The organism is Streptomyces sp. SID12501, from assembly GCF_010550245.1.
Lineage (GTDB): Bacteria > Actinomycetota > Actinomycetes > Streptomycetales > Streptomycetaceae > Streptomyces.
Map to the genome: position 1 here is coordinate 1 of NZ_JAAGLU010000022.1, position 57,671 is coordinate 57,671.

Here is a 57,671-nt window from a genome sequence, read left to right on the forward strand (position 1 = left end):
TCCCGCGGGAGGCGGCGGTGGGTTCCGTGGGCGCAGTGATGACCGTGGTGGTCGTCCTGCGGGCGGTGGGTTTGTGCGTCGGGACGACCGTCAGGATGACCGCGGTGGTCGTCCGGCCAGTGGTGGCTTCCGTGGGCGTGACGACCGGCCTGCAGCCCCCCGTCGAGACGACCGACGTGATGACCGCAGGGACGGAGAGAGTTCCGGCTTCCGGCGCGATGATGATCGTGGTGGGTTCCGTGGGCGGAGCGATGACCGCGGTGGTCGTCCTGCGGGCGGTGGGTTTGTGCGTCGGGACGACCGTCAGGATGACCGCGGTGGTCGTCCGGCCAGTGGTGGCGGGTTCCGGCGTGACGACAACCGTGGTGGTGGCGGTGACCGCGGCGGTTTCGTTCGGCGCGATGATGACCGCGGTGGCAGTCCCGCGGGAGGCGGCGGCGGGTTCCGTGGACGTGACGACAGCCGTGGTGACCGTGGTGGCTTCCGGCGTGATGACGACCGGCGTGAAGGCGACCGTGGCGGCTTCCGTCGGGACGACAGCCGTGGCCGGGACGACAACCGTGGTGAGCGCGGCGGGTTTGTCCGTCGGGATGATGATCGTGGTGGGTTCCGTGGGCGGAGTGACGACCGCGGTGGCCGTCCCGCCGGAGGTGGCGGTGGCTTCCGTGGACGTGACGACCGTGGAGGTCGGCCCGCCGGCGGTGGCGGCGGTGGCGGCGGTTACCGGGGACGTGACGACAGCCGGGGCGATGACCGGCGTGGTGGCGGGTTCCGTGACGAGCGTGACCGCGACCGGGAGCCGATCAAGCGGCTGCCGATCCACGAGGACGTCACGGGCGACGAGATCGACAAGGACGTACGCCAGGAGCTGATGAGTCTGCCCAAGGGGCTGGCGGAAGAGGTCTCCAAGAACCTGGTGATGGTCGCGCGGCTCATCGACGAGGACCCCGAGGGTGCCTACGGGTACTCGCGGGTGGCTCTGCGACTGGCCTCGCGTGTGGCCGCCGTACGAGAGGCGGCCGGGTTCGCCGCGTACGCCAACCAGAAGTACAGCGAGGCGCTGGCCGAGTTCCGTGCGGCTCGGCGGATGACCGGGCACGTCGAACTGTGGCCCGTCATGGCCGACTGCGAGCGTGGACTCGGGCGGCCCGAGAAGGCGCTCGAGATGGCCGGGGCGCCCGAGGTGCACAAGCTGGACAAGGCCGGGCAGGTCGAGATGCGGCTCGTCGCGGCCGGCGCCCGGCGTGATATGGATCAGCTCGACGCGGCCATCGTGACCCTGCAGAGTCCCGAGCTGGCTTCCAACTCCGTACAGCCGTGGACCGCTCGCCTGCGGTATGCGTACGCCGACGCTCTGCTCGCCGCCGGGCGTGAGGACGAGGCGCGGGAGTGGTTCGCCAAGGCCGTCGAGTCCGACAAGGACGGCAGCACGAATGCCGCGGACCGACTTGCCGAGCTTGAGGGCGTGGAGTTCGTCGACGCCTTCGACGAGAGCGAGGACGAGGACGGGGACGAGGGCGACCTTGATGACAAGGGCGTCGAGTCCCTCGAGATCGAGTCTGCCGACGCCACCGGTTCAGTCGAGGCGACTGGGGCGACCGAGGTGGTCGAGACGGTTGAAGCGGTTGAATCCGCCGACGACAGTGACGACATTGTCGACGGTGTTTCGGATGACGCCGAGGGCGACAAGCGCTGACCTGCGGTCAGCAGTAGATCGGTGAAGGGCGGGATCCCGACAAGGGGTCCCGCCCTTCTGCGTTTCAGTGCGACAGCGTGCGCAGGACCAGGCCCGAGGCCGGCTTGGGGCCGAAGGATGTCGACTTGCGGGGCATCGTGACGCCCTGGCGGGCCAGGTCCCGTACGACCTCCTCGCGGACCGGGTGCATCAGGACGGCCGTACCGCCGTCCTGTTCGGCCTTCTCCACGGTGGCCGCCGCGTCGTGGATGTACGCGATGCGCGCCGGTGAGTCCTCAGGGATGCGCCAGATGTGGTCGAGGAGCGTGGCGTGCAGGACCGTCGCGTCCAGGGTGCGCCAGGCCTGGGGGCGGTCGGCCGGGATCGTACGGTCCAGGAGGGCAGGGTCCGGGCGGTCCACCAGGTGGAAGGCGCCGTCGCCGGCCAGGAGGAAGGCGTTGCCCGCGGTGGCCGCCTCCGCGAGGGCGGTGAGGGCCTCGGGGAGCGGGGTCGTCAGGTGACGTACCCGGAAGTGGCCCTCCAGAGCGGTCAGGGCCTCGGAGACCGGGAGGCCGTGCAGGAGGCGGTGGATCGCGCGGACGCGCAGCGGATAACGGGCGGTGTCCACGAGGAGTACCAGGCCGTGGTCCCAGGGGCTGGGGGAGGGGTGCTCCGCGCGTAGACGCAGATACGTGGCCCAGCGGTGGTGGCCGTCGGCGATCAGGGCCTGGTGGTGTGTCAGGTCTGCCTGGATCCCGAGGAGTTCGGCGGGGTCGGTGATCGCCCAGAGGCGGTGGCTGAAACCGTCCTCCGTGGTCGTCGAGAGCAACGGGGGGCGGTCGGCCGTGCGTTCGACCACCGCGCTCGTGGTGCACGGCGACGCGGTGGCGGAGTCGTCGCTCCGGTAGGTCAGGAGGAGGGGTTCCAGGTTCGCGTAGGTGGCGCGCATCAGGGCCGCCCGTTCCGCCACCACGTGCGGCATGACGTCCTCGTGCGGCAGGACGACGCCCTCCGACGGCTCCGACAGGCGCAGGGCGCCGATGACCCCGCGCTGGAGGTGGCCGGTCGTGTCGCGCTGTTCGTAGACGTACAGGGCGGGCTCGGGATCGGCGGTCAGGATGCCTTCGGCCAGCCAGTCGTCCAGGGTGTCGGCCGCCTGTTCGTTGCGGATGGACGGGGTGGCCGCCTGGGGGAGGATCAGCCGGACGATGTTGTGCGGGTCGGCCGATTCGAGGTGTATCAGGCCGTCCGGGCGCACGATCACGTCGTACGGCGGAGAGGTCACGGCGGCCAGGCTGCCGACCCGGTCGGGATCGTAGCGCAGGCCCCGGAAGGGGGTCAGTTGAAGGCCCATGCGAGCCGGTACGTCCGCGGGACCTGCAGTGTTCATTGGTGCATCGTAGGGCTGTCAGTGGCATGGGGGATGATCGGGGGAAAGCCGGTCGAACTAGGAGCGATGCACAATGAGCCAGACCGTCAGGACGCGGCCCGAGGGCAGCGCGCGGGCTCTCAGCGAGGCGTACGACACGGCGCTGCTCGACCTCGACGGGGTGGTGTACGCGGGGGGCAACGCGATCGTGTACGCCGTCGAGTCGCTCCAGGTCGCGCGGGACGGCGGAATGCGGCTCGCCTATGTCACCAACAACGCGCTGCGGACTCCGGACGCGGTGGCCGAGCACCTCACCGAGCTGGGCATAGCGACGGAGGGCTCGGACGTCATCACCTCGGCGCAGGCCGTGGCCCGGCTGATCGCCGACCAGGTGCCGGCGGGGGCGCGCGTGCTGGTGATCGGCGGCGAGGGGCTGCGGGTCGCGCTGCGCGAGCGCGGCCTCGAGCCCGTCGAGTCGGCCGAGGACGAGCCGGTGGCGGTCGTACAGGGGTACGGCGGTCCCGAGTTGCCCTGGGGACGGTTCGCGGAGGCGTGCTACGCCATCGCGCGCGGGGTGCCCTGGTTCGCGTCCAACACCGACCTGACGATCCCCAGCGCACGCGGGATCGCCCCGGGCAACGGGGCCGCGGTGGAGGTCGTGCGCATCGCGACCGGAGCCGAGCCCCAGGTGGCGGGCAAACCGTTGCCGCCGATGCACCGGGAGACGGTGCTGCGGACCGGTGCCGAGCGGCCACTGGTCGTCGGGGACCGGCTGGACACGGACATCGAGGGCGCGTTCAACGGGGAGGTCGACTCGCTGCTGGTGCTGACCGGAGTGGCGGACGGCGCCCAGCTGCTGGCAGCGCCGCCGCAGCACCGGCCCACCTATGTCGACGCAGACCTGAGAGGGCTGCTGACCGGGCAGCCGGAGGTGACGGAGGCGGACGCCGGCGGCGGTTTCCGGTGCGGGGGGTGGACCGCTACCGCGGGGGAGGAGCAGCTGGAGCTGACAGGGGACGGGGAGGCACTCGACGGGCTTCGCGCGCTGTGCGCGGCGGCCTGGACGGCGGCGGGGGACGGCGTGTGCGGGCTGGACGGAGGGAAGGCGCTGGCGCGGCTGGGGCTGTGAGGGACGGCCGTGCTCGGGGGCACTCGTGGGGACGGACAGCGAGGTGGTGGTCAGGGTAGGCTAACCTAACCTCGTGTCTGTCGACAGTCCTCCTGAGCCGCGCGCGGAGATCGCCCCCGCGTCCCCGAAGCGTCGGGCGATACGAGCAGTTGGGCTCCTCGTCTCCCTGGGGCTCCTGCTTCTCGTCGCCCTCGCGAGTATCGCGATCGGCGCGAAAGAGCTGTCCCTGGAGCAGGTCTGGCACGGGCTGTTCCAGGACTCGGGGACCTACGGGGACGTCGTCGTCGGCGAGCGCGTCTCACGCACCCTCCTCGGACTGCTCGCCGGTGCCGCGCTCGGGCTGTCCGGAGCCGTTCTCCAGGCGCTGACCCGTAATCCGCTGGCCGATCCCGGGCTGCTCGGCATCAACGCGGGCGCGTCGGCGGCCGTCGTCACCGCCATCACCTTCTTCGGGGTCACCTCGCTGGGCGGCTATGTGTGGTTCGCCTTTCTCGGGGCCGCCGCTGTCGGAGCGCTGGTCTGGTTCCTGGGCGGCAGCCGCGGTGCCACGCCCGTGCGGCTCGCGCTCGCCGGCACCGCGATCAGCGCCGCGCTCTACGGCTATCTCCAGGCCGTGATGATCACGGACGACGCCGCGCTCAGCAGGATGCGCTTCTGGACGGTCGGCTCGCTGGCCTCGGCCACCGACGACACCATCACGCAGGTCCTGCCGTTCATCGTGGCCGGCACGGTCCTCGCGCTGCTGCTCGCCCGGCCGCTCAACGCCGTGGCGATGGGCGACGACACCGCCCGTGCCCTCGGCGCCAACCTGAACCGCACCCGTGCGCTGTCCATGGCCGCCGCGACCGTACTGTGCGGGGCCGCGACCGCCGCCTGCGGTCCGATCGTCTTCGTCGGGCTGATGGTCCCGCACGTCGTACGGTCCTTCACCGGGCCCGACCTGCGCTGGATCCTGCCGTACGCGACCGTTCTCTCGCCGGTGCTGCTGCTCGGCGCCGATGTCGTCGGGCGGATGGTCGCCCGGCCCGCCGAACTCCAGGTCGGCATCGTCACCGCGGTCATCGGCGGCCCGGTCTTCATCTTTCTCGTACGACGGCGGAGGACGGCCCAGCTGTGAAGAGCGACCCCGCACCGCAAGCCCGCCGTGCCGACCGTGTCGTACGGGCCCCTGGCGGCCTCTCTCTCCGGCTGGACGTGCGCGCGCTGGTCGTCGTCGTGGTGCTGCTGCTGACCGTGCTCACCGCGAGCGTGGTGCTGATCGGTACCGGTGACTTCCCGATCCCGGCGGGGGACGTCCTCAAGACCCTGCTGGGCGACGGGAACGCGGGCCAGGAGTTCATCGTCAACGAGCTGCGGCTGCCCCGGGTGCTGGTCGGGCTGCTGGTCGGGGCCTCGCTCGGGCTGGGCGGTGCGCTCTTCCAGTCAATCTCCCGCAATCCGCTGGGCAGTCCGGACGTACTCGGCCTCAGCCAGGGCTCGACGGCCGGTGCGCTGGTCATGATCGTGCTGTTCTCCGGGAGCGCCGGCGCGGTCACCGTCGGGGCGCTGGTGGGCGGGCTGGTGACCGGGTTCGCCATTTATCTGCTGGCCTGGAAGCAGGGCGTGCACGGGTACCGGCTGGTGCTCGTCGGCATCGGGGTCTCCGCGGTCGTCACGGCGGTCAACGGCTACCTGATCACCAAGGCCGACCTCGTCGACGCGGCCCGCGCGGTCGTGTGGATGACCGGTTCCCTCAACGGGCGGGACTGGGACCAGGTCTGGCCGCTGACGTGGCTGTGCGCGGTCCTCGTACCCGTGGTGCTCGTCAACGCGCGCGGGCTGCGGATGACGGAGATGGGCGACGACGTGTCGTACGCCCTCGGGGTGCGCGTCGAGCGTGTACGGCTGGTGCTGATGCTGGCAGCCGTGCTGCTCACCGCGGCTGCCACGGCCGCAGCGGGGCCCGTGGGCTTCGTGGCGCTGACCGCGCCGCAGCTCGCCCGGCGGCTGACCCGCTCGCCCGGCCCGAACCTCGTGCCGTCCATGTGCATGGGCGCCACCCTGCTGATCGTGGCCGACTGGGCCTCGCAGCGGGTCTTCGGCGCCGATCAGCTGCCCGTGGGGGTGGTGACCGGGGTGCTCGGCGGGGTCTACCTGCTGTGGCTGCTGGTTACGGAACGGAAGGCGGGGCGGATATGAGCGACTCCGCGAGCGCGAACGAGAACGTCAAGAAGGGCACCAACACCGTGAACCGCCTGTCCGCCGAGAGCGTGACCCTCGCCTACGACCAGCGGGTGATCGCCGAACAGCTGTCGGTGGAGATCCCCGACAACTCCTTCACGGTCATCGTCGGCCCGAACGCCTGTGGCAAGTCCACCCTGCTGCGGGCCCTGTCGCGGATGCTGAAGCCGAGCGAGGGCCGGGTGCTGCTCGACGGGCAGGTCATCCAGTCGATGCCCGCGAAGAAGGTCGCACGGACGCTCGGGCTGCTGCCGCAGTCGTCGATCGCGCCCGACGGGATCACCGTCGCAGACCTGGTGGGCCGGGGCCGCTACCCGCACCAGGGCATGCTGCGCCAGTGGTCCCACGACGACGAGCGGATCGTCCGGGAGTCCATGGAGTCGACCGGCGTCTCCGAACTCGCCGACCGCTATGTCGACGAGCTGTCCGGCGGTCAGCGCCAGCGGGTGTGGATCGCGATGGCGCTCGCCCAGCAGACACCGCTGCTGCTGCTCGACGAGCCGACGACCTATCTCGACATCCAGCACCAGATCGACGTCCTCGACCTCTGCGCCGAGCTGCACGAGGAGCAGGGGCGGACCCTGGTCGCCGTCCTGCACGACCTCAATCACGCCGCCCGGTACGCCACGCATCTCATCGCGCTGTGCGAGGGCTCGGTCGTCGCCGAGGGCGCGCCGGGCGACATCGTCACGGCCGGGCTGGTCGAGGAGGTGTTCGGGCTGCGCTGCCAGGTCATCGACGATCCGGAGACGGGGACGCCGCTGGTGGTGCCGGCCGCGCGCAAGACCCGTAGCAGGGTGACCGCAGAGGCTTCCTGAGGGCGGTCAGAGGAGTTTTCTGAGGCGGAACAGGTCCCGCAGGCCCGCCTCCAGTTTCACCCGGCCCGAACCCCACGCCTTCGCGAAGTTCAGCTCGCCGGTGACCATCGCCACCAGGTCGTCGCCGGACATGGTGAGCCGGATCTCGGCCTTCTCCGGGGGCGGCCCCTGGAGGGTGTCCTGGACCTCGATACGGCCTCCCCGCAGCCGTCCCACGAAGGTGACGTCCAGATCGGTGATACGGCAGCTCAGCGAGCGGTCCAGGGCCGCCGCCTCGCGCAGGTCCCCGCTCGCGCCCGCCATGTTGTCCGAGAGCTTGTCGAGTGCGCTGCGGCACTCCTCAATCGTCGCCATCGCGAACGACGGTACCTCAGCCGTTCGCGGTAGCGTCAGGGCATGAACGACTCAGTGCCGCCGGCCGAGGGCCCGGAGGAGACACCGGTTCCGGTTTCGGATCCGGCTCCGGATGCGGGTGCCGTTCCGGAGGCGGTCGTCGCGCCCGAGGCCGACCCCGCCGCACCGGCCCCGCTGAACGTCCCCCGCGCCCCCACGGGCGAGGCCGACGTCGACGCCCTGCTCGACCGGCTCGGTGACGCCGACCACCTCGCCACGGACGGACACGTCGAGGTGTACGAGGATGTACACCGGGGGCTGCGCGACACGCTCACCGCGCTCGACGCCCGCCCGGGACCTCCGGCGCCCCCATCGACGTACGGCAATAGGAGCTGAACCGAACGTGGCAGGAGTGGCACGCCGCCGCCTTGACGCCGAGCTGGTGCGGCGGAAACTCGCGCGTTCGCGCGAGCACGCGAGCCAGCTGATCGCCGCCGGGCGGGTCACCGTCAGTAAGACCGTCGCGACCAAGCCCGCCACCCAGGTGGAGACCGCCGCCGCGATCGTCGTCGTGGCCGACGGCAACGATCCCGAGTACGTCTCCCGGGGCGGTCACAAGCTCGCAGGCGCCCTGGAGGTCTTCGTACCGCAAGGGCTGAAGGTCGGCGGACGGCGGGCGCTCGACGCCGGCGCGTCCACCGGCGGATTCACCGACGTACTGCTGCGCGCCGGTGCCGTACACGTCGTCGCCGTCGATGTGGGGTACGGACAACTCGCGTGGTCTCTCCAAAGCGATGAACGCGTCACCGTCAAGGACCGTACGAACGTACGCGAGTTGACGCTCGAAGCGATCGATGGGGAACCAGTGGATCTTGTCGTGGGGGACCTGTCCTTCATCCCGCTCGGTCTCGTGCTGCCCGCCCTTGCGCGGTGCGCGGCACCCGATGCCGACCTGGTGATGATGGTCAAACCACAGTTCGAGGTGGGGAAGGAACGGCTGGGCAGTGGAGGAGTCGTACGCAGTCCCGAACTGCGTGCCGAGGCGGTACGCGGAGTCGCCACCCGCGCAGGGCAGTTGGGGCTGGGTGTACAGGGCGTGACCGCCAGCCCGCTGCCCGGGCCGTCGGGGAACGTCGAGTATTTTCTGTGGCTGCGGGCCGGCGCACCCGAACTCAACCCGGCCGATGTCGAACGTGCAGTGGCGGAGGGGCCTCGTTGACTCAGACCCGAGATCGTACTGTTTTCCTGCTTGCCCACACCGGGCGGCCGGCCGCGATAAGAAGTGCCGAGCTCGTGGTCCAGGGGCTGGTGCGCTCCGGACTCGGGGTGCGGGTGCTGGCGGCGGAGGCGGCCAACCTGCCGTTGCCGCCGGAGGTGGAGCTGATCGAGGAGGCCACCGCGCAGTGCCTCGACGGGTGCGAGTTGCTCATCGTGCTGGGCGGTGACGGCACGCTGCTGCGCGGCGCCGAGTTCGCCCGGGCGTCCGGGGTGCCGATGCTCGGCGTCAACCTCGGTAGCGTCGGCTTCCTCGCCGAGGCCGAGCGCGACGACCTCGACAAGGTTGTCGACCGGGTGGTGACGAAGTCGTACGAGGTCGAGGAACGGATGACCATCGACGTCGTCGTGCACCAGAACGGGAACATCGTGCACACCGACTGGGCGCTGAACGAGGCGGCCGTGCAGAAGGTGTCCGCGGAGAAGTTGCTCGAGGTCGTGCTGGAGATCGACGGGCGGCCGGTCACCGGGTTCGGGTGTGACGGCATCTGTCTGTCGACACCTACCGGATCGACCGCCTATGCCTTCTCCGCCGGTGGGCCTGTGGTGTGGCCCGAGGTGGAAGCGCTGCTGATGGTGCCGATCAGTGCGCACGCGCTGTTCGCGAAGCCGCTGGTGACCTCTCCTGACTCCGTGCTCGCTGTGGAGGTTCTGCCGCACATTCCTCCGGGGGTGCTGTGGTGTGACGGGCGGCGGACCATGGAGTTGCCTCCCGGGGCGCGGGTGGAGGTGCGGCGGGGGGCTGTGCCGGTTCGGTTGGCTCGGCTGCATCATGCTTCGTTCACTGATCGGCTGGTAGCCAAGTTCGCGTTGCCGGTGTCCGGTTGGCGAGGAGCGCCTCACTAGCGCTCCGTAGGGGGTGGCGGGGATCTGTGCGCGTGTGCGGGTTCCGCGTGTGCGGGTTCGCCGTGGCTTGTCGCGCAGTTCCCCGCGCCCCTGAACAGGTCCACTCACCCGGGTGACATGTGAGGGCCGATAGTCATTCGTTACCTGCGGGTTCTCTCATTCGAGGTGGGGGGCGTCGCACATGGGGTGGCTGACCTCGTATGGTCGTGTTCGTGCTGGAGGAGATGCGGATACGGTCGCTCGGCGTCATCGACGATGCGGTGGTCGAGCTGTCGCCAGGCTTTACCGCCGTGACCGGTGAGACCGGTGCGGGCAAGACCATGGTCGTGACCAGCCTGGGGCTGCTGCTCGGTGGCCGGGCTGATGCGGCGTTGGTGCGGATCGGGGCCAAGAACGCGGTCGTGGAGGGGCGGATCACCGTGCCCCCGGGCGGTGCTGCCGTCGTACGGGCCGAGGAGGCCGGCGCGGAGCTGGACGACGGGGCGCTGCTCATCAGCCGTACCGTTTCCGCGGAGGGGCGTTCGCGGGCTCATCTGGGCGGGCGTTCCGTGCCCGTGGGTGTGCTGGCCGAGCTGGCCGACGAGCTGGTGGCCGTGCACGGGCAGACCGACCAGCAGGGGCTGCTCAAGCTGTCCCGGCAGCGCGCGGCGCTCGACCGGTACGCGGGGGACGCGGTCTCCGCGCCCCTCACCAAGTACGGGGAGGCGTACAAGAGGCTGCGGGCCGTCTCCAACGAGCTGGACGACATCACCACGCGCGCGCGTGAGCGGGCCCAGGAAGCCGACATGCTGCGGTACGGGCTCGACGAGATCGCCGCCGTGGAGCCGCGGGCCGGTGAGGACGCCGAGCTCGCCGAGGAGGCCGAGCGGCTCGGGCACGCGGAGGCGCTGGCCTCGGCCGCGACCGTCGCCCACGCCGCCCTCGCCGGTAACCCCGAGGACCCCGAGAGCATCGAGGCCGCCACGCTCGTCGCGGGCGCCCATCGGGCCCTGGAGGCCGTACGGTCGCACGACTCCGCCCTGGCCGCGCTCGCCGACCGGATCGGGGAGGTCGGCATCCTGCTCGGCGACGTCGCCGGGGAGCTGGCGGGGTACGCCGACGACCTGGACGCCGATCCGCTGCGGCTGGCGGCCGTCGAGGAACGGCGGGCCGCGCTCACCGCGCTGACGCGGAAGTACGGCTCCGGCGTGGCCGGAGTGCTCACCTGGGCCGAGGAGGGCGCCGCACGGCTGCTCGAACTCGACGGAGACGACGAGCGGATCGGCGAGCTGACCGCCGAGCGGGACGCGCTGCGCGGCGAACTGAGCTGGATGGCACAGGCGTTGACGGACGCGCGGACGGAGGCCGCCTCGCGGTTCGCGGACGCCGTGACCGCCGAGCTGGCCTCGCTGGCGATGCCCCACGCGCGCGTGTCGTTCGACATCCGGCAGACCGAGGACCCCGTGGGTGTCGAGGTCGACGGACGTACGGTCGCCTACGGGCCGTCCGGCGCCGACGAGGTCGAACTGCTGCTCGCCCCGCATCCGGGGGCGCCCGCGCGGCCCATCGCCAAGGGGGCGTCCGGGGGTGAGCTGTCCCGCGTGATGCTGGCCGTGGAGGTCGTGTTCGCGGGAACCGACCCCGTGCCCACCTATCTGTTCGACGAGGTCGATGCCGGTGTGGGCGGCAAGGCGGCCGTGGAGATCGGGCGCCGGCTGGCCCGGCTGGCGAAGAGCGCCCAGGTCGTCGTCGTGACGCACCTGCCGCAGGTCGCCGCGTTCGCCGACCGGCAGCTGCTGGTGGAGAAGACCAGCGACGGGTCGGTGACCCGGTCGGGCGTGAAGGTCCTGGAGGGCGAGGACCGGGTCCGGGAGCTGTCGCGGATGCTGGCCGGGCAGGAGGACTCGGAGACCGCGCGGGCGCATGCGGAGGAGCTGCTGGCGACGGCTCGGGCGGACAGCTGACAGCTGGCAGCTGCCAGCCGACATTCGAACGGTTGACCTTCGGTGGGGGCGCTCTCACTCGTGTGAGTGACCCGCCCCACCCCTCCGTGGTCCGGAACACCCGTACGTACTGGCATCCTTGAAGGAGCACGGAATACCCCCGTACACGGAGGAAGTGGCGCGGTACACCCCTTCCGCCCAAACCTTCTGTACGTTTCTCCGTGTCATTTCTTCGTGACCGCCCGATGCCGAACCAGGAGCCCCCGGCCACGTGAGCCCCGCGAGCAGCCACTCACCGCACGGTCAGTCGCCGCTGCGCACCGTGCAGGTGCTCGGTGGCGGCAACGCCGGCAGCAGCGCGCACGTGCGTTCGCTGGCCGCGGGGCTCGTCGAGAGAGGCGTGCGGGTGACCGTGTGCGCCCCCTCCGACGCCGACAGCGCCTACGACTTCACGGGCGCCGGTGCCGAACACGTGCCCATCCCGCGCAGCAGTGACCCCGGTTCGGTGGCGGCGCTGCGCGCGGCCTGTTCGAACGCCGACCTCGTACACGCGCACGGGCTGCACGCCTCCTTCCGGGCCGCCCTCGCGCTCAGCGGGCGCCGGACTCCGCTGGTCGTCACCTGGCACAACCGGGCGTACGCCGAGGGGCCCCGAGCCCAGCTGCTGAAGGTGCTGGAGCGGCGGGCCGTGAAGGCCTCCTCCGTCGTCCTCGGGACCTCCTCCGACCTCGTGGACCGGGCCCGGCGGCGCGGGGCCAGGGACGCCCGGCTGTCCGCCGTGGCGCTGCCCGCCCCGCGAGGAGCCCTGGGCCGGGACGAGTCCGACCGGTGCAAGACGCGGGCCGAACTCGGTGCCACGGACCGCCCGTTGCTCATGGCCGTCGGCACCCTCGACCGGCACCGGGGGTACGACGTGCTGCTGGACGCCGTTCGCGCGTGGTACGGTCTCGATCCGGCGCCGCTCCTCGTGATCGCGGGGGAGGGGCCGTTGCGGGCGGAGTTGCAGGCCCGCATCGAGAACGAGGGGCTGCCGGTCCGGCTCATCGGGCGGCGCGACGATGTGAGCGAACTGCTCGTCGCCGCCGATCTCGCACTTCTGCCCAGCCGTTGGGAGTCGCGCTCCGTACTCGCCCAGGAGGCACTCCACGCGCGCGTGCCGCTGATCGCGACCGCCGTGGGAGGCGTTCCGGAGCTGGTCGGCGACGCGGCCGAACTCGTCCCGTACGGCGACGCGGTGGCGCTCGGCAGGGCCGTCGTACGGCTCCTCGGGGACCCTGAACGCCAGGAACTCCTCCGGGAGCGCGGCGTCCGGCAGATCGGCACCTGGCCCACCGAGGACGAGACCGTCGCCCAAGTGCTGAGCGTCTACGACGAGTTCACGCAGCCCCGGCCGCTGACCTGAAAAACCTGCCCCCAGGGCTCAGGCCACGTGTCTGCGGGCCCGTAGCGCCAGGCTCAACGCCAGTACCGTCTGCGGGTCGTCGAGGTCCGTGCCCAGCAACTCCCCGATCCGCGCGAGGCGGTTGTAGAGGGTCTGGCGGTTGAGGTGGAGTTCGCGGGCCGTCTCCGCCTTGCGGCCCGCGTGGGCCAGATACGTCTCCAGGGTGGGCAGCAGCGGCGGCTTGGAGCGGTCGTCGTGGGTGCGCAGCGGGCCGATCGCGCGGTCCACGAAGGCCGCCAGGTCGGGCTGGTCGCGCAGGCGCCACAGCAGCAGGTCGATGTCCAGGCGACGGGCGTCGTACCAGGGGCGGTCCGGCAGACCCTGGGCCGCCGTCGCCGTCTCCGCCGCGTGCCGCAGACCCGCCGAGGCCGCCGCCCAGCCGCCGGCGACCCCGACCACGACGACCGGCGGGTGGGCGCCAGGGCGCTGCATCCCCGCTCGCTCCACACCCGCCCGCAGCGCCGCCGCGACCCGGTCGGCGACCGCCGGGCGCTCCGCCTCCGTACGCAGGCCCACCAGCAGCGGCACGCGCCCCTCGACCGGCCGTACGCCCAGCAGCACCGGCACGCCCACCGACGCCAGCTCCTCCGTGACCGCCCGCGCCAGCACCGCCCAGCCGCCGCCCGGTGACACGGTGTCGCCGAGCCGCATCACCATCGGCAGCAGCGGGCCGGTGCCGGGTTTGAAGCCGAGGACGCGGGCCTGCGCGGGCGCGGCCTCCGCTTCGACACGGCCCTCGGCGAGGTCGGTGAGGAAGTCGCCGCGGCCACGAGCCGCCAGCTCCTCCTCCTGGCGGGCCTGCATCAGCACGACGGCCAGGATGCCCGCGGCCCGTTCGGCGGCCATGCGGTGCACGGGGGCAAGAGGTTCGAGGACGGGCAGCAGGACCAGGCGTGCGCGGACCGAGCCGGCGCCGGGGCCGCCCCCGGGGACATCGACGAGCACGGAACCGGCGGACGGCGGCGCATCCTTGTGGTGGGCGCGCAGCCCCTCCCACACCTGGAGCGGGTCGGCGCCCTCGGGACCGGCGCCGGCGGCGTACAGGAGCTGGCCGTCCGTCGTCTCCAGGAACACCGGGTTGCCGCTGAAGTCGGCCAGGATGCCCAGGACCTGCGGGATACCACCGCCGCCCAGCAGGGCCTCCGTGCAGCGCCGGTGGACCTCCTCGGCCCGCTGGAGCAGCGCGTAGTGGCCGTTGACGATCTCGGTGTGGATCTCCTCGGTGACGGCCACGAACGCCACCTCGCGGTGCAGCTGGACCAGGGGGAGACCGGTCGAACGGGCCGTCTCGACAAGGGCCGCGGGCAGCCGGGTGAAGCGGGGGCCCAGCTCCACGACGAGCGCCGCGATGCCCCGCTCCGCGAGCGTACGGACGAATGCGCGCTGCTCGGCCGGACGGGTGCCGAGCCCGTACCCGGTCGTCAGGAGCAGCTCGCCGCCTTTCAGCAGCGAGGCGATGTGCGGGACCTCGCCCGCGTGCACCCACCGCACGGTCCGCCCCAGCCGGTCGGCGCCCGCCAGGATCTCCGGCAGCCCGCTGCGCAGCCCGGGCAGCTCCAGCGCCCGCCGCACGGTGATGCCGGCGCCCCGGGTCTCGAAACGGCTCTCCGCGCGGCTGTCCATGCAGCGGACGCTACCCGCACCCGCGTACGGCTGACGACCTGCGCATCAGCGGCACCACCGGCTCGCCTACGCCGGAACGATGTTGTGGTTGAAGCGGAACACGTTGTCCGGGTCGAACTGGCGTTTTACCGACGCCAGCCGACGGGTGTTCTCGGCGCCCAGGCCCGCGATCACGCGCTCCGCGCCCTCGTCCCCGATGAAGTTGAGGTAGACCGCGCCGGTGCTCCACGGCCGGACGGCGGTACGGACATCGTGGACCCACTGGACACAGCGCTCGTCGTCCGCCGGGTCCTCCCAGATGCCGAAGGGGTGCACGGCCCACGGGGCGTCCCGGTAGGGGACGGGGTACTCGGACGGGCCGTCCGCGATGGCGCCGCCGAGCGGGAACAGCGCGCTCTGGGTCCCGGTGGGCACGGGAAGGGCGTCCCCGAGAGCACAGAAGACGTCCACGAACTCGTCGGGCGCGCCGGTCAGGTACTCGGCCGACCAGTAGTTCCGCAGCCCGGGCGGGTCGTCGAGCATGCACTGGAAGTCGGCGTACGGGATCGCGGTGACGATCTCCGCCTCGTGCGGCAGCGCCAGCAGCGGCTCCACGAGCTTGCGCATGTCCTCCTCGGCGCCCGCGTACGTCAGCAGCGCACCGCACAGCAGCTGTCCGACCAGATGCGGCGGGACGAACTCCTCGGGCGGGCCGGTGAGATGGATGACCCCGCCGCTCGCCTCGACCGGGCCGGCCTCGATCACGTCGCGGTAGGTGCGGGTGACCTCGGGGCCGAACTCGGGGAGGTAGAGCAGCAGCGCGATGGAGAACGCGGGCAGCTCATGCAGTCTCAGGGTGAGCGAGGTGGCGACACCGAAGTTCCCGCCGCCGCCGTGCAGGGCCCAGAACAGCTCCGGGTTCTGCTCGGCGCTCGCGTGGACCTCGGTGCCGTCGGCGCTGACCAGGTCGACGCCGATGAGGTTGTCGACGGCGAGGCCGTGGGCCCGGTCGAGCCAGCCGCTGCCGCCGCCGAGCACGAAGCCGGCGACACCGGTCGTGGAGACCCGGCCGCCGGTGGTCGCCAGGCCGTGCGGCTGGGTCGCCCGGTCCAGGTGGCTCATCAGGGCCCCGCCCCGGACCCGTACCGAATGGGCCGCCCGATGGACGGTCACCTCGTGCATCCGGCGCAGATCGATCACCAGACCGCCGTCGTTCACGGCCATGCCCGCCACGCTGTGGCCGCCGCCGCGCACCGCGATCGGCAGGTCCAGGTCGCGGGCGAAGCGTACGGAACGGGCCACATCGGCTTCGTCCGCGCACTGTGCGATCACCGCCGGACGCCGGTCGATCATGGCGTTGAAGACGCTCCGGGCGTCGTCGTATCCCGGATCTCCCGGGGCGAGCACGTCGCCGGTCAGATCCTCGCGCAGCGCGGCGAGGGCTGCGCCGGCCTTTGCGGGGGAAACCATGGCGGTCCCCTTCCGATAAGGGGCATTTGCGTGCTTCCAGCGTAGGCGCTCCGCTGTGTGAGCGCGTTTTCAGGCCGCGGGTACGTTGTGGCTGGTCGCGCAGTTCCCCGCGCCCCTATCGGGGCGCGGGTTTCCTGGTCGCCGGTTCTCAGCCGCCGTATGCCCCCGACGCCGTCAGGCGCAGTGCCGTGTCGATCAAGGGGACATGACTGAAGGCCTGGGGGAAGTTGCCCACCTGGCGCTTGAGGCGTGGGTCCCACTCCTCGGCCAGCAGGCCCAGGTCGTTGCGGAGGGCGAGGAGCTTTTCGAAGAGCTTGCGGGCCTCGTCGACCCGGCCGATCATCGCCAGGTCGTCCGCCATCCAGAACGAACAGGCGAGGAACGCGCCCTCGTCGCCCGGCAGACCGTCGAGGTTCTCGTCGCCGCCCGAGGTCGTCGGGTAGCGCAGGATGAAGCCGTCCTCGGTCGACAGCTCGCGCTGGATGGCCTCGATGGTGCCGATGACCCGCTTGTCGTCGGGAGGCAGGAAGCCCATCTGCGGGATCAGCAGCAGGGAGGCGTCCAGTTCCTTCGAGCCGTACGACTGCGTGAAGGTGTTGCGCTCCTTGTCGTAACCCTTCTCACACACGTCCCGGTGGATGTCGTCACGCAGCTCGATCCACTGCTCCAGCGGGCCGTCCGCGTCGCCGGACTCGATGAGCTTGATCGTGCGGTCCACCGCGACCCAGGCCATGACCTTGGAGTGCACGAAGTGACGGCGCGGACCGCGCACCTCCCAGATGCCCTCGTCGGGCTCGTCCCAGTGCTGCTCCAGGTAGCGGATCAGCTTGAGTTGGAGCAGGGAGGCGTAGTCGTTGCGGGCCAGGCCCGTCATATGAGCCAGGTGCAGGGCCTCGGTGACCTCGCCGTACACGTCCAGCTGGAGCTGGTGCGCGGCGCCGTTGCCGACCCGGACGGGGCCCGAGTTCTCGTAGCCGGGCAGCCAGTCCAACTCGGCCTCGCCCAACTCCCGTTCGCCCGCGATGCCGTACATGATCTGCAGGTTCTCGGGGTCGCCGGCGACCGCGCGCAGCAGCCACTCGCGCCAGGCGCGGGCCTCGTCGCGGTAGCCGGTGCGCAGGAGGGAGGAGAGGGTGATGGCCGCGTCGCGCAGCCAGGTGTAGCGGTAGTCCCAGTTGCGCACGCCGCCGATGTCCTCCGGGAGGGAGGTGGTGGGGGCGGCCACGATGCCGCCGGTCGGCGCGTACGTCAGCGCCTTCAGCGTGATGAGCGAGCGGACGACGGCCTCCCGGTAGGGGCCGTGGTACGTGCACTGCTCGACCCACTCGCGCCAGAACTCCTCGGTGGCGTCGAGGGACTGCTCCGGCTCGGGCAGTGCGGGCGGCTGCTTGTGCGAGGGCTCCCAGGAGATCGTGAACGCGATCCGGTCGCCCGGCGCCACCGTGAAGTCGGCGTACGTCGTCAGGGACTTGCCGTACGTCTCGGCGGTGGTGTCGAACCACACCGAGTCGGGGCCGGCGACGGCGACCGTCCGTCCCTCGTGCTTGTGCACCCACGGCACGACACGGCCGTAGGAGAACCGCATGCGCAGGGCCGAGCGCATCGGCACCCGGCCGCTGACTCCTTCCACGATGCGGATCAGCTGGGGGGCGCCGTCGCGAGGGGGCATGAAATCGGTCACTCTGACCGTGCCGCGCGGGGTGTCCCACTCGGTTTCGAGGATCAACGAGTCGCCCCGGTAGCGGCGGCGGGCCGCTACGGGTGGTGCTGCGTCCGCCGCGTGCGCGGGACCGAGGCGCCAGAAGCCGTGCTCCTCGGTGCCGAGCAGTCCCGCGAAGACGGCATGGGAGTCGAAGCGGGGCAGGCACAGCCAGTCGACTGTGCCGTCCCGGCAGACCAACGCGGCGGTCTGCATGTCCCCGATGAGTGCGTAGTCCTCGATGAGCCCGGCCACGTGCAACTCCAGTCGAAAGGCCACGTCGCCCCCAGAAAAAGGAAAACGGGGGTCTCGATCTTGCGGTCAAGGGTTCGTTGTCTAGCGTCGTTGAGCGGTGAAGCAAACACCAAATTTTGCTCAACGGACTGACGAGCGCTCGTTGTTCCGGGGTTACAGGCGGGGGTGGTGCCGTGTTGCCGGCCGGGCTCGGCAGCGAGTGTGCGAGGAGCATACGACGCACTCAGATGATCCGCGTGCCGCTCCGGACAACCCGGGTCCGCTGAACGAGTGAAGCTCGGGTGAGCGGACACGGTTTCGGGTGAGCGCCGGACAGGGGGATGGTGACTCGTGTACGGGATGGGTGTCCGCGTGTGCGCGGAGCGTGGCCGGAAGCCATCTCCCCGGGTCGCTGATACCCTGGTAGCCCGTGGACCGGTGGGCAGGAAACCCCCGAACCGCAGCGACGGCTCCTCCAGTGAAAACCCGGAAAGCTCCGGGCCGGGCGGCCGTACCGCACCCCAGACCGCGACCACGGGAGCCCCGCCTTGGCCATGACACCCGCTGCTTTTCGAAACAGCAACGCCACGACGACCAAGCACATCTTCGTCACCGGGGGTGTCGCCTCCTCGCTCGGCAAGGGGCTGACCGCCTCCAGCCTCGGCATGCTCCTCAAGGCGCGCGGACTGCGGGTCGTCATGCAGAAGCTCGACCCCTACCTCAACGTCGACCCCGGCACGATGAACCCCTTCCAGCACGGTGAGGTGTTCGTCACCCACGACGGTGCCGAGACCGACCTGGACATCGGCCACTACGAGCGCTTCCTCGACCGTGACCTCGACGGCTCGGCGAACGTCACCACCGGCCAGATCTACTCGACGGTGATCGCGAAGGAGCGGCGCGGCGAGTACCTGGGCGACACCGTCCAGGTCATCCCGCACATCACCAACGAGATCAAGCACCGCATCCGCCGGATGGCCACCGACGAGGTCGACGTCGTCATCACCGAGGTCGGCGGCACGGTGGGCGACATCGAGTCGCTGCCCTTCCTGGAGACCGTGCGTCAGGTCCGCCACGAGGTCGGCCGCGACAACGTGTTCGTCGTCCACATCTCGCTGCTGCCCTACATCGGCCCCTCCGGCGAGCTGAAGACCAAGCCGACCCAGCACAGCGTGGCGGCCCTGCGGAACATCGGTATCCAGCCGGACGCGATCGTGCTGCGCTGCGACCGTGAGGTCCCCACCGCGATCAAGCGCAAGATCTCCCTGATGTGCGACGTCGACGAGGCCGCGGTGGTGGCCTGTCCGGACGCCCGCTCGATCTACGACATCCCCAAGACCGTGCACCGCGAGGGCCTGGACGCCTATGTCGTCCGCAAGCTGGACCTGCCCTTCCGTGACGTGGACTGGACGACCTGGGACGACCTCCTGGACCGCGTCCACAACCCCGCCCACGAGATCAACCTTGCCCTGGTCGGCAAGTACATCGACCTGCCCGACGCCTACCTCTCGGTCACCGAGGCGCTGCGCGCGGGCGGCTTCGCCAACCATGCGCGCGTGAAGATCAAGTGGGTCACCTCGGACGACTGCAAGACCCCCGCAGGCGCCCAGAAGCAGCTGGAGGACGTGGACGCGATCTGCATCCCGGGCGGCTTCGGCGACCGCGGCGTGTCCGGCAAGGTCGGCGCGATCCAGTACGCCCGCGAGCACAAGATCCCGCTGCTGGGGCTGTGCCTGGGCCTCCAGTGCATCGTCATCGAGGCGGCCCGCAACCTGGCCGGCATCGAGGACGCCAACTCCACCGAGTTCGACGCCGCCACCGCCCACCCGGTCATCTCGACGATGGCCGAGCAGCTCGACATCGTGGCCGGCGACGGCGACATGGGCGGAACGATGCGCCTGGGCATGTACCCGGCCAAGCTCGCCGAGGGCTCCATCGTGCGCGAGGTGTACGACGGCAAGGAGTACGTCGAGGAGCGTCACCGGCACCGCTACGAGGTCAACAACAGCTACCGCGCCGAACTGGAGAAGCAGACCGGCCTCCAGTTCTCCGGCACCTCTCCGGACGGCAAGCTGGTCGAGTACGTCGAGTACCCGCGCGAGGTCCACCCCTACCTGGTGGCCACGCAGGCCCACCCGGAGCTGCGCTCCCGCCCCACCCGCCCCCACCCGCTCTTCGCCGGCCTCGTCAAGGCCGCCGTCAAGCGCAAGACGGGCAAGTAACGCAAGGGCTGTACGGTGACCGGGGTGCGCGCCTTTGGGGGTGCGTGCCCCGGTTTTCTGTGCCGGTTCCCGTGCTGGTCCCGGGTGCCGGTTTCTTGTGTACGGGCGCGACGCGGGATGCGGGAGGACAAGTCGACATGACCACCATCAAGGACACTCCGGAGGAGTGGGAGATCCGGGCCACGGAGACCCCCTTCGTGGGCAACAAGACCTCCGTGCGCACCGACGAGGTCGTCATGCCCGACGGTTCGGTCGTGGGCCGCGACTACCAGGTGCACCCCGGCTCCGTGGGCGTCCTGGCCCTCGACGCCGAAGGCCGGGTGCTGCTGATCCGGCAGTACCGCCACCCCGTCCGCCAGCGGATGTGGGAGATCCCGGCCGGTCTGCTCGACGTACCCGGCGAGAATCCGCTGCACGCCGCCCAGCGCGAGCTGTACGAGGAGGCGCACGTCAAGGCCGAGGACTGGCGGGTGCTGACCGACGTCTACCCCACGGCCGGCGGCTGCGACGAGGCCGTGCGGATCTTCCTGGCCCGGAATCTGTCCGAGGCCGAGGGACAGCGCTTCGAGGTCGAGGACGAGGAGGCCGACATGGAGCACGCGCGCGTGCCTGTCGACGAACTCGTCCGGGGTGTCCTCGCCGGCGAACTGCACAACAACTGCCTCGTCGTCGGCGTCCTTTCACTGGTGGCGGCCGAGAAGGGCGACGGACTCGACACGCTGCGCCCGGCCGAGGCGCTGTGGCCCGCCAGGCCCTTCGAGGCCTGAGGATGCCTGAGGCGCCCTCAGGGCTCGCCTGCCGCGTCCGGTGTGACCATCGCCTGATCCGATCGGGCGACCTGCCCGCCGCGCTCCGCGCAGATCGTCGCAGAGCGTGAACTAGGCTCTGGAAACGCCCGAACCGGAGTCCCGGCGGGCTTGCGCGTGCAGGTGGACGGGAGTGTGGCCCGTGACGGATCAGGCGGTGGACACAGACAGCACGAAGCTGTCCGGAAACGATCGGCCGCCCGTTCCAACGGACAGTCAGTTCCTCGGCAGGGCAAGAGAGTTGAAGGAACTGCGCGCCGACATCGAGCGCGCCGGACTCGACACTCTCGCGGGCCGGAAAGCGCCCCGCGCGCGTGTGCTCCTCATCGCCGGCAAGCCCGGCTCGGGCCGCAGCGCTCTCGCCGAGGAGCTGGCCCGGCAGGTCGCGGACAGTTACCCGGACGGCGTGCTGCGCGCCCGGCTCGCCGAGCCCGACGGCACGCGCGTGCCGACCGAACGCACCGCCCGCGAGCTGCTCACCGCCCTGGACCTGCCCACCCCGCCCGGCGCCGACGAGGACGAACTGTCCGAGGCGCTGCGCGACGCGCTGGCCGACCGGCGGATGCTGCTCCTGCTCGACGACGCGGCCGACGCCGAGCAGGTCGACGCGCTACTGCCGGACAACCCCGACTGCCTGGCCGTCGCCGTCTCCGGGGGCCCGCTGACCGGGATCTCCGACGTCCGCCCGTGCACACTGGGCGGCCTCGACACCAAGTCCGCCGTGGAACTGCTCGAGCGCTTCACGGGATCGGTACGCGTCACTGTGGACCCCCGCTCCGCCGAAGGCCTCGCCGAGGTGTGCCAGGGGCAGCCCGCCGCGCTGATGCTGGCCGGCGGCTGGCTCGCGGCCCGGCCCCAGGCGGCCGTCTCCGACCTCGCCAAGCAACTGCACGCCGAGGGTGACGAGGGCACCGCCCTGAGCCGCGTATTCCGCCTCGTGTACGCCTCGCTGCCCACCCCGGCCGCCCGGATACTGCGACTGCTCGCGCTGGCCCCCGGCGGCCTGGTCGACCCACAGACCGCCTCGGCGTTGGCCGGCTGCTCGGTCGGGGGCGCCCGCGCCACCCTGGACGACTTCGTCGCCCTGAGGCTCCTGACGGCCGTGGAGTCGCCGCTGCCGCAGTACGAGGTCCCCGGCTGCCTGCTGCCCCTCCTGCGCCCTCTCGCGGAGTCCCAGGACCGCCCGGCCGAGCTCCAGCTGGCCCGGGCCCGGATGCTGGAGCGGACGGTACGGCTGCTGGTGTCCTGCCGGGCGATCACCGAGACCGACAGCCCGCTGGCCCGCGAGAAACTCCTCGGCACGCCCGGCTCGCTGCGCTTCCCGAACCCGAGGGCGGCGGCGGACTGGCTGGAGATCCGCCGGCCCGCCCTGCTCGCCGCCGCCCGGCTGGCCGTGGCCGACGGGGAGCTGGACACACTGGCCCGCCGCCTGATGTCCGCCCTGGTCAAGGCGATGGTCGCGCACGTCGGCACGCAGGCCGCAGCGCCCGACCTGTACGGCGTCCACCGCCTCGTCCTCGATGTCGCCGAGCGCCGCGAACTGCCCCGGGAGCGGGCCGCCGCCCTGCTGAACCTCGCCGACCTGGACGCGCAGACCGGCCGTACGAACGACGCACTGGCCCGCTACCGGGCCGCCCTGGACGCCGGACGCGAGGCGAACGACCCGTATGCGACCGGGCGCGCGATGGAATCCGTAGGGGGCGCGCACCAGGAGCTCGGGGACTACGACCGCGCCGCCGACTGGTACGGGCGTGCGCTCGCCCAGCGCCTGGCGCGCGACGAGCGCGAGGACGCCGCCCGGCTGTACGGCCGTATCGCCACCGCGCACACCTACGCGGGCCGCTACGGCGAGGCACTGCGCAACTGGCGGGCCGCGGTGGCCGGGTACCGCAAGAACGGTGATGTGGCCGCGCACGCAAGGGCGTTGAGCGAGCTGGCGCGGGTCCAGGAGTATGCGGGGCGGCCCGAGGAGTCGCTGCGCACCTGCCAGGAGGCGCTGGAGTGGGCGCGCCGCGCCGACGACGTACGGCTGCAGGCAGCGCTCCAGATTCGGTCGGCCGACACGCTGGAGCACCTCGGTGATCCGACGGCGGCCGGGCTGTACCGGGCCGCCGCCGAGCGGCTGCTGAGCGACGAGCCGGACCCCCGGGAGGGCGAGCCGGACCTCCCCGAAGGTGATCCTGACCTGGAACACGACGCTAACGCCTACGAAATCCGTAGTACATCAGTCGAAGATTGATGCTTTGAAAGGCTAGACACCGAGAACGCCTTCATTAGACTGGCTCTACCGCACCTTCTCCTGCGGTCTCCTGGTGTGCCCCGCACGTCCGGGTATGTATTGCTATGCCCCCGCACCCTCTGAGCCAAGGACCGTGATCGACGTGAAGGTCGGCATCCCCCGCGAGGTCAAGAACAACGAGTTCCGCGTCGCCATCACCCCCGCAGGCGTGCACGAACTGGTGCGCCACGGCCACCAGGTCGTCATCGAGCGGAACGCCGGCGTCGGCTCCTCGATCACGGACGACGAGTTCGTGGCCGCCGGCGCGCACATCCTTCCGACGGCCGACGAGGTGTGGGCCACCGCCGACCTGCTGCTCAAGGTCAAGGAGCCCGTCGCCGAGGAGTACCACCGCCTCCGCAAGGACCAGACGCTCTTCACCTACCTGCACCTGGCCGCCTCCCGGGAGTGCACCGACGCGCTCCTGGAATCGGGCACCACGGCGATCGCGTACGAAACCGTCGAACTCCCCGGCCGTGCCCTCCCGCTGCTCGCCCCCATGTCCGAGGTCGCGGGCCGCCTCGCCCCGCAGGTCGGTGCCTACCACCTGATGCGCGCCAACGGCGGCCGGGGTGTCCTGCCCGGCGGAGTCCCCGGTGTGCTCGCGGGCCGGGCCGTCGTCATCGGTGGCGGTGTCTCCGGCTGGAACGCGGCCCAGATCGCCATCGGCATGGGCTTCCACGTCACCCTGCTCGACCGCGACATCAACAAGCTCAAGGAAGCCGACAAGATCTTCGGTACGAAGATCCAGACCGTCGTCTCCAATGCGTTCGAGCTGGAGAAGGCCTGCCTGGAGGCCGACCTCGTGATCGGCGCCGTGCTGATTCCCGGTGCCAGGGCCCCGAAGCTGGTCACCAACGAGCTGGTGTCGCGGATGAAGCCGGGGAGCGTTCTCGTCGACATCGCGATCGACCAGGGCGGCTGCTTCGAGGACTCGCGTCCCACGACCCACGCCGAACCGACCTTCCCGGTCCACGGATCGGTCTTCTACTGCGTCGCCAACATGCCCGGCGCGGTGCCCAACACCTCGACCTACGCGCTCACCAACGCCACGTTGCCGTACATCGTGGAACTCGCCGACCGCGGCTGGGTGGCGGCGCTGCGCCGCGATCCCGCGCTCGCCAGGGGTCTCAACACCCATGACGGCAAGGTCGTCCACCGCGAGGTTGCGGAGGCGCACGGCTTGGAACACACGGAGTTGGAAGCACTGCTCGGCTGACCGTCCCGGCCGCTTCGCAGGTGCTCCCGGTCGACTAAACGACCAAGTCATCAGCGGGTAAAAGGCGATACGTCAACAGGGATCGTCAACACCCCGCACCCCGCCGGACCTTGTCGGACAGGGTCCGGCCGGATGTGTGTATGGTCACTTTGCGAAGCTCGCTCAACTCGCCTCGAACGTAACGCTTCAACCGATTCGCGCACCGGTGAACCCTGCCGTGCGACGGCCGTACGCCCTTGACAGAGGGATGTTTCATTGCCGACACATCGGGCCGGGTCCGGCGGATTGTGTTGCTGCGAACGGCCGACACGCCATAGAGTCGCCAACCGTCGGCATGGTGCCACGCTGACCTATCGAGAAGTTTCCTGGTCACCAAGGAGGTAAGACGACTTGTGAATGAGTCGACATTTACTCCCGGGGGTGGTCAACCAGGAATGCCGGCGCGGAAATCGGGCCCCGTAGGGCTCGCGGCTGTCGGCTCCGTCGCGGTTCGCACCTTCGCAGCCCATCAGGGTCACCAGATGTCCGGGGTGACCCTGCCAGGACACATGAGCATGGATGGCCATCACGTGAACGCCATGGCCGGCGACGGTAGTGGCGGGGTCCACAACCACTTCGCCGACTACGACGAACTGCCCGACGGGCACTTCTACGACCCCGACGCCGAGTACGAGCCCGATCCGGAGTACGCGGCCACGCTCGCGCCCGACGCGGCCCGTCAGCGCCGCGAGCGCATCGGTCCCACCGGACGCCCGCTGCCGTACTTCCCGATCCCGGGTCCGCTGACCAGTCACGGCCCCGCGACGATCGTCGCGATGTGCAACCAGAAGGGCGGCGTCGGCAAGACGACGTCGACCATCAACCTGGGTGCCGCGCTCGCGGAGTACGGACGCAGGGTCCTGCTGGTCGACTTCGACCCGCAGGGCGCCCTCTCCGTGGGCCTCGGTGTGAACCCGATGGAACTCGACCTGACGGTCTACAACCTGCTCATGGAGCGGGGGATGTCCGCGGACGAGGTCCTGCTCAAGACGGCGGTCCCGAACATGGACCTGCTGCCGAGCAACATCGACCTGTCCGCGGCCGAGGTGCAGCTGGTGTCGGAGGTCGCGCGCGAGTCGACGCTCCAGCGCGCCCTGAAGCCGCTCATGGCCGACTACGACTACATCGTGATCGACTGTCAGCCCTCGCTCGGCCTGCTCACCGTGAACGCCCTCACGGCGGCTCACAGGGTGATAGTGCCTCTGGAGTGCGAGTTCTTCGCGCTGCGCGGTGTCGCGCTGCTGACGGAGACCATCGAGAAGGTCCAGGAGCGGCTGAACCCGGAGCTGGAGCTCGACGGGATCCTCGCCACGATGTACGACTCGCGCACGGTGCACAGCCGTGAGGTGCTCGCACGCGTGGTCGAGGCCTTCGACGAGCACGTCTACCACACGGTCATCGGGCGCACGGTCCGCTTCCCGGAGACCACGGTCGCCGGCGAGCCGATCACCACGTACGCCTCGAACTCCGTCGGTGCCGCCGCCTATCGCCAGCTCGCCAGGGAGGTGCTCGCCCGGTGTCACGCCGAGTGAGTCTGCCGGGGGCCGACGAACTGTTCCGCACCACCGGGGGCATGGCGCTCCAGTCGTCCAGCCCCAGGCGCCAGGCCAACGGTGAGGCCCGGGTACCGGCTCCCGCCGGGGAGCGCGACGGGACCGCCGCCCAGGACGCGCCGCACTCGGTGCCCGTCCAGGGCGGTGATGGCGCCGGCGACGAACATGTCGCCACCGGCGCGGACCAGGCCGGTGCCGGTGAGTCGCGCAGCCGGGGCGCCGTCGCGGAGCGTCCGATGCGCCGCCAGGGCGAGCAGGAAGGTTCTGCCTCCGGGCAGCAGGGGCCGTCACCGCAGTCGGTCTCGGCGTCCCGCAAGCGCGGACGGGCCCCCTCGCGGCGGCCCAGCGGGCGCGAACGGCACGACGAGAAGATCACGGTGTACGTCTCCGCCGAGGAACTGATGGACCTGGAGCACGCGCGTCTGGTGCTGCGGGGCGAGCACGGGCTCGCGGTCGACCGCGGGCGGATAGTGCGCGAGGCGGTCGCGGTGGTGCTCGCTGACCTCGAGTCCCGTGGCGACGCGAGCATCCTCGTACGACGGTTGCGCGGGCGCTAGCGGTAGCCTGCGAGGGCCATGACCTCGAACGACGCCTCTGCCCCCGGCTCCGCCGGTCGTCGGCGTGTGCTGGGGCGGGGTCCGGGGGGCGCGCCGCCGGTTTCGGAAGGATTCTCGGCCGAATCCTCGGTCGAAGAGGTGGAAGAAGTACCGGAGGTCCCGGTTCCACCGGTGGAACCGGGACCCGAGCCGGAACCGTCTGCCGGGCCTGTGGAGCCCGCCGCGCCGGACGAACCCGATGACGGGGTCTTCAAGGTCCGGCTCGCGAACTTCGAGGGGCCCTTCGACCTCCTCCTCCAGCTGATCTCCAAGCACAAGCTGGACGTCACCGAGGTCGCCCTCTCCAAGGTGACCGACGAGTTCATGTCGCACATCAGGGCGATGGGGCCGGACTGGGATCTCGACCAGACGACCGAGTTCCTGGTCGTCGCGGCCACCCTGCTGGACCTGAAGGCCGCGCGGCTGCTGCCCACCGCCGAGGTCGAGGACGAGGCCGACCTGGCTCTCCTGGAGGCGCGAGACCTGCTGTTCGCGCGGCTGCTCCAGTACCGCGCGTACAAACAGGTCGCCGACATCCTCAGCCGCCGCCTCGACGACGAGGCCCGCCGCTATCCCCGTACCGTCGGACTCGAACCGCACCACGCCGAACTGCTGCCCGAGGTCGTCATCAGCATCGGGGCGGAGGGGTTCGCGAAGCTCGCCGTGAAGGCGATGCAGCCCAGGCCGAGGCCGCAGGTGTACGTCGACCACATTCACGCGCCCCTGGTGAGTGTGCAGGAGCAGGCCCAGATCATGGTCGCGCGGCTGCGGGTGCTGGGCCACGCCACCTTCCAGGACCTCGTCGAGGACACCGACGACACACTGACCGTCGTGGCGCGCTTCCTCGCCCTGCTGGAGCTGTACCGGGAGAAGGCCGTCACTCTGGACCAGGAGACCGCCCTCGGGGAGCTGGTGGTGCGTTGGACGGGTGGGGAGGGCGATCGGGAGCCGACGGTCACCGACGAGTTCGACCGGCCGCCGGAGCCGGCGAAGGAGGAGAAGAAGGCGTGAGCGAGGAGACCAGGCAGACCGGGGCGACCACCGAGGTGTCGGCCGAGCCACTGACCGTCGCCGATCTCGATCTCGGGCCCGCCCTGGAGGCCGTCCTCATGGTCGTGGACGAACCCGCGACCGAGGAACACCTCGCGAAGATCCTCCAGCGGCCCCGGCGGCAGATCGCGGACGCCCTGCGCGCGCTGGCCGACGAGTACACCGTCCAGGGGCGCGGGTTCGAGCTGCGGCTCATCGCCGGCGGCTGGCGTTTCTACTCCAGGCCCGAGTACGCGGCGGCCGTCGAGGGCTTCGTGCTGGACGGGCAGCAGGCCCGGCTCACCCAGGCGGCGCTGGAGACGCTGGCGGTCGTCGCGTACCGGCAGCCGGTCAGCCGCAGCCGTGTCTCGGCGGTCCGCGGAGTCAACTGTGACGGGGTCATGCGGACCCTGTTGCAGCGCGGTCTGGTCCAGGAGGCGGGGACGGAACCCGAAACAGGTGCGATCCTGTACACGACGACGAACTACTTCCTGGAGCGGATGGGCCTGCGAGGCCTGGACGAACTCCCGGAGCTCGCACCCTTCCTTCCGGAGGCGGACGCGATCGAGGCCGAGACGCAGGAAGGTGTTCCGTCGTTCGATCCGGATGCTCCCGATGCTCCGGGTGCAGACGACGCAGACGACCAGACGGAATTTTGATGCGAAGCAGTAGCGGCAGCGGTAGCGGTGGCGGCAAGAGTGGTGGCGGGCGCGGTAACTCCCGCGGCGCCGGCAGCGGCGGGGGCGACAGGCGGGGCCAGGGTCAGGGCCAAGGGCGCGGTCAGGGCCAGGGCCAGGGTCAGGGGCGCGGTCAGGCTCAGGGACGCGGCCAGGGCTCAGGTCAGGGTCAGGCTCAGGGACGCGGCCAGGGCCAAGGCTCAGGTCAGGGTCAAGGGCAGGCTCAGGACAAGGCTCAAGGGCGTCCCAGTAAGCCGCGTCCCGAGGAGCGCCGCTACGACGTGGGGCCGGCCGCGACTCCGGACGGCCCGAAGTCCGGGCGCGGTGCCTCCGCGCGTGGCGGTGCCAAGGGCGGCCCCAGGCAGGGCCACAACAGCACCGGACGCGGGCGCTGGGTCCCGGCGACCTCTCGCGAGTACGACGCGCGGGCCGAGGAGCGCAACCGGGAGCGGTACGCCGACAAGAAGGACGTCCAGCTGCCCAAGACGTTCCCGGGTGCCGAGCAGGAGGGCGAGCGGCTCCAGAAGATCCTGGCGCGCGCGGGCTACGGTTCCCGGCGGACCTGCGAGGAGCTGATCGAGCACGCGCGCGTGGAGGTCAACGGCGAGATCGTGGTGGAGCAGGGGCTGCGCGTCGACCCCGAGCACGACGAGATCAAGGTCGACGGGCTGACGGTGGCCACGCAGTCGTACCAGTTCTTCTCGCTGAACAAGCCCGCGGGCGTCGTCTCGACGATGGAGGACAACGAGGGCCGGCAGTGCCTCGGCGACTACGTGACGAACCGCGAGACGCGGCTCTTCCACGTCGGCCGGCTCGACACCGAGACCGAGGGCGTCATCCTGCTCACCAACCACGGCGAGCTGGCGCACCGGCTGACCCACCCCAAGTACGGCGTGAAGAAGGTCTATCTCGCGCACATCGTGGGACCGATCCCGCGCGACCTGGGCAAGCAGCTCAAGGAGGGCATCCAGCTGGAGGACGGGTACGCGCGTGCGGACCACTTCCGGGTGGTCGAGCAGACCGGCAAGAACTACCTCGTGGAGGTCACCCTCCACGAGGGCCGCAAGCACATCGTGCGCCGCATGCTCGCGGAGGCCGGCTTCCCGGTCGACAAGCTGGTGCGCGTGTCCTTCGGTCCGATCACCCTGGGCGACCAGAAGTCGGGCTGGCTGCGCCGCCTGTCCAACACAGAGGTCGGCATGCTGATGCAGGAAGTCGATCTGTAGACGCGCAGAGGCTCATTGCCTGCGATGGGCGCTTGCGATGGGCGCCTGCGCTCAGTGCTTGTGTCGGCGGCCGGTCCCGGAGCTTTCCGGGGTCGGCCGTTTTCGTATCGTCAGGAAGGTCACTGAGGCGCGCCTGGCCGCCTTGGAGGGTATCGGGCGCCCCTCGTGGCCTCACGGGTCTCCCGGGCGCCTGAGGGGCCGCTGAGGGGCTTTTGGCGTATGGGAGTCGTCAAGAAGGGTTGTGCGGTTCGTTCGGGCTCTTTATAGTCGGTATGACTATTGGTCATGGTGACCATAAAGAGTGGCCGTGAAGGGGGTGGGCGGGCATGACCGCACCTGCGAACGGAACGGCGCGGGGCCGGGCCCCCGAGGGATACGACAAGTACGCCTTCGAACCCTTCGCCGTCACCGTCGATCTGGCCGTCCTGACCCTGCGCGCGGGCGCGCTGCACGTGCTGCTCGTCGAGCGCGGTCACGAGCCGTACGCCGGCCGCTGGGCGCTGCCCGGAGGCTTCGTCCTGCCCGACGAGTCCGCGGAGAAGGCGGCCCGGCGTGAACTCGCCGAGGAGACCGGCCTGGCGGACGTGTCCGGGCTGCGCCTCGAGCAGCTGCGCACCTACAGCGAACCCGACCGCGACCCGAGAATGCGGGTCGTGTCCGTGGCCTTCGCCGCGCTGCTGCCGCACGCGCCCGAACCGCACGGCGGCGGGGACGCGGCGCAGGCCCAGTGGCTGCGGTACAACGCCCTCGGGCCGCTCGCCTTCGACCACGACCGCATCCTGGCCGACGCCCACGACCGGGTCGGCGCCAAGCTGGAGTACTCCTGCATCGCGACCGCCTTCTGCCCGCCCGAGTTCACCCTCGGCGAGCTGCGGCAGGTCTACGAGACCGTCTGGGGCACCGCGCTCGACCCGCCCAACTTCCGCCGCAAGGTGCTGGCCACCCCGGGCTTCGTCGAACCCGTACCGGGCGCCGCGCGTCTCACCGGCGGTCGGGGCAAGCCCGCCGCGCTGTACCGCGCGGGAACCGCGGACACCCTGCATCCGCCGCTGCTGCGCCCGGCCACGTCGGTGTCGCCCGCCTCGCCCCCCTTCTCGCCGTCGCCCTCCTCCCCGTCCCCTTCGTCACCGTCTCCCTCGTCACCGGAAGGACGCCCCGCATGACCACCACGACCGTCAGGAAGCGCGCCGCTAGTGGGGCGTTGATCGGGCTCGCGCTCGGCGACGCCCTGGGCTTCCCGACCGAGTTCAAGGACGTCCCGTCGATCCTCGCCGCGTACGGCCCCTGGCGGCGGATGGAGCTGCCCACACCCGCGATCGTCACCGACGACACCCAGATGACGCTGGCGCTCGCCCACGGGCTGCGTACGGCGATGGACCGGGGACTGCTCACCCCGCTGCGGATGGAACGGCCGGTGCGCGAGGAGTTCGTGAACTGGTTCCAGTCGCCGGACAACAACCGGGCGCCCGGTCACACCTGCCTCGTCGCCTGCAACCTGCTCAAGAACGAGCGGCTGCCCTGGCAGGAGGCCAGCCAGATCGGCTCCAAGGGCTGCGGCGCCAACATGCGCGTGGCACCCCTAGGCCTGGTCGCCGCCCTGAGCGACGAACAGCGCGCGGGCGCCGCCCAGTTGCAGGCCGCGCTCACCCACGGACACCCGACGGCGCTGGCCGCGTCCGACCTCACCGCCTACGCCGTACGGCTGCTCGCCCACGGTGCCGGCCCGGCCGAACTGGTGACCCTGCTCCGTACGCACGCGCACGAGAGCCGCAGCCGTTACTACCACCGCTGGCTGGGCGACCTGTGGACGCACAGCCACGATCCGAGCCCCGAGCACTTCATCGCCCGCGGCTGGGACGAGTGCCTGGCGATTCTGGACCGGCTCCAGCTCGCCGTCCGCACCGCCTCGCCCGAGGACGACCCCTGCCTCGCCACTGGCGCCGGCTGGACGGCCGAGGAGGCCCTGGCGACCGGCCTGCTGTGCTTCCTGCTCTTCCCCGACGAGCCCCTCACGGCTCTGCGCCGCGCCGCCTGCACCTCCGGCGACTCGGACTCGATCGCCTGCCTGACCGGAGCCTTCGCCGGCGCCTACCACGGCACCGACGCCTGGCCGACCCGCTGGGCGGACCGCATCGAGTACGGGGGTGACCTGCAGACGCTGGGCGCGCTCTGGGACGCTTGACGGATGAACGATGTGCTGGGCCTCGCGGACCTTCCGGATCTCGACCTGGCGTCCGTGGTCGCCGAGCAGCCCGACCCGGTGCTCTTCGCCACCGTCTCGGGCGCCCACCTCTACGGCTTCCCGTCCCGCGACTCGGACGTGGACCTCCGGGGCGTCCATCTGCTGCCGACCGCCGACCTGGTCGGGCTCCGGGAGCCGGCGGAGACGCGGTCGCGGATGTGGGTGCGGGACGGTGTCGAGCTGGACCTCGTCACCCACGATCTGCGCAAGTTCGTACGGCTGATGCTCCGCCGCAACGGCTATGTGCTGGAGCAGCTGCTGTCCCCGCTGGTGGTGCACACGTCCGACGCGCACCGGGAGCTCGCCGCGCTCGCCCCCGGAGTTCTCACCGGTCACCATGCCCACCACTACCGGGGCTTCGCGGTCACACAGTGGCGGCTCTTCGAGAAGAGCGGTGAACTCAAGCCGCTGCTCTACACGTTCCGTGTGCTGCTCACCGGCATTCAGCTGATGCGCGGCGGGGAGGTGCAGGCCCATCTGCCCACCCTTGTCGAGGAGATCGGCGAGGCCCCCGCGTATCTGCCGGAGCTGGTCGCGGCCAAGGCGGAGCAGGAGCACGGGCCGGCCGGCGTCGACCACGCGCGCGTGGCGGGCGATGTGGAGGAGCTGCACCGGGTGCTGGACGAGGCGCAGGCCGCCTCAGGGCTGCCGGATGCTCCCGCCGCCCACGATGCCCTGCACGACTTCGTCGTACGGGTCCGGCTGGCAGGCTGAGGCGCGGCGGGTGCGGACGAGGAAGTCCTCGACGCGCCGGTGGTCCGGTTCCTCGGGGAGCGGGCTGTGGTGGGACGCGTTCTCGGCCTCCGCCGCGAGGCGGTTCATCCGGGACTCGACCTCCGGCCACGGCACCTCGCCCCGCTTCACCGCCAGCAGCGGGCCGCGCTCTTCGCCGACATCGATCGTCAGTGTGCCCGTGCGCAGCAGGTCGCGGCAGCTCGTCAGGAGGCGCAGCATGTGCATCGCGTGCTTCCAGCGCGGGGCGCCGTGGACGCGGACGTCGGCCTCCAGCTTCTTGTGCTGGCCCAGCGCGTAGCGCGCGAACGTCTCGTGCGCCTGGCGGGAGAGGAACGCCCCGCGCAGGGCGAGGAGTTCGCGGCCGATGTCGTCGGCGTACTCGACGAGGGGAGAGTGGAGGCACTCCAGGATGTTCGGGTTGGCCCGCAGAGCCAGTGTGCAGAAGCGTTCCAGCTCCCAGCTGAACTGCTCCTCCGCCGGGCCCTCCACATGGGTGGGCGGCTTCTGGAATCGCCAGAACAGGGGAGTGGGCGCGAGGAACACCCCGCGCCGGTCCGTGTCACTGCCGTCCGTCGCCAGACCGAAGGCGCGTGAACCCATCACACAGGCGTAGACCGTGTGGTCGCGTACCAGGGTCTCGGGGCTCTCGGAGTCGGATTGCGGGCGCATTCCGGGAGCGTACGGGGGAACCTCACGCCAGGCGGATCGAATTTCCCGCCACCGTGATCTTCTTCTCGGCCAGCGGCTGTGTCGCCGGCGGGTTGGCCACCGAACCGTCCGTGATGTTGAACTTGCTGCCGTGGCAGGTGCAGTTGATGGTGCCACCCTTGACGTTGGCCACGGGGCACTGCTGGTGCGTGCAGATCGATGTGAAGGCCTTGAACTCGCCCTCCTTGGGCTGCGTCACCACGACCTGCTCGTCCTTGAAGATCTTCCCGCCGCCGACCGGGATGTCGGCCGTCGTGGCCAGTTCCTGTCCGGGGGAGCCGGCGGAGTCGGACGAGGACGCGGATTCGTCGCCGTACTCGCTGCATCCCGCTGTGAGCGCCGCCGCGCCCGTCGCGAGGAGGATCGTGCGTCGCGTCGGGCCTTGCGTCATGTCGTCACTCCGAAGTTGCGGAAGAACCAGAGGGCGGAAGTGAGCCAGAGGATCGTCAGGGCGGTGAAGACCAGTCCGCCGACGACCGGCAGCAGCCAGCCGGGCAGCCGATCCCAGCGAAGCAGCAGCATCTTTGCGCTGAAAACGCCGAAGAAGAAGCAACCCAGGAGGGAGTGCCACATCACACGTGAATCGTATGTTTGATATCCGAACGCGTACAGACAGTGCACTGCCACCGGAACCGCCACCAGGAACGCGATCCGCCCCGACCAGCGGTGCAGGGTCGCCGACCAACCTGGGCCCGGCAGCTTCCCGTACACCATCAGCGCCGACACGACCTGGACGAGGGCGAAGCCGAACGCCGTCGTCGCGAGCCAGGACTTCACCGCGCTCGTGCTGCTGAACCCGGCCAGGTTGAAGGCGGTGCCCTCCGGGTCGTGGACCTTGCCGTACACCCCCAGGCCCAATGCCACGGCGGCGGCGACGAGCGCCGGGACGAGGTAGCGGGCGGCGCTCGGGCCGCTGGGGGCCGGCGGACGAGGAGGGAAACTCTGGGTGGCGGCGTTCGGGTCCACGGTCATGTTCGGCTCCCTGCAAGGAATGGAGTGTCAGGGTGTGACCGGGCGGGCTGTCAGCCGCTGGCCGTCGATCGTGACCGCGCCGGTCTCCGGGTCGATCCGGGGCGCGGGGGAGGGCTTGCCGTCGCGCCTCAGGATGCCGACCTGCTCCCCGGTCGACAGCACGATCCAGCCGCCGTCGACCTTGGCGTTCCGCACGGTCGCGGTCGCCCGGTAGAGCCCGGACGGCTTGACCGCCTTGTCCGCGCTGAAGGCGTAGTGCCCGCCCTCGATGTCGACCGTGCCGCGGATGCTCTTGCCCTTGAGGGTGCCGTTCAGTACGGAGCCGCCGTCGCCGGTGAGTTTCATGGAACCGTCGGCCCCGACATCGCCCTTCAGCCACGACTCCTTGTCATGGCCGTCGCAGAAGTACGCGATCGCCCTGCCGTCGCGCAGTGAGACAGACACGGCGGACGAGTCGTCGTCCGTACGGCCCGCGTAGTCGGCGTTCGGTGCGGCAGCCTTGGTGGGCGACGGGGACGCGGGTGAGGAAGGCGTTGGAGACGCCTTCGTGGCGGTCGGTGCCGGCGACGGTGACACCTTGTCGGCGGGTGAGTCGGCCCGGGACGTGGCTGCGGTCTTCGTCCCGGTCGTCGCATTGAGCGACAGCATGAACAGGGCCAACAACAGTCCCGCGAGCAGTGTGAAAAGTGGTCCGGTGCGTTTCATCGGCCATCCCCCGAGGCGAGTTTCCTGCTATCAGAGCGGACCCGCGCCCCCACGTCCAGAGCGCACGGGCGTGTTCGCACTCCAACTCGCGGATTGGGGCGAATCGGGTGACATTGGCAGAGCCCGGTGCGAGCCGCGTGGCGCGTCTCAGCGGGCGGGCGCCGCGCGTCCGTTCCGCACGGGCTGACTAGGCTGGATGGACCAAGAGCCGATCCGTGGATCCGAACACATGGATCAGCTCCGCATACGTACATCAGCAAGGAGCATCACCGTGGCGGTACGAGCGGTCCGGGGCGCCGTCCAACTGGACCGGGACGAGGCCGGGCACATGGACGAGCGGGTCAGTGAACTGCTCACCGCGGTCCTGGAGCGCAACAGCCTCACCGCGGACGACCTGATCAGCGTCTGGTTCACGGCGACCCCGGACCTGCACAGCGACTTCCCGGCCGCCGCGGCCCGCAAGCTCGGCATCGTCGACGTACCGCTGATCTGTGCCCAGGAGCTGGACATCGAGGGCGCGATGCCACGGGTGGTCCGGATCCTCGCGCACATCGAGTCGGACCTGCCCCGCGCCGACGTCGCGCACGTCTACCTCGGTGCAGCCGGGGCCCTGCGCAAGGACATCGCCCAGTGAGAACCGCACTCGTCATCGGTACGGGTCTCATCGGTACGTCCGCCGCGCTCGCCCTCGTCTCGCGCGGCGTCGTCGTCCACCTCGCCGACCACGACCCCGAGCAGGCCCGTACGGCGTCCGCGCTGGGCGCCGGTACGGACGAGGCGCCTCAGGGGCCGGTCGACCTCGCGATCATCGCCGCGCCGCCCGCGCACGTGGCCGCCGCCCTCGCCGACGCGATGCGCCGGGGTGTCGCGCGCGGCTACCTCGACGTGGCCAGCGTCAAGGGCGGCCCGCGCCGCGAGCTGGAGGCGCTGGGTCTCGACCTGGCGTCGTACATCGGCTCGCACCCCATGTCCGGCCGCGAGAAGTCCGGCCCGCTGGCCGCGACCGGCGACCTCTTCGAGGGCCGGCCCTGGGTGCTGACGCCGACCCGCGACACGGACACCGAGGTCCTGAACCTCGCCCTCGAACTGGTCTCGCACTGCCGTGCGGTCCCCGTCGTCATGGACGCGGACGCCCACGACCGTGCTGTGGCCCTCGTCTCCCACATGCCCCACCTGGTCTCCAGCATGGTCGCCGCGCGGCTGGAGAACGCGGAGGAGGCGGCCGTACGGCTGTGCGGGCAGGGCATCCGGGACGTGACCCGGATCGCCGCGTCCGATCCCGGCATGTGGATCGACATCCTCTCCGCCAACCCCGGGCCGGTCGCCGATCTCCTCACGGACGTCGCCGCCGACCTGGGGGAGACGGTCCAGGCACTGCGGTCCCTCCAGTCCTCCGACGAGGCGAAACGCCGCGAGGGAGTCTCCGGGGTCGAGGACGTCCTGCGGCGCGGGAACGCCGGGCAGGTCCGGGTGCCCGGCAAGCACGGGTCCGCTCCGCTGGTGTACGAGGTCGTGGCCGTTCTCATCGACGACCAGCCCGGGCAGCTGGCCCGGATCTTCGCCGATGCGGGGCGGGCGGGGGTCAACATCGAGGATGTTCGGATCGAGCACGCGACGGGGCAGCAGGCGGGGCTTGTGCAGTTGATGGTGGAGCCGAAGGCCGCGCCGGTGCTGAGTGCTGCGCTGCGGGAGCGGGGCTGGGCGATTCGGCAGTAGTAGGTGAGCGGTGTCGGTGTGGGCCTCGCTGGGGGCTGCCGCCCCCAGACCCCCGCATCGGCCCTGAAGGGGCCTCGTCCTCAAACGCCGGACGGGCTGAAGATGCCGGGACCGGCGTCGGAGAGGCTTGCGGCCGGACGAGTGACTCGCACCCAGTAACCTTGTCCGGGGCACCAACCGGCCCCACCCCACCACCCCGGACCAGGAAGGTGCCTCCACAGTGGATCGCGCCGCAGTGATTGTCGCCATCGACGGGCCCTCCGGCACAGGCAAGTCGAGCACGTCGAAGGCCGTTGCCGCGCAGCTCGGGCTGAGCTACCTGGACACCGGGGCCCAGTACCGGGCGATCACCTGGTGGATGGTGACGAACGGGATCGACATCACCGACCCCTCCGCGATCGCCGCCGTGGTCGGCAAGGCCGAGATCGTCTCCGGTACGGACCCGGGGAACCCGACGATCACCGTGGACGGCACCGACGTCGGTGGCCCGATCCGCACCCAGGAGGTCACCTCCAAGGTCAGCGCGGTGAGCGCCGTCCCGGAGGTGCGTGCCCAGATCACCGAGTTGCAGCGTTCCATCGCCGCGTCCGCCGAGAAGGGGATCGTCGTCGAGGGACGGGACATCGGGACGACCGTGCTGCCCGACGCCGACCTGAAGATCTTCCTCACCGCTTCCCCGGAGGCGCGTGCCGCCCGCCGCAGCGGTGAGCTGAAGGGTGCCGACGTCAACGCCACCCGTGAGGCGCTGCTCAAGCGGGACGCGGCCGACTCCAGCCGTAAGACCTCGCCGCTCGCCAAGGCGGACGACGCGGTGGAGGTCGACACTTCCGAGCTGACCCTGCAGCAGGTCATCGAGTGCGTCGTCACCCTCGTCGAGGAGAAGCGGGACGCGAAGTGAGCGACCCGTCGAACGTACCGTCGCTGCGAAGTGCCGAGGTCGGGCGGCGCATCGGTGTCGGCCTGATGTACGGGCTGTGGAAGCCGCGCGTCCTGGGCGCCTGGAAGGTCCCCGCGACCGGCCCGGTGATCCTCGCGGTCAACCACTCGCACAACATCGACGGCCCGATGGTCATCGGCGTCGCGCCCCGGGGATCGCACTTCCTGGTCAAGAAGGAGGCGTGGATCGGCCCGCTCGCCACCTTCATGCGCGCCACCGGCCAGCTGGAGGTGGACCGCTCGACCGCCGACCGCAAGGCGATCACCCAGGCCCTGGGTGTGCTGGCCAGGGGCGGGGTCCTCGGGATCTTCCCCGAGGGCAGCCGCGGCGAGGGCGACTTCGCCTCGCTGCGTTCCGGGCTCGCCTACTTCGCCGTTCGCAGCGGTGCGAAGGTGGTTCCCGTGGCCGTCCTGGGAAGTACCGACCGGCGCGGACGGTTGATAAAGGGGCTGCCTCCGCTGCGCAGCCGCGTCGACGTGGTCTTCGGTGACCCGTTCGAGGCGGGCGACGGCACGGGGCGGCGTACGCGTGCGGCGCTGGACGAGGCGACCGTACGCATCCAGAAGCAGCTCACCGCGCACCTGGAGAACGCCAGACGGCTCACCGGCCGTCAGGAAAACGCCGGGCGCCCCGCTGAGCGCTGAGCGACACTTGAGTACTTGAGCGGTTTCAGTAGTGGATCACCCGATACCGGGAGGTTCCACCGATCACCACGATGAACGAGGTACGGACTTCATGAACGACCACATTCCCTCCGAGGGCTCGGGAGAGAACGAGCACGGAGAGCTTGGTGCGGCCGACGCCACCGAGTATGCAGCGTTCATGGAGCTCGCCGCGGTGGAGGGCTTCGACGCCGAGGAGATCGAGGGCGCGCTCGACGAGGCGGGGCACGGGCCGCTGCCCGTCCTCGCTGTCGTGGGGCGGCCGAACGTCGGCAAGTCGACGCTCGTCAACCGAATCATCGGGCGCCGCGAGGCCGTCGTCGAGGACAAGCCCGGCGTCACCCGCGACCGCGTCACCTACGAGGCCGAATGGGCCGGGCGGCGCTTCAAGATCGTCGACACCGGCGGCTGGGAGCAGGACGTCCTCGGTATCGACGCCTCCGTGGCCGCACAGGCCGAATATGCGATCGAGGCGGCCGACGCGGTCGTCTTCGTCGTCGACGCCAAGGTCGGCGCGACCGACACCGACGAGGCGGTCGTCCGGCTGCTGCGCAAGGCCGGCAAGCCCGTCGTCCTGTGCGCCAACAAGGTCGACGGGCTGAGCGGCGAGGCCGACGCCACGTCCCTGTGGGCCCTCGGGCTCGGCGAGCCGCACCCCGTCTCCTCGCTGCACGGCCGTGGCACCGGCGACATGCTGGACGCCGTCCTGGAGGCGTTGCCCGAGGCGCCCGCGCAGACCTTCGGCGTCGGGGTCGGCGGCCCGCGCCGCATCGCCCTCATCGGCCGCCCGAACGTCGGCAAGTCCTCGCTGCTGAACAAGGTGGCGGGCCAGGAGCGCGTCGTCGTCAACGAGGTCGCGGGCACCACCCGTGACCCGGTCGACGAGCTCATCGAACTCGGCGGCGTCACCTGGAAGTTCATCGACACGGCGGGCATCCGCAAGCGCGTCCACCTCCAGCAGGGTGCCGACTACTACGCCTCGCTGCGCACGGCCGCCGCCGTGGAGAAGGCGGAGGTCGCGGTCATCCTGATCGACGGCTCCGAGAACATCTCCATCCAGGACCAGCGGATCGTCACCATGGCCGTCGACGCGGGCCGTGCGATCGTCCTCGCGTACAACAAGTGGGACACCCTCGACGAGGAGCGCCGCTACTACCTGGAGCGGGAGATCGAGACCGAGCTCGCCCAGGTGGCGTGGGCACCCCGCGTCAACGTCTCGGCGCGCACCGGCCGCCACATGGAGAAGCTGGTCCCGGCGATCGAGGCCGCCCTCGCGGGCTGGGAGACCCGGGTCCCGACGGGCCGGCTGAACGCCTTCCTCGGTGAACTGGTCGCCGCCCACCCGCACCCGGTCCGGGGCGGCAAGCAGCCGCGCATCCTGTTCGGCACCCAGGCGGGCAGCAAGCCGCCGCGGTTCGTGCTCTTCGCCTCCGGCTTCATCGAGGCGGGCTACCGCCGCTTCATCGAGCGCCGCCTGCGCGAGGAGTTCGGCTTCGATGGCACGCCGATCCACATCTCGGTCCGGGTGCGCGAGAAGCGCGGCAGGAAGTAGTAGCAGACGAAGTAGCAGTCGTACGTCTCGTACGTGACTGAGGGCGGCTCCGGATGGGAGCCGCCCTCAGTCACGTGCAGGTGTCGTGGTCACACACTCCGGCGGGGGCCGGGTGGCAGCGCCGCCGGGATGTGGGTCATCCCGGTGTAGTGCTGCTGACGTCCACCCGTCGGCCATACGGCGGTCGGGGTCGCCGTCTGCCCCTGCTGCGCGTCGAGTTGGCCGACCCGCTGCCACACGGACTGCTGTCCGCCGCCCTGGCCGCTCTGACCGCCGTTGCGCGCGCTGAACGCCCCCGCGCTGTAGGCGCTGTACGAGCCCGTGCCCGAGCCGTACGAGCCGCCGTACGGGGTGAGGCCGTTCGGGCTGGCCCCGAAGGCCGAGAAGTCCAGCTCGTCCTCGCCGCTGCGGTCGCCCGGCAGCGAGCGGAAGGACTTGCCGTACTCGGCGTAGAGCGAGTCGTAGATCGGCGTGGCCGATGGGCCGCTGGGGTAGTCCTGGGTCGACCGCGCGGACGGGATCGGCTGATAGGACTGGCGGCGGGGGACGTCATAGGTGTGCACGTACGTCCAAACGACCCCAGCGTGCATCGGATGCGGCCGACACCCGGACAATGCAGGGCGCGCGAAGCGCCCCCAAAGGGGCGCGGGGAACTGCGCGACCAGCCACACTCAACCGGTAGCCGCCACCGTGCCGAACCATTCCCGGTCTACTGCGTTCACGTACCCGCCAGAGGCAACGCGCTAGCGACCAGCTTGCCGATGCCCGCCGCCTTGTCCAGAGCGTCCCGCAGCAGGTCCTCGCGGGGCTGGCGGCCGATGGAGCCGACCGGCGCCGCGAACATCAGCACCTGCTGGTGCTTGTTGGCGGCGGCGCGCCAGCTCTCGGTGACCTGGAGCGGCTGGTGCGCCTGCCACCAGGCCACCGCGGAGCCGCCGTTGGGGCCCGGCTGGAGTACGGCGTGCAATTGGCCCGCCGCGAGCAGCACCGACCAGCCGTGCAGAACGGGCGGCACCTCCGTCAGCTCGGTCAGCGGCATGAAGCCCTGCTCGATGAGGAGCGGCAGGAAGTCGTCGCCGGCGCCGGTCGCGCCGGGGCGGACGATCGGGGCGGTCGGTTCGACGACCAGGGCGGGGTGCAACTCGCCCTCGATCAGGATGAGTCCGCTGGTGATGCCCAGTACGGCCTGCTCGGGTGCGGCCATCGGGGCCTCCTCGTCGGCGTTGATAGAGCGGACCGCGCCCTGGAGCTGCTCCTCGGTGACCTGGACGACCTGCGACGGCAGGCAGCCCGCGTGGGCGAAGGCGAGGACGGCGGTCTCGTCCCCGATGAAGAGGACGGTGCTGGTGCGCTCCTGGGCGGAGTCGCCCGGCGTGCGGCAGGACGTGCAGTCGTAACTGCCCGGGGCGTTGTCGCCGGCGAGCAGGCGGTCGGCTTCTTCGTCGCCGATCTCGGCGCGGACCTCGTCGCTGACATCGAGCATGCGCGGCACGGGTGGCTCCCTCGGGATGCGGTGCGTGGCGAGGCCGGGTCGCCCCCGGCCGGTGAGCCCGGACAGTCCGGGCTCATGAAGAGGACAACGGCGATCTGTGTCAGGGGTCACGCTGCACGGCGAACGTAATCGAACCATCCTGCGCGCACGGTCACACTGGGTGCGGAATCGGGCACTCCAAGTCAAGTAACGGACAGGTTACGGAAGTTGGTTTGGTGAACTGACTCACAGTTTGTCCGAGTAGCTGGTTGATAAATCGGGAAATGCGCGAATTAAGTGGGTGGCCGGAATTCGCCGATACCCACGGTAACTATGAACTGGCCTGGGAGAACAGGGAGTTGGTTGATATCGCCCGTCGGGGTCCATAGATTCCTCCGCCGAGTGCACCTAGCACCGCTTGGGTACGTCCGACGGCCGCGCAGAACCAGACATCGCGCAGCACCATCGCCGACGGACGGGGCGGAGGCGTGCCGACCGCGTTCATACGCGGCCGCCGCGTCCCGGTCAGGGGGAGCCCGGGTCTGTGGAGAGGGATCTACATGTCCGAATGTGCCGATAGTTACACCCGCAAGACGCGCAAGACGGCGGTCCTCGCCGGAGCGGCACTGCTCGCTCCGCTCGGCCTGCTGGCCGCGACCGGCAACGCCGCGGCAGCGGACAGCGGGGTGTGGGACCGCATCGCCCAGTGCGAGAGTGGCGGGAACTGGCACATCAACACCGGCAACGGCTACTACGGAGGACTCCAGTTCTCCGCCGGAACCTGGCGCGCCTACGGCGGCACGGCCTACGCGGCCACCGCCGACGGGGCCAGCAGGTCCCAGCAGATCGCCGTCGCCACCAAGGTCCAGGGCGCCCAGGGCTGGGGTGCCTGGCCGACCTGTTCGGCGCGCGCCGGGGCCGGCGGGAGCGCTCCCGCGGTTTCGGGTTCCGACTCGGGCTCCGGTTCGGCCACCACCAAGTCCACCAAGCCGACGAAGAAGTCGGTCAAGCCGTCCAACGGGCAGTCGGCCGGGAAGGCGACCGGTTCCGCCGGGTCCGCCGCGTCCGAGGCTCCGTCGAAGACACCGGAGCGTTCGACGGCCCACGTCGGTCGCAGCTCGTCCCGCGGTGACTACACCGTCCGCGCGGGCGACACCCTGAGCGGCATCGCCGCCCGGTACACGACCACCTGGCAGCATCTCTACGCCGCCAACAAGGCTGTCATCGGCGACAGTCCCGACCTGATCATGCCCGGACAGAGGCTCGACTTCTGAGCCGCTCCCCTGCTTCGGGCACGGTGCCCCACCCGCTCCTCGGACCGGGTGGGGCACCGGCGTCCTACGGCGTTGTCCCACCGCCGGTCATCCCGAGGGGCCGGCCTAGTTCGGACGCCTCCCCGCTGAACACGACAGCGCCACGCCGGAGTTCGTGCACGAGGGCCCGGCGGCCGTGCAGGACGGGCGGCAACCGCTGCTCGGCGACGATCACGCAGGCGTCCAGCGCGCTCAGCAGTTCGTACGTGCGGGCCGCGACCGGCGGTGACATGCCCTGCGCGGGTTCGTCGACGAGCACCACGCGCGCGTGTGCCGACAGGACGCGGGAGAGCGCGAGCATGCGCTGCTCACCGCCGGAGAGGGTGCCCGCGCGACGCGACAGCAGGGGCCCCAGCTGCGGGTAGGCGTCGAGCGCGGGGGCGGGGTCGTCCAGCCCCAGTTCCAGGTTCTCCCGGACGGTCAGCGACCCGAACACGGCCTGCCTTTCCGGCACCAGGCACAGACCACGCCGGGCCCGCTCGTAGGCGGGCACACGGGTCACGTCGACCCCGTCCCACACCACCGCGCCCCCGGACAGCGGTACCGCTCCGGCGAGGGCGCGCAGGACGGTCGTACGGCCGGAGCCGTTGCGGCCCAGCAGGACGGTGACGCCCGGACCGGGGGCGTCGAGGGAGACGCCGTGCAGGGCCTCCAGCGGGCCGTACCGCACGCGTGCGTGCCGCAGGGAGAGGATCATTTGCCCACCGCCGCTTCCAGGGCGGCGAGGATCTCGCCGGGCGGTCCGGACGCGACGATCCGGCCCGCCGTCAGGACGTGCACCTCGTCGGCCAGGTCGGCGACCAGGTCGAGGTCGTGCTCGACGACGAGCAGTGCGGTGCCGTCGGCGGCGAGAGCGCGCAACACGCGGGTGAGCGCGGCGACTTCGGCGGTGTCGAGACCGGCGGCGGGCTCGTCGAGGAGCAGGACGCGCGGGCTTCCGGCGAGTGCGCGGGCCAGTTCGACGCGGCGCAGGGTGCCCGTCGGCAGGCCCGCCGCGGGCAGCGCCCGTACCGCTCCGTCGAGCCCGAGGAGCCGCAGCGCCCGCTCCACCGCCGCTGGATCGGATACACAGCCCTGTTCGGCGCCCACGCGGACGTTCTCGGCGACGGTCAGCGACGGGAAGACGGCGAGCTGCTGGAAGGTCCGCGCGACACCGAGCCGGGTACGGGCATGGGCGGCGAGCCGTGTGATGTCCCGCGCCCCGAAAAGTACCTCCCCGCGCGTGGGACGCACGGTTCCGGCGAGACAGTGGAACAGGGTGCTCTTCCCCGCCCCGTTGGGCCCGACGACCGCGGTGACGCGGCCCGGCCGGACGTCCAGATCCACCCCGTCGAGCGCCGTGCAACCGCCGTAACGGACGTGAAGGCCACGCGCGCGCAGGAGCGGGGCGGGGGAGGGCGAGCCCCGGGGAGGGGCGGTCCGGTGCAGTGGTGGGGGAGGCGGCTCGGGGGCCGGTCGTGTGTGCTCGCCCCGCAGCCGCCCCCGTACAGCGGCCCCCAGCGGCGTCAGCCGCGCGCCCCGCCCCGGCAGCAAACGTCCCGTCGCCGCGCGCAGGGCCTCGTACGGGCCGCCCGGGAACCGGCCCACCAGAGCCGCCAGAACGCCGATCAGGGCCGCCGCCATCCCACCCCGCGCCCCCGCGTCCAGCCCCACCAGCAGTGCCGCGGCGGCCAGCGCGCCCAGGGTGCTGTCGGCGCCCAGGACCACCACCGCGGCGAACCACAGCAGCCCGCGTACGGGGTCGAACGCGCCGGGGTCGAAGGCGCGCAGGCCCATGGTGAGCAGGGCGCCGCCCAGGGCGGCCAGGGCGGCGCCCGTGACGAAGGCAAGCAGCTTCAGGGACGGGACCCGCACTCCTGCCGCCGACGCGCCCGGCTCGTGGTCCCGCATCGCGGCCAGGGCCCGGCCCGTACGGCCCGTGTGCAGGAACCGTGTCGACAGCAGCGCGCCTGCCAGGAGGGCCAGCTCCAGGGCGTAGTAGGCGCGGTCGTCCTCGAAACCCGCCGGGCGGTTCACGGTCAGGCCCGCGACGGCGTACGGCTGCGCGAAGACGAAGCGGCTCACCCCGACGCCCACCGCGAACGTGGCGAGCGCCAGTGCCAGGCCGTGGCGGCGGATCGCCGGCCGGCCCGTCACCAGACCCAGGGGAGCCACCAGGAGCACCGCCAGCGCCAGCGCGGCCAGTTCCGGCAGGCGGGGCAGGCCCGGGAAGCGGCCCGCCGCCAGCAGGGCCGTGAAGAGGGCGCCCAGACCCGCGTACGCCGCCTGGCCCAGCGAGATCTGGCCGCCCCGGCCGGTCACCACCACCAGGGACAGGAGCACCACGCCCAGCGCCGGCACCTGGACCGCCGTATGCAGGTCAGGGCCCGCGAAGCCCAGCGGGAGCAGGAACAGCACCGCCGCCACGATCCACGCGCCCGGCGGGGTCGGCACGCGGGCCGTCACTGTGCGCGGCAGCGTGTCGCGCGTGCCGATCCGGGGCAGCACCAGGGCCGCGACCAGCAGCGCGACCACGAAGAGGTTGCTGCCGACGGCCTGGACCAACGGCTGCGCCCAGCCCGCCGGATGAAGGCGCGTCAGCTGGCTCTGGGCGACCCCGACACCCAGGGCGACCAGCACCGCCACCGGAAGGCTGCGCATCCGGGCCGCCACGGCGACGGCCACCACCTCCAGCACCAGCAGCGGCATGCCGTACGGGTCCAGCCGGACGTACGGAGCCAGCAGGACGCCCGTCAGGCCCGCGGTGAACGAGCCGAACGCCCAGCCCGCCGCGGCCACCCGGTCCGCGTCGATGCCGTTCAGCACCGCCAGTTGCCGGTCGTCGACCACCGCGCGCAGCTCCCGCCCGAACCGCGTCCACCGCGTGACCGCGCCCACGGCAGCCGCCAGTCCCAGCGCCACGGCCAACTGCCCCCACGGATCCGCCGACACCAGCTCCGGCGCGTCCGCGCGTGCCCCCGGCCCCCACACCAGCGCGGCCCCGCCCACCAGCAGCACGAACACGCCGATCGACGCGACCAGGGTCCGCGCCGGATCACCGCCCAGGACCGCGAGCGGCCGGAACACGAACCGCTCCAGGGTGACGCCGATGGCCGGGGCGAGCACGAACAGCGTCACCAGCGCGCCCAGCCACAGCGGCCAGTTCCACTCGACCGTGCACTGCCGCAGCGCGTAGGCGCACACCATCGCGATCGCGCCGTGCGCGAAGTTCAGCACGCCGGTCGCGCGGTACGTGACGATCACACCGATCCCGGTGAGCGCCGCCGCGCTGCCGACCGAGAGACCCGCGAGGGTGAGGTCGTACGTCAGGGAGGACATCGGTCAGTCGTCCGCCGAGTCCGGCTCACAGATCGGGCAGGGGGCCAGTTCGCCGGTCGCCAGGAGCCTGCCGTCCACCGGCACCGCCTCCGGCTTCCCGGTGACCAGCGGGCAGTCCGCGCGGTGCCAGAGGGTGCCGCCCGGGATCATCAGCAGACGGCCGCTGACGGCCACGGGAGCGCTGACCGGCTCTCCGGCGGCCTCGGAGGGCTCGGCGGCCACCAGGAGGCCGTACAGCTCCTCCACGCGGGCTGCGGCGAGCGCTTCACGACCGTGGGCGAGGAGGACGGCGCCCGCGACGATCAGTGCCGCGCCGGGGACCGTGCAGGACGCGAGGTAGGGCAGCTGCCGCTCGGCGAACCGCTCGCCCGAGACGCCGTACCAGCCGAGCACGCACAGCACCGCACCCGCCGCCAGCGCGGCCCAGCCCGTCCAGAGGACGGGCCGCACGGTCCGCGGTCGAGCTGATCGAGCTGTCCGCGTCCTCGGGGTCCTTGGGGTCCCTGGCGTCTTTGGCATCCTTGGCTCCCACACGTCGTGTGTCCTGGCTGTGTCCGTCCAAGCCGGCCAATGGCTTGCACTATGCCCGCTGTCGGTCGACCCTGAAAGCTCCGGGCACCCATGGCCCGGACCGACACCCGGTGGTGAGCCAGATGGTTCTCGGGAGCGACCTCAGGCGGGGGAACGCACGGCGGGGTACGGCGATGACGGCCGCTCTGCTGCTCCTCCTCGGCCCGGCCCTCGCGGCGTGCAGCGACGACGATGGTGGCGGTGGCAGCGATGCGAGAACCTCCACCCCTTCGGCCTCCACGGCAACGACGGAACCCACGGAGACATCTGCGGAGCCGAGTGGCGACGGCCCGGCCGACCCCGTCGCCGCCGAGAAGGAGATCCGGCAGAACTGGGTGAAGTTCTTCGACCCGGCCGTCTCCCTCGACGACAAGAAAGCCGTCCTGGAGAACGGCGACCAACTGGGCCTGCTGCTCCAGGCGTTCAGTGGCGACCAGCGGGGCGGACAGGTCGAGGCGAAGGTCGACGACGTCAAGTTCACCTCGCCGACCGCCGCGAACGTGAACTACGCGCTCCTCCTCGACGGCGCCACGGCCCTGCCCAACGCGTCCGGCACCGCTGTCGAACAGGGCGGCACCTGGAAGGTCTCCCTCAGCACGCTGTGCGCGCTGGTGGGGCTGAGCGGCGATGCGACGGCGGCTCCGGGCTGCTGAGTCGGCCGCCCTGGGACTGCTGCTCCTGCTGAGCGCGGCCTGCGGCAGCCGCCTCCCGGAGAGCGACTTCGAGCACCGCGGTACCCCGACGACACCGGCGGCCGGTACGACGCCCATCCGCGTCGGCATCATCACCAGCGCCACCAGCCCGGTCGGCGCCGCCGCCTTCACCGGCCCCCGCGACGGCGCCGAGGCCTGGTTCGAGCGGCTCAACGCGCGCGGGGGCATCGACGGCCGCCCGGTCGAGGTCCGGCTGTGCGACGACGGCGGCAGCGGCGTCGGCAACAACGAGTGCGTGCACCGGCTGATCGACGGGAACGACGGGAACAACGTCGTCGCCCTGGTGGCCACCACCGCCCTCGACTACGCGGGTGCCTCCCGGGTCTCCCACGCGCGCGTGCCCGACATCGGCGGCCAGCCCATCGGCGCCGCCTATGACACCTACCCGCACCTGTACGGGATCTACGGCAGCCTCGCGCCCCGCGACGGCACCGTGGGCTGGGGCGGGCGGCTGTACGGCGGCACGGAGGTCTACCGCTACTTCGCCCGTGAGCACGGCGCCCGCACGGCCGCCGTCGTCTCGTACAACCAGGCCGCCTCGGCCGCGTACGCCCGGCTGGTCGTCCGGGGTCTGAAGGCGGAGGGTTATGACGTGGTCACCGAGGAGGTCGACTTCGCGCTGCCCAACTTCCGCGCGGCGGCGGCCGACCTGAAGGAGCAGGGCGCCGACCTCGTTCTCGACGCCCTCGACACGCACGGCAACGCGCGACTGTGCGAGGCACTGGACGACGTGGGCGCCGAGATCACCGCCAAGGTGACGAACGTACAGAACTGGACCTCCACCGTCCCCGAGGACTACAAGGACTCCCCGCGCTGCCGCAACGCCCTGTGGGCGACCGGGTCGAGCCGCAACTACGAGGACACGGACCAGGCGGCCGTACGGGAGTTCCGCGACGGCACCGAGAAGCTCGGTACGCACTCGCAGTGGCAGTTGGAGGGGTGGGCGGCGGCGATGTGGTTCACGGAGGCCGCCCGGGCCTGTGCGCAAGCCGGAACGGGTGTCACGCGCGCGTGTGTCGACGACTTCATGAACCGCAGCGGGGGAGACGGACAGGGAAACGGAGAGGGGGACGACGGATACACGGCTGACGGTCTGCTGATTCCGGTGCGCTTCGAGCGGGCGGCCGAACCGCCGAGAACGCGCTGGACGTGTCTGTCGGTCGCGAGGTGGCAGGACGGCAGGGGCTGGGTCTCGCAGGGGGACATGAACGCCGACTGCTTCGACGTACCGCAGCTGGCGTACCGGCCATGACCGCTGTCCGGCCATGACCGTTGAGGGGCTTGAGGACAGTGGCTGTCCGCGACCGCTGGCAGACTCGCGCCCATGTTGGAGACCTCGGCACGGCTGCTGCGACTGCTCTCGCTGCTCCAGGCCCACCGCGAATGGTCCGGCCCCGACCTGGCCGACCGCCTCGGCGTGACCCCGCGTACCGTCCGCCGGGACGTGGACCGGCTGCGCGAGCTGGGCTATCCCGTGGACGCCAGTCCGGGTACGGGTGGCGGCTACCGGCTCGGCGCCGGGGCCGAGTTGCCGCCGCTGCTGCTGGACGACGACGAGGCGGTCGCCGTGGCGGTGGGGCTGCGGACCGCCGCCGGGCAGGGCATCGAGGGCATCGGCGAGACCTCCGTACGGGCACTCGCCAAGCTCGAACAGGTGTTGCCCGACCGGCTTCGCCGACGGGTGGGGGCTCTGAACGCCTTCACCGTGCCGATGCTGCGCGGGCCGCAGCCCTCCGCCGTCGACCCGGCCGTCCTCACCGAACTCGCCCACCTCTGCCGGGACACGGAGCTGCTGCGCTTCGAGTACCGGGGACACGAAGGACCGGTATCCCGCCGTACTGTCGAACCGCACCGGCTGGTGTGCACCGAGCGGCGCTGGTACCTGGTCGCCTGGGACGTCGACCGCGCCGACTGGCGTACGTTCCGCGTGGACCGCATCACACCGAAGCCGCCGCACGGACCGCGCTTCGCTCCTCGTACGCCCCCTGCCGACGATCTCGCCGCCTATGTCTCCCAGGGCGTCTCCACGCGCGCGTACGCCTCGCGCGCCGTCGTCCGGCTGCTGGTGCCCCTCGCGGAGGCCGCGGAGCGGATCTCGCCCTCCGCCGGGACGCTGGAGCCCGACGGCGAAGAGGCCTGTCTGCTGCGCACCGGGGCCGCGAACCTCGACGTGATGGTCATCCACGTCATGCTGATGGGCTTCGAGTTCGAGGTGCTGGAGCCCGCGGAACTCGTCGACGTGATCATGACCTCCCGGGACCGGCTGTCTCGCGCGGTGGACCGGTCACCGCGTTCTCAGGGCAGCTCAGAGGCACTGTCGTGAAGATGCGATGCGGAGATTATGTGGGGAAGTCGTGGGTGTTTTATACGTTCTGTCGTCGGCTCGGCGGCCGGGATGCGTGGCATCGGCACGTATGGCGTGCGTAAGAGGCGGGTAAGGCGTCACGGTGTGGGTCGTCAGCGCAATTAGCCGTCTCCGAGTCGTTCTTCCGGCGATCGGGAACGGGGTTTATCAGGGCGCGCGGAGGCCTGGTGAATTACGTTCGAATGGCCGTCGGAAGTATGGGTGACCAGCCCTCGCGTATGCCGAGCGCGTGATGATTATCGCCCGAAGTGGATGTCGCGATCTTGTGGCAGGGGTGTGACCGGAGTCGTACCGAGTGATGAGTGGGGCCGGGGTCCGGGCTTCCCCGGCTGCCGGTGGGCGCCTACCGTGGCGGGCATGTCATCGATTCCCAGGCCCGAAGAACTCCAGGACGATCCGGACACCTACGTCGGCCTCGATGCGGCGGGGGCCGAACGCCTCGCCCGGGAGCGCGGCTGGTCCGCGGTGCGGTCGCTGCCGCCCGGGGCGATCATCACCATGGAGTACCGGTCGGGGCGGCTCAACTTCGAGGTCACCGACGGCAGGGTGACGCGCTGCTGGAAGGGCTGAGGCCGGCCGGCACGCCCCCGGTGGCTCAGCTGTTGCCGGGCAGGGGGCGGGCCGACGGGTTGCCGGTGGCACGCGGGGCACGGTCCGCGTGCGGCGGGCGGCGGCTGCCGGCCGGGGTGACCGGGCTGCGCTCCGAGCGGATCGCGTGCGTGCCCGGGGCCAGGTGCGGAGGGTGCGCGGGCGTCCGGGACGAACGGGCCGCGGCGGTGGTGTTCTCGCGGGCCGTGACCTCTTCCGGGGCGGTCGCGTACGGCTTGAACATCGCCGGCGAACCCACCCGGGCAGGGACGGGCGCGGTGCTGGGGCCACGGGCGCGCCTGCGGTCGCGCAGGTCCAGGATCCAGGTCTCGGTGCGGGTGATCAGCGGCTCGCACCACGGCAGCGCCAGCAGGACCAGCAGGCCCGCGACCCAGCCGAGGACGACATCGCTCAGCCAGTGCGTACCCAGATAGACCGTGGTGAGGCCGACGCCGAGCGACATCAGGGCCGAACCCGCGGACAGCCAGCGCCTGGTCCACGGGGTCGAGGCCAGGTAGGCCAGGATGCCCCAGGTCACCACGGCGTTCGCGGTGTGACCGCTGGGAAATATGTCCCCGCCCATGCCCATCTCGTTCGAGCCGATGGTGGTCGCGTAATGCGGTCCGAGGCGGCCCATGCCGATCTTGGCGGCACCGACCGTGACGTTGAGCAGCAGCAGTGCGGCGCCGAACGTGAGCAGTGGGCGCAGGGTGTGCTGACGCCAGGCGCGCCAGCCCAGCCAGGCCGAGATCATCACGGCGGTGGGACCGCGCTGGCCGAGCACCACGTAGTAGTCGAGGAACGCGTGGATCTCCGGCCACTGCTGGTAGGGCCGGAAGAACATGACCTGCCAGTCGAGCCGGACCAGCCATGAGGTGATCACGACGGCCCACACGGTGGCGAGATAGAAGGCCAGGGTCGCGAGAAGGAGCGCGATCCTGTGCCGGCTCATCTTCGGCACATCGATGTGGGTCGGCCGTCCCGGTTCACGGTCCAGCCTCGCGAACACCCGGTCCAGACGGGCGAGGTTTCGTTCGGTACGCACCCAATCGACGTTACAGCGAGTGAGCTCGGATCTCCGCCCAATCCACGGCTTTGTAATGACGATGTGATGTGGGATTCCTCTCAGGGTGATGTTTAATTCCCTGGAATCCCTATTCGGAGACTCGCCTTCCCCTCATTTCCATTGATCATGCGGCTGTGCTGTTTTATGGCTCTTTCGAATTGGTTCACCAGGTGGTTGTCCGGAATTCGCCGAACGGTCGCTCAGGGCGGACCGGAGCCGTTCAGCCAGAACGCCCCGTAGACCGCGGACGCCACCGCGACCACGCCCGTCACCAGCACCGACCTGGTGGTGCGCGGCCGGGCCAACGCCTGGGCGAGCGGCAGCAGGAGAGGGAACGCGGGCAGCAACAGGCGTGGTTTCGAGCCGAAGTAGCTCGACGCGCACAGGGCGAGCACGGTGACGACACCCGCGTACACCAGCAGCGGCAGCGGCTGGCGCTGCCGTACGCAGCTGACGAACAGCCAGATCAGCAGGCCCACGCCGACGATCAGCCCGACCCCGGCGAGTGCCGACGGGAACGACGTGAACTTGTCGGCGACGAAACGGGCGAACGCCGCGCCGCCGTCGAAACCGTTGCGCCAGCCGGCCTGGACGTCCAGATAGCCCAGGGGGCCCTTGCCGGTGCGGTGGCCGACCCACAGGACGTAGCCGGCGGCGCCGAGCGGCGCGATCAGCATGCCGAGGGCGCGCCGCCGGACGGGCGCGCTGCGCGACTCGGGCGAGCTTCGGTCCCGCACGAACGAGGTACCGGACGAGATATTGAACGACGTACTGAACGACGTACTGAACGAGGCGATGGCCGTCACCCACACCGCCGCCACCACGGCGAGTCCCACCGGGCGGGTCAGGCCCGCCAGCAGAGCCAGTGTGCCCGCCGTCAGCCAGCGGCCGGTGAGGACCGCGTACAGGGACCAGGCGGCCAGGGCCGTGAACAGCGACTCGCTGTACGCCATCGACTGGACGATCCCGACCGGCAGCACGGCCCACACCAGTACGGCGCAGATGCCGACACGGCGGCCGTACACATGGTCCGCGACCGCGAACACGCCCCAGGCGGCGGCGAGTGACGCGAGGGCGCTGACCGTGAAGCCCGCGTCGGCGTACGACATCGGGGTGATGGACGCCAGGAGCCGCTCCAGCCAGGGCAGCAGCGGGAAGAAGGCGAGGTTCGAGTGCACGTCACCGTTGGGGAGGCGCACCTCATAGCCGTAGCCGAGTTCGGCGACCCGTGTGTACCAGAGCGAGTCCCAGCGGGCGGTCAGCAGTGTGTACGCACTCTTGTCCCGTGCCGCGCTCCACAGGGCCAGCGCGACCAGGCCCAGCACCCGGACCGCCGCGTACCCGAGGAGGGCGGGCGCGGCACGGCGGAGCGTGGGCGGAGTGGGGAGGGGGCGGGTGCCAGGATCTGTCACCGGTCGATTATTGACGGCGCAGGGAACAAGGGCGGGCGTGGAGGCGGGCGGCCCGCCGGGGGCGTGGTGTACGACACACGGGTGCCGTGGGCGGGTGAGAGGTCCGCCACTTTTCGCCGCTGCGAACTCGCGTACGCTGTCGGATCACTCGCTTTTCGCCGCGCGGCCCGAGGGCACCTGACACCGCTCCTCCTCGGTCGAAGCCGCAGTCGAAACCGAAGCTCCCGGGGAGTCCCCACCCCGCGGGCCGTCGAACGCGAGGGAATCTTGGAGGTACGCACATGTCCGGGACGACCACGGCTGCCGCTGCGCTGCGCCGTCGGGCGGCCGGGGCGAGTGCCAACCGCTGGGTCGTCCTGTTCGTCCTCTGTACGAGCCTGCTGCTCGTCGCGGTCGACGCGACCGTGCTGCACGTGGCGGTGCCCGCCGTCAGCGAGGACCTCCGGCCCGGCGCGATAGAGCTGCTCTGGATCGTCGACATCTATCCGCTGGTCTGCGCGTCGCTGCTGATCCTGTTCGGCACGCTGGGCGACAGGGTCGGCCGCAGGCGGATTCTGCTCCTCGGGTACGGGCTGTTCGGCGTCGCCTCCGGCCTGGCCGCCCTCGCCGACAGCGCCCCGGTACTGATCCTGGCGCGGGCGCTGCTGGGCGTCGGCGGCGCGATGATCATGCCCGCGACGCTCTCGATCCTGCGCCAGGTCTTTCCCGAACGGCGCGAACGGGCGCTGGCGATCGGTGTCTGGAGCGCGGTGGCCGCGGTGGGCGCGGCGGTCGGTCCGCTGCTCGGCGGCTTCCTGCTGGAGCACTTCTGGTGGGGTTCGGTCTTCCTCGTCAACATCCCCCTGATGCTGGTCAGCCTGCCGATCGGCCGCCTGCTGCTGCCCGAGTCGCGCGGCGAGGGGGGCGACGGCCCGTGGGACGTGGTGGGCGCGCTGACGGCGGCGGGCGGGCTGTTCGGCGTCGTGCTGGGCGTGAAACGGCTGGGCGGCGGGGAAGAGGCCGGGAACTTCCTGACGGTCGTGCCGCTGGTGCTGGGCGCGGTGCTGCTGGTTGTTTTCGTCCGGCGGCAGCGGCGGCGTAAGTATCCGCTGGTGGACCTGGGGATGTTCGCGCGGCCCGCGTTCAGTACGTCCGTCGGGTGCATCGTGCTGGCGATGCTCGCGCTGGTCGGACTTGAGCTGATCGCGGCGCAGTATCTGCAACTGGTGCTGGGGCTTTCGCCGTTGCAGACGGGGCTACGACTGCTGCCGCTGACGGTGGCGGCGATGGCGGCCGGACTCGCCGGGGCGCGGCTGCTGCGGAGGTTCGGGCCGCGGACGATGGTGTGCGCCGGGTTCTGTCTCACCGCGGCGGCGGTCGTGCTGCTGACGGCGATGGGCGGTGAGGACAACGCGGGGCTGTTGCTGTCCGGGTTCGTGTTGTTGGGCTTCGGCCTGGAGACGACGCTCTTCGGGGCGTACGAATCGATGCTGAGCGAGGCTCCGGCGGCGCAGGCGGGCGGGGCGGCGGCGATCGGCGAGACGTCGTACCAGTTGGGCGCGGGGATCGGGATCGCGCTCCTGGGAAGCGTGATGAACGCGGCGTACGCGCCGGGGGTGGGGTCGGTGCCGGGGGTTCCGGCATCGGCGTCGGCTGCGGCGGGGCGTTCGCTGGGCGAGGCGTACGAGGTTGCCGGGCGGCTCGGGGGGTCCCCTGGAGTTGCCCTGCGGTCGGCGGCTCGGGACGCGTTTGTGCACGGGCTGCATGTGACGTTGCTGGTGAGTGCGGGGTTGTTGCTGCTGGGGGCGGTGATGGCGTTGCGGTTGCCGCGGCTGATGCAGTGCGGCGGCGCCGCTGAGCCGGCGGCTGCGGTGCCTGGTCCTCGGGAGGTCGCGGGGTCCCGAGTGCCGGTGTGAACGCCACGGATCTCTCACCCACGCACCACCCGTGACGGCCATCCGGAGGGGTGGACGTCTCCCGTGGGGGTGCGGGAGCGTCGGCGGGTGACCGTCACGGATGGTGCGTGGTGGGTGGCGGGGCGCGGGAGCGTCGGCCGGTGCCGGTGCCGGTGCCGGTGCCGGTGCCGGTGCTGGGTACGGGTGAGAAGTGGGTGGACGAGGGCGGGTCCTTGCCCGGGAGGGCGGACCGCTGGGCCTGGCTGCCGCCGACGATGATGTACCCCCACGGGAGATGCACACCTCGTCAGATGACAGCCACGGGCGGGCGGGGCGGGAAAGGCTGTGACGGGTGAGCGCCGACGGAGGGTTCGCCCCCGCGGGCGGGGTGGGTGGACGTCGGCTGGACGTACGTCACACTCCGTCGTACCGTCAGCGGCGTCACTAGCGGTGCTAGTTAAACTTGCCGGAGGCTCCCGTGGCCGTGTTCGCGAAGCTCCCCCCATTCGACCCCGCCGACCCGCTCGGCCTCGACGACCAGTTGGACGCGGAGGACCTGGCGATCAGGGACACCGTGCGGACCTGGGCGGCGGACCGCGTGCTGCCGTATGTCGCCGGGTGGTTCGAGGAGGGCGAGCTGCCGGACATCAGAGGGCTCGCCCGTGAACTGGGCGGCATCGGCGCCCTGGGGATGTCCCTCACCGGGTACGGCTGTGCCGGCGCGTCCGCCGTGCAGTACGGCCTCGCCTGTCTGGAGCTGGAGGCCGCCGACTCCGGAATCCGCTCCCTCGTCTCCGTACAGGGCTCGCTCGCCATGTACGCCATTCACAGCTTCGGCAGCGAGGAGCAGAAGCAGCACTGGCTGCCGGACATGGCCTCCGGCGACGTCATCGGCTGCTTCGGGCTGACCGAGCCCGACCACGGCTCCGACCCCGCAGGCATGCGTACGTACGCCAAGCGTGACGGCAGCGGCGGCGACTGGGTGCTCAACGGCCGGAAGATGTGGATCACCAACGGGTCCGTCGCCGGCGTGGCCGTCGTATGGGCGCAGACCGACGACGGCATCCGCGGGTTCGTCGTGCCCACCAGCGCCCCCGGGTTCTCGGCGCCCGAGATCAAGCACAAGTGGTCGCTGCGCGCCTCCGTCACCAGCGAACTGGTGCTCGACGACGTGAGGCTGCCCGCCGATGCCGTACTGCCTGACGTCACCGGACTCCGCGGGCCCCTCAGCTGTCTCTCCCACGCCCGCTACGGGATCGTCTGGGGCGCCATGGGCGCTGCCCGGTCCTGTTTCGAGGCCGCCGTCGACTACGCGAAGACGCGCGAACAGTTCGGGCGGCCCATCGGCGGGTTCCAGCTCACCCAGGCCAAGCTCGCCGACATGGCGGTCGAGCTGCACAAGGGGATTCTGCTCGCCCACCATCTGGGGCGGCGCATGGATGCCGGCCGCCTGCGTCCCGAGCAGGTCAGCTTCGGCAAGCTGAACAACGTACGAGAGGCCATCGACATCTGTCGTACGGCCCGGACGATCCTCGGTGCCAACGGGATCTCGCTCGAATACCCCGTGATGCGGCACGCGGCGAACCTCGAGTCGGTGCTCACGTACGAAGGCACCGTCGAGATGCACCAGCTGGTGCTGGGCAAGGCGCTCACCGGACTTGACGCCTTCCGCTGACCTGAACAACGGACGGCGGGGCCGGTGAGCGGCCTTGCTCAGCTCTGGTTGAAGAAACCGTCCGCGCGGTGCGGCTGGGCCTCCCCGCTGACGATCTCCGTGTCGGCGGGGGTCAGCAGGAACACGCGGTTGGACACCCGCTCGATGGAGCCGCGTAGGCCGAAGATGAGGCCTGCGGCGAAGTCGACGACGCGCTTGGCGTCGGCGGCATCCATGGCGGTGAGGTTCATGATGACCGGAACGCCGTCCCGGAAGAGCTCGCCGATGGCGCGGGCGTCCCGGAAGCTGTCCGGGGTGACCGTGCCGATCCGGCGGCCCTTCTCCTCGGCCACCTCGCCGGCGACCTTGACCCGGGGGTCCGTGACCCAGGCATCCCTGGGCTGCTCGGTCCCCTCGGAGTAGTCGTCGTCGTAGTAACGCTCGTCATCGTTGTTGTCGTCGACGAGGCCAAGCCAGGCACTCGCCTTGCGTACCGATCCCATGGACGCCTCCTCTCACAGCGGTCTCTCATGCATTCCGCATCCCTATGGTCATCCATGATGCGGATGGCGCGCCAAGTGAATAGACGCCGCGCGGGGGTTTCGTGACGGTACTGGTGCACAACCATTTCGTCGAGAGGCCCCGCGCCGCAAGGGTCTTGCCGTGTCCGACTGCTGACTGAGAGTGAAATATGATTCTTCGTGGCGTATGGGTGAGCGTTGGGACGTATGGGTGAATGGGCGTCCTGCCCGCTTTCCTGACGGATGCTCAGTCACGGTCAGCAGGTGCCCAGTCGTGTCCGGATCACACCTGACGTCGGGTCAGTCCTTGCTCTCCGGCGGGGAGATCCGCGAGCCCGAGCCGTGCGCGGTGAGCAGCAGTGCGCTCCTGGGGCGGTCTCCTCGGGCGGTCCTCGGACGGTCTCCTGGGGTGGCAGGTGGCAGGCGGCAGGCGGCAGGCGGCAGGAAAAGGGCAGAGGGGAGAAGGAAGAGGCGGGGCTGAGAAAAGAAAAAAGGCGGTGCGTGAGGGGAGGGGGGTGCGCGAGTGTGAAGGCGCGGATGAGGCGTGAGGTGTGCGGGAGAAATCGCGAAAAGGCGCCCGGGTGAGCGGGCGCGCAGGGGGTCAGCTCAACAGGAGGAGGACCACACTCGACCAAGGTCGATGTGGGAGCGTTTGACCAGCCACTGCTGTGGATGCATGGGGCAAGTGGAACAGGCATTCGGTGTGGCGTCAACGACGTGAGACGAACCGCTCACAGTTCGGACAGCCTTGACAGTGAGGGGAAACGTCCCCGTACAGTCGGTGGACGGCCCTGCTGAGGGGCTCGGCCGTACCGTGCGCATTGACGGCTGTATCGCGTCCTGCGACACCCGTGTGAAGGCATCACCGTGTTCGACCTATTGCGTCGCGGAGCCTTTGC

General features: G+C 71.0%; 51 protein-coding genes and 2 pseudogenes. 34 read left to right on the forward strand and 19 right to left on the reverse strand.

All coding sequences use genetic code 11. The features are described from left to right. Positions 1–823 (reverse strand): annotated as a pseudogene (locus G3I71_RS52320) (hypothetical protein); the annotation flags it as partial. A gap of 48 nt (positions 824–871) precedes the next feature. Here G3I71_RS52320 and G3I71_RS25590 point away from each other — a divergent pair. Then, entirely contained in the window at positions 872–1,696 is an 825-nt protein-coding gene (locus G3I71_RS25590; protein WP_164317678.1) for a tetratricopeptide repeat protein, read from the forward strand. Between the two features lie 64 nt (positions 1,697–1,760). Here G3I71_RS25590 and G3I71_RS25595 read toward each other — a convergent pair whose 3' ends face one another. Continuing rightward, positions 1,761–3,065 carry a DUF1015 domain-containing protein gene (locus tag G3I71_RS25595; RefSeq protein WP_164317680.1) on the reverse strand — a complete coding sequence of 435 codons (1,305 nt, stop codon included), beginning with the start codon at positions 3,063–3,065 and terminating at the stop codon, positions 1,761–1,763. Positions 3,066–3,138: 73 nt separating this feature from the next. Here G3I71_RS25595 and G3I71_RS25600 point away from each other — a divergent pair, with 73 nt between their 5' ends. From G3I71_RS25600 to G3I71_RS25615, 4 genes are all read left to right on the forward strand, one after another. After that, complete coding sequence (locus tag G3I71_RS25600; RefSeq protein WP_164317681.1) at positions 3,139–4,173, forward strand: HAD hydrolase-like protein; 1,035 nt, start codon at positions 3,139–3,141, stop codon at positions 4,171–4,173. A gap of 73 nt (positions 4,174–4,246) precedes the next feature. Continuing rightward, entirely contained in the window at positions 4,247–5,290 is a 1,044-nt protein-coding gene (locus G3I71_RS25605; RefSeq protein ID WP_164317683.1) for an iron chelate uptake ABC transporter family permease subunit, read from the forward strand. Next, a complete protein-coding gene (locus tag G3I71_RS25610) occupies positions 5,287–6,351 on the forward strand; it encodes an iron chelate uptake ABC transporter family permease subunit (protein ID WP_164317685.1) in 1,065 nt (354 codons plus the stop codon). The genes G3I71_RS25605 and G3I71_RS25610 overlap by 4 nt, the downstream gene beginning before the upstream one ends. Further along, entirely contained in the window at positions 6,348–7,211 is an 864-nt protein-coding gene (locus G3I71_RS25615; RefSeq protein WP_164317687.1) for an ABC transporter ATP-binding protein, read from the forward strand. Before G3I71_RS25610 ends, G3I71_RS25615 begins: the two co-directional genes overlap by 4 nt. Positions 7,212–7,217: 6 nt before the next feature. Here the strand turns inward: G3I71_RS25615 and G3I71_RS25620 are convergent, their stop codons facing one another. Further along, entirely contained in the window at positions 7,218–7,565 is a 348-nt protein-coding gene (locus G3I71_RS25620) for an SCP2 sterol-binding domain-containing protein (RefSeq protein WP_164317689.1), read from the reverse strand. A gap of 42 nt (positions 7,566–7,607) precedes the next feature. Between G3I71_RS25620 and G3I71_RS25625 the strand changes: the two genes are divergently transcribed. From G3I71_RS25625 to G3I71_RS25645, 5 genes are all read left to right on the forward strand, one after another. Then, the gene (locus tag G3I71_RS25625) at positions 7,608–7,940 is read left to right on the forward strand and encodes a hypothetical protein (RefSeq protein WP_164317691.1); all 333 of its coding nucleotides are present in this window, start codon (positions 7,608–7,610) and stop codon (positions 7,938–7,940) included. Between the two features lie 7 nt (positions 7,941–7,947). Continuing rightward, a complete protein-coding gene (locus G3I71_RS25630; RefSeq protein WP_164317693.1) occupies positions 7,948–8,763 on the forward strand; it encodes a TlyA family RNA methyltransferase in 816 nt (271 codons plus the stop codon). Continuing rightward, positions 8,760–9,665 (forward strand): NAD kinase, encoded by a 906-nt coding sequence (locus G3I71_RS25635; RefSeq protein ID WP_164317695.1) that lies wholly within the window; start codon positions 8,760–8,762, stop codon positions 9,663–9,665. The genes G3I71_RS25630 and G3I71_RS25635 overlap by 4 nt, the downstream gene beginning before the upstream one ends. Before the next feature lie 200 nt (positions 9,666–9,865). Then, a complete protein-coding gene (gene recN, locus G3I71_RS25640) occupies positions 9,866–11,608 on the forward strand; it encodes a DNA repair protein RecN (RefSeq protein WP_164317697.1) in 1,743 nt (580 codons plus the stop codon). A 250-nt stretch (positions 11,609–11,858) separates the two neighbouring features. After that, a complete protein-coding gene (locus G3I71_RS25645) occupies positions 11,859–12,989 on the forward strand; it encodes a glycosyltransferase family 4 protein (protein ID WP_164317699.1) in 1,131 nt (376 codons plus the stop codon). Between the two features lie 18 nt (positions 12,990–13,007). On the opposite strand, the gene G3I71_RS25650 is transcribed toward G3I71_RS25645, so the two are convergent. From G3I71_RS25650 to G3I71_RS25660, 3 genes are all read right to left on the reverse strand, one after another. Then, positions 13,008–14,651, reverse strand: coding sequence for a PucR family transcriptional regulator (locus tag G3I71_RS25650; RefSeq protein ID WP_164317701.1), 1,644 nt, complete (start codon positions 14,649–14,651; stop codon positions 13,008–13,010). Between the two features lie 66 nt (positions 14,652–14,717). After that, on the reverse strand, positions 14,718–16,100 hold the full coding sequence (locus tag G3I71_RS25655; RefSeq protein ID WP_164317704.1) for an FAD-binding oxidoreductase: 1,383 nt from the start codon (positions 16,098–16,100) through the stop codon (positions 14,718–14,720). A gap of 148 nt (positions 16,101–16,248) precedes the next feature. After that, entirely contained in the window at positions 16,249–18,054 is a 1,806-nt protein-coding gene (locus tag G3I71_RS25660; RefSeq protein ID WP_164317706.1) for a glycoside hydrolase family 15 protein, read from the reverse strand. Between the two features lie 533 nt (positions 18,055–18,587). Here G3I71_RS25660 and G3I71_RS25665 point away from each other — a divergent pair. From G3I71_RS25665 to G3I71_RS25720, 12 genes are all read left to right on the forward strand, one after another. Next, on the forward strand, positions 18,588–20,255 hold the full coding sequence (locus G3I71_RS25665) for a CTP synthase (protein WP_164317951.1): 1,668 nt from the start codon (positions 18,588–18,590) through the stop codon (positions 20,253–20,255). A gap of 137 nt (positions 20,256–20,392) precedes the next feature. Continuing rightward, positions 20,393–21,022 (forward strand): NUDIX hydrolase, encoded by a 630-nt coding sequence (locus G3I71_RS25670; protein WP_164317708.1) that lies wholly within the window; start codon positions 20,393–20,395, stop codon positions 21,020–21,022. 181 nt (positions 21,023–21,203) lie between these two features. Beyond that, positions 21,204–23,300, forward strand: coding sequence for a tetratricopeptide repeat protein (locus tag G3I71_RS25675; protein WP_164317709.1), 2,097 nt, complete (start codon positions 21,204–21,206; stop codon positions 23,298–23,300). 142 nt (positions 23,301–23,442) lie between these two features. Beyond that, on the forward strand, positions 23,443–24,558 hold the full coding sequence (gene ald, locus G3I71_RS25680; RefSeq protein WP_164317953.1) for an alanine dehydrogenase: 1,116 nt from the start codon (positions 23,443–23,445) through the stop codon (positions 24,556–24,558). 434 nt (positions 24,559–24,992) lie between these two features. Continuing rightward, positions 24,993–26,129: a ParA family protein gene (locus tag G3I71_RS25685; protein WP_164317712.1), complete on the forward strand. Its 1,137-nt coding sequence runs from the start codon at positions 24,993–24,995 to the stop codon at positions 26,127–26,129. Next, positions 26,114–26,707, forward strand: a complete 594-nt coding sequence (locus G3I71_RS25690; RefSeq protein WP_164317714.1) for a hypothetical protein — start codon at positions 26,114–26,116, stop codon at positions 26,705–26,707. The genes G3I71_RS25685 and G3I71_RS25690 overlap by 16 nt, the downstream gene beginning before the upstream one ends. Before the next feature lie 18 nt (positions 26,708–26,725). Further along, entirely contained in the window at positions 26,726–27,757 is a 1,032-nt protein-coding gene (locus tag G3I71_RS25695; protein WP_164317716.1) for a ScpA family protein, read from the forward strand. Continuing rightward, positions 27,754–28,434, forward strand: a complete 681-nt coding sequence (gene scpB, locus G3I71_RS25700) for an SMC-Scp complex subunit ScpB (protein WP_164317718.1) — start codon at positions 27,754–27,756, stop codon at positions 28,432–28,434. The genes G3I71_RS25695 and scpB overlap by 4 nt, the downstream gene beginning before the upstream one ends. After that, positions 28,434–29,678 carry a pseudouridine synthase gene (locus G3I71_RS25705; RefSeq protein ID WP_164317721.1) on the forward strand — a complete coding sequence of 415 codons (1,245 nt, stop codon included), beginning with the start codon at positions 28,434–28,436 and terminating at the stop codon, positions 29,676–29,678. The genes scpB and G3I71_RS25705 overlap by 1 nt, the downstream gene beginning before the upstream one ends. A 326-nt stretch (positions 29,679–30,004) precedes the next feature. After that, positions 30,005–30,841 (forward strand): NUDIX domain-containing protein, encoded by an 837-nt coding sequence (locus G3I71_RS25710; protein ID WP_164317722.1) that lies wholly within the window; start codon positions 30,005–30,007, stop codon positions 30,839–30,841. Then, on the forward strand, positions 30,838–31,860 hold the full coding sequence (locus tag G3I71_RS25715) for an ADP-ribosylglycohydrolase family protein (protein ID WP_164317724.1): 1,023 nt from the start codon (positions 30,838–30,840) through the stop codon (positions 31,858–31,860). The genes G3I71_RS25710 and G3I71_RS25715 overlap by 4 nt, the downstream gene beginning before the upstream one ends. Before the next feature lie 3 nt (positions 31,861–31,863). Continuing rightward, positions 31,864–32,634 (forward strand): nucleotidyltransferase domain-containing protein, encoded by a 771-nt coding sequence (locus G3I71_RS25720; RefSeq protein ID WP_164317726.1) that lies wholly within the window; start codon positions 31,864–31,866, stop codon positions 32,632–32,634. Here G3I71_RS25720 and G3I71_RS25725 read toward each other — a convergent pair. The 4 genes from G3I71_RS25725 to G3I71_RS25740 are packed head-to-tail and all read right to left on the reverse strand — an operon-like array spanning position 32,560 to position 35,040. After that, a complete protein-coding gene (locus G3I71_RS25725) occupies positions 32,560–33,324 on the reverse strand; it encodes a nucleotidyltransferase domain-containing protein (RefSeq protein WP_164317728.1) in 765 nt (254 codons plus the stop codon). The genes G3I71_RS25720 and G3I71_RS25725 overlap by 75 nt on opposite strands. Positions 33,325–33,346: 22 nt before the next feature. Beyond that, complete coding sequence (locus G3I71_RS25730; RefSeq protein WP_164317730.1) at positions 33,347–33,754, reverse strand: Rieske (2Fe-2S) protein; 408 nt, start codon at positions 33,752–33,754, stop codon at positions 33,347–33,349. Further along, the gene (locus G3I71_RS25735) at positions 33,751–34,335 is read right to left on the reverse strand and encodes a DUF6529 family protein (protein ID WP_164317732.1); all 585 of its coding nucleotides are present in this window, start codon (positions 34,333–34,335) and stop codon (positions 33,751–33,753) included. Before G3I71_RS25735 ends, G3I71_RS25730 begins: the two co-directional genes overlap by 4 nt. 27 nt (positions 34,336–34,362) lie before the next feature. Further along, positions 34,363–35,040 (reverse strand): hypothetical protein, encoded by a 678-nt coding sequence (locus G3I71_RS25740; protein ID WP_164317734.1) that lies wholly within the window; start codon positions 35,038–35,040, stop codon positions 34,363–34,365. Positions 35,041–35,311: 271 nt separating this feature from the next. Between G3I71_RS25740 and aroH the strand changes: the two genes are divergently transcribed. The 5 genes from aroH (at position 35,312) to der (ending at position 39,907) form a co-directional block, all read left to right on the forward strand. Next, positions 35,312–35,674: a chorismate mutase gene (gene aroH, locus G3I71_RS25745; RefSeq protein ID WP_164317736.1), complete on the forward strand. Its 363-nt coding sequence runs from the start codon at positions 35,312–35,314 to the stop codon at positions 35,672–35,674. After that, positions 35,671–36,756 (forward strand): prephenate dehydrogenase, encoded by a 1,086-nt coding sequence (locus G3I71_RS25750; protein ID WP_164317738.1) that lies wholly within the window; start codon positions 35,671–35,673, stop codon positions 36,754–36,756. The genes aroH and G3I71_RS25750 overlap by 4 nt, the downstream gene beginning before the upstream one ends. A gap of 220 nt (positions 36,757–36,976) precedes the next feature. Continuing rightward, on the forward strand, positions 36,977–37,654 hold the full coding sequence (gene cmk, locus G3I71_RS25755) for a (d)CMP kinase (protein WP_164317740.1): 678 nt from the start codon (positions 36,977–36,979) through the stop codon (positions 37,652–37,654). Then, on the forward strand, positions 37,612–38,337 hold the full coding sequence (locus G3I71_RS25760; RefSeq protein WP_343243078.1) for a lysophospholipid acyltransferase family protein: 726 nt from the start codon (positions 37,612–37,614) through the stop codon (positions 38,335–38,337). Before cmk ends, G3I71_RS25760 begins: the two co-directional genes overlap by 43 nt. Before the next feature lie 91 nt (positions 38,338–38,428). Then, positions 38,429–39,907: a ribosome biogenesis GTPase Der gene (gene der / locus G3I71_RS25765; protein WP_164317745.1), complete on the forward strand. Its 1,479-nt coding sequence runs from the start codon at positions 38,429–38,431 to the stop codon at positions 39,905–39,907. 89 nt (positions 39,908–39,996) lie between these two features. Here the strand turns inward: der and G3I71_RS25770 are convergent, their stop codons facing one another. Both G3I71_RS25770 and G3I71_RS25775 read right to left on the reverse strand, forming a co-directional pair. Beyond that, the gene (locus G3I71_RS25770) at positions 39,997–40,470 is read right to left on the reverse strand and encodes a hypothetical protein (protein ID WP_164317747.1); all 474 of its coding nucleotides are present in this window, start codon (positions 40,468–40,470) and stop codon (positions 39,997–39,999) included. 155 nt (positions 40,471–40,625) lie between these two features. After that, on the reverse strand, positions 40,626–41,399 hold the full coding sequence (locus G3I71_RS25775) for a hypothetical protein (protein WP_164317749.1): 774 nt from the start codon (positions 41,397–41,399) through the stop codon (positions 40,626–40,628). Between the two features lie 539 nt (positions 41,400–41,938). Here G3I71_RS25775 and G3I71_RS25780 point away from each other — a divergent pair. Then, a complete protein-coding gene (locus tag G3I71_RS25780) occupies positions 41,939–42,652 on the forward strand; it encodes a transglycosylase family protein (RefSeq protein ID WP_164317751.1) in 714 nt (237 codons plus the stop codon). Positions 42,653–42,716: 64 nt separating this feature from the next. On the opposite strand, the gene G3I71_RS25785 is transcribed toward G3I71_RS25780, so the two are convergent. The 3 genes from G3I71_RS25785 to G3I71_RS25795 are packed head-to-tail and all read right to left on the reverse strand — an operon-like array spanning position 42,717 to position 46,528. After that, positions 42,717–43,388, reverse strand: a complete 672-nt coding sequence (locus G3I71_RS25785; protein ID WP_164317753.1) for an ABC transporter ATP-binding protein — start codon at positions 43,386–43,388, stop codon at positions 42,717–42,719. Further along, entirely contained in the window at positions 43,385–46,009 is a 2,625-nt protein-coding gene (locus tag G3I71_RS25790; protein ID WP_164317755.1) for an ATP-binding cassette domain-containing protein, read from the reverse strand. Before G3I71_RS25790 ends, G3I71_RS25785 begins: the two co-directional genes overlap by 4 nt. Before the next feature lie 3 nt (positions 46,010–46,012). After that, positions 46,013–46,528, reverse strand: coding sequence for a hypothetical protein (locus G3I71_RS25795; RefSeq protein WP_164317757.1), 516 nt, complete (start codon positions 46,526–46,528; stop codon positions 46,013–46,015). Positions 46,529–46,662: 134 nt separating this feature from the next. Between G3I71_RS25795 and G3I71_RS25800 the strand changes: the two genes are divergently transcribed. From G3I71_RS25800 to G3I71_RS25815, 4 genes and pseudogenes are all read left to right on the forward strand, one after another. Further along, the gene (locus G3I71_RS25800) at positions 46,663–47,232 is read left to right on the forward strand and encodes a hypothetical protein (RefSeq protein ID WP_164317759.1); all 570 of its coding nucleotides are present in this window, start codon (positions 46,663–46,665) and stop codon (positions 47,230–47,232) included. Next, complete coding sequence (locus G3I71_RS25805; protein ID WP_164317762.1) at positions 47,207–48,544, forward strand: ABC transporter substrate-binding protein; 1,338 nt, start codon at positions 47,207–47,209, stop codon at positions 48,542–48,544. The genes G3I71_RS25800 and G3I71_RS25805 overlap by 26 nt, the downstream gene beginning before the upstream one ends. A gap of 72 nt (positions 48,545–48,616) precedes the next feature. Further along, a pseudogene (locus G3I71_RS25810) lies at positions 48,617–49,579 on the forward strand (helix-turn-helix transcriptional regulator); the annotation flags it as partial. 435 nt (positions 49,580–50,014) lie between these two features. After that, positions 50,015–50,227, forward strand: coding sequence for an I78 family peptidase inhibitor (locus G3I71_RS25815; RefSeq protein WP_164317766.1), 213 nt, complete (start codon positions 50,015–50,017; stop codon positions 50,225–50,227). Positions 50,228–50,252: 25 nt separating this feature from the next. Here G3I71_RS25815 and G3I71_RS25820 read toward each other — a convergent pair whose 3' ends face one another. Further along, the gene (locus tag G3I71_RS25820; protein WP_164317768.1) at positions 50,253–51,290 is read right to left on the reverse strand and encodes a phosphatase PAP2 family protein; all 1,038 of its coding nucleotides are present in this window, start codon (positions 51,288–51,290) and stop codon (positions 50,253–50,255) included. A 221-nt stretch (positions 51,291–51,511) separates the two neighbouring features. Then, a complete protein-coding gene (locus G3I71_RS25825) occupies positions 51,512–52,723 on the reverse strand; it encodes a hypothetical protein (protein WP_164317771.1) in 1,212 nt (403 codons plus the stop codon). A gap of 281 nt (positions 52,724–53,004) precedes the next feature. Here G3I71_RS25825 and G3I71_RS25830 point away from each other — a divergent pair, with 281 nt between their 5' ends. Continuing rightward, positions 53,005–54,618, forward strand: coding sequence for an MFS transporter (locus G3I71_RS25830; RefSeq protein WP_164317773.1), 1,614 nt, complete (start codon positions 53,005–53,007; stop codon positions 54,616–54,618). 94 nt (positions 54,619–54,712) lie between these two features. Here G3I71_RS25830 and G3I71_RS25835 read toward each other — a convergent pair whose 3' ends face one another. Next, positions 54,713–54,898 (reverse strand): hypothetical protein, encoded by a 186-nt coding sequence (locus G3I71_RS25835; protein ID WP_164317775.1) that lies wholly within the window; start codon positions 54,896–54,898, stop codon positions 54,713–54,715. 177 nt (positions 54,899–55,075) lie between these two features. On the opposite strand from G3I71_RS25835, the gene G3I71_RS25840 reads away from it, so the two are divergent. After that, on the forward strand, positions 55,076–56,272 hold the full coding sequence (locus G3I71_RS25840; RefSeq protein WP_164317777.1) for an acyl-CoA dehydrogenase family protein: 1,197 nt from the start codon (positions 55,076–55,078) through the stop codon (positions 56,270–56,272). A 38-nt stretch (positions 56,273–56,310) separates the two neighbouring features. Here the strand turns inward: G3I71_RS25840 and G3I71_RS25845 are convergent, their stop codons facing one another. Then, the gene (locus G3I71_RS25845) at positions 56,311–56,754 is read right to left on the reverse strand and encodes a cell division protein SepF (protein WP_164317778.1); all 444 of its coding nucleotides are present in this window, start codon (positions 56,752–56,754) and stop codon (positions 56,311–56,313) included. Between the last annotated feature and the right edge of the window lie 917 nt (positions 56,755–57,671).

Coding starts and splice junctions, on each gene's coding strand:
- G3I71_RS25590 (WP_164317678.1), top strand. CDS start 872: ATGAGTCTGCCCAAGGGGCTGGCGGAAGAGGTCTCCAAGAACCTGGTG.
- G3I71_RS25595 (WP_164317680.1), bottom strand. CDS start 3,065: ATGAACACTGCAGGTCCCGCGGACGTACCGGCTCGCATGGGCCTTCAA.
- G3I71_RS25600 (WP_164317681.1), top strand. CDS start 3,139: ATGAGCCAGACCGTCAGGACGCGGCCCGAGGGCAGCGCGCGGGCTCTC.
- G3I71_RS25615 (WP_164317687.1), top strand. CDS start 6,348: ATGAGCGACTCCGCGAGCGCGAACGAGAACGTCAAGAAGGGCACCAAC.
- G3I71_RS25620 (WP_164317689.1), bottom strand. CDS start 7,565: ATGGCGACGATTGAGGAGTGCCGCAGCGCACTCGACAAGCTCTCGGAC.
- G3I71_RS25625 (WP_164317691.1), top strand. CDS start 7,608: ATGAACGACTCAGTGCCGCCGGCCGAGGGCCCGGAGGAGACACCGGTT.
- recN (WP_164317697.1), top strand. CDS start 9,866: ATGGTCGTGTTCGTGCTGGAGGAGATGCGGATACGGTCGCTCGGCGTC.
- G3I71_RS25650 (WP_164317701.1), bottom strand. CDS start 14,651: ATGGACAGCCGCGCGGAGAGCCGTTTCGAGACCCGGGGCGCCGGCATC.
- G3I71_RS25655 (WP_164317704.1), bottom strand. CDS start 16,100: ATGGTTTCCCCCGCAAAGGCCGGCGCAGCCCTCGCCGCGCTGCGCGAG.
- G3I71_RS25665 (WP_164317951.1), top strand. CDS start 18,588: ATGACACCCGCTGCTTTTCGAAACAGCAACGCCACGACGACCAAGCAC.
- G3I71_RS25670 (WP_164317708.1), top strand. CDS start 20,393: ATGACCACCATCAAGGACACTCCGGAGGAGTGGGAGATCCGGGCCACG.
- G3I71_RS25685 (WP_164317712.1), top strand. CDS start 24,993: ATGCCGGCGCGGAAATCGGGCCCCGTAGGGCTCGCGGCTGTCGGCTCC.
- G3I71_RS25695 (WP_164317716.1), top strand. CDS start 26,726: ATGACCTCGAACGACGCCTCTGCCCCCGGCTCCGCCGGTCGTCGGCGT.
- G3I71_RS25705 (WP_164317721.1), top strand. CDS start 28,434: ATGCGAAGCAGTAGCGGCAGCGGTAGCGGTGGCGGCAAGAGTGGTGGC.
- G3I71_RS25710 (WP_164317722.1), top strand. CDS start 30,005: ATGACCGCACCTGCGAACGGAACGGCGCGGGGCCGGGCCCCCGAGGGA.
- G3I71_RS25715 (WP_164317724.1), top strand. CDS start 30,838: ATGACCACCACGACCGTCAGGAAGCGCGCCGCTAGTGGGGCGTTGATC.
- G3I71_RS25720 (WP_164317726.1), top strand. CDS start 31,864: ATGAACGATGTGCTGGGCCTCGCGGACCTTCCGGATCTCGACCTGGCG.
- G3I71_RS25725 (WP_164317728.1), bottom strand. CDS start 33,324: ATGCGCCCGCAATCCGACTCCGAGAGCCCCGAGACCCTGGTACGCGAC.
- G3I71_RS25730 (WP_164317730.1), bottom strand. CDS start 33,754: ATGACGCAAGGCCCGACGCGACGCACGATCCTCCTCGCGACGGGCGCG.
- G3I71_RS25735 (WP_164317732.1), bottom strand. CDS start 34,335: ATGACCGTGGACCCGAACGCCGCCACCCAGAGTTTCCCTCCTCGTCCG.
- G3I71_RS25740 (WP_164317734.1), bottom strand. CDS start 35,040: ATGAAACGCACCGGACCACTTTTCACACTGCTCGCGGGACTGTTGTTG.
- der (WP_164317745.1), top strand. CDS start 38,429: ATGAACGACCACATTCCCTCCGAGGGCTCGGGAGAGAACGAGCACGGA.
- G3I71_RS25780 (WP_164317751.1), top strand. CDS start 41,939: ATGTCCGAATGTGCCGATAGTTACACCCGCAAGACGCGCAAGACGGCG.
- G3I71_RS25785 (WP_164317753.1), bottom strand. CDS start 43,388: ATGATCCTCTCCCTGCGGCACGCACGCGTGCGGTACGGCCCGCTGGAG.
- G3I71_RS25790 (WP_164317755.1), bottom strand. CDS start 46,009: ATGTCCTCCCTGACGTACGACCTCACCCTCGCGGGTCTCTCGGTCGGC.
- G3I71_RS25795 (WP_164317757.1), bottom strand. CDS start 46,528: ATGCCAAAGACGCCAGGGACCCCAAGGACCCCGAGGACGCGGACAGCT.
- G3I71_RS25800 (WP_164317759.1), top strand. CDS start 46,663: ATGGTTCTCGGGAGCGACCTCAGGCGGGGGAACGCACGGCGGGGTACG.
- G3I71_RS25805 (WP_164317762.1), top strand. CDS start 47,207: ATGCGACGGCGGCTCCGGGCTGCTGAGTCGGCCGCCCTGGGACTGCTG.
- G3I71_RS25815 (WP_164317766.1), top strand. CDS start 50,015: ATGTCATCGATTCCCAGGCCCGAAGAACTCCAGGACGATCCGGACACC.
- G3I71_RS25830 (WP_164317773.1), top strand. CDS start 53,005: ATGTCCGGGACGACCACGGCTGCCGCTGCGCTGCGCCGTCGGGCGGCC.
- G3I71_RS25845 (WP_164317778.1), bottom strand. CDS start 56,754: ATGGGATCGGTACGCAAGGCGAGTGCCTGGCTTGGCCTCGTCGACGAC.